51 protein-coding genes are annotated in these 42,405 nt (G+C 42.4%); 45 read left to right on the forward strand and 6 right to left on the reverse strand.

From position 1 onward, the window contains the following. Positions 1–12: 12 nt before the first annotated feature. The 14 genes from BLT15_RS13840 to BLT15_RS10135 all read left to right on the forward strand — a co-directional run bounded on the left by BLT15_RS13840 (position 13) and on the right by BLT15_RS10135 (position 8,239). Complete coding sequence (locus BLT15_RS13840; RefSeq protein WP_427854228.1) at positions 13–159, forward strand: DUF1670 domain-containing protein; 147 nt, start codon at positions 13–15, stop codon at positions 157–159. A 120-nt stretch (positions 160–279) separates the two neighbouring features. Next, positions 280–711: a single-stranded DNA-binding protein gene (locus BLT15_RS10080; RefSeq protein ID WP_089761296.1), complete on the forward strand. Its 432-nt coding sequence runs from the start codon at positions 280–282 to the stop codon at positions 709–711. 59 nt (positions 712–770) lie between these two features. Further along, positions 771–1,709 (forward strand): hypothetical protein, encoded by a 939-nt coding sequence (locus tag BLT15_RS10085; protein ID WP_089761298.1) that lies wholly within the window; start codon positions 771–773, stop codon positions 1,707–1,709. A 23-nt stretch (positions 1,710–1,732) separates the two neighbouring features. Then, positions 1,733–3,121 (forward strand): replicative DNA helicase, encoded by a 1,389-nt coding sequence (locus BLT15_RS10090; RefSeq protein WP_089761299.1) that lies wholly within the window; start codon positions 1,733–1,735, stop codon positions 3,119–3,121. Between the two features lies 1 nt (position 3,122). Beyond that, the gene (locus tag BLT15_RS13450; RefSeq protein ID WP_089761301.1) at positions 3,123–3,644 is read left to right on the forward strand and encodes a DUF2493 domain-containing protein; all 522 of its coding nucleotides are present in this window, start codon (positions 3,123–3,125) and stop codon (positions 3,642–3,644) included. Positions 3,645–4,000: 356 nt separating this feature from the next. Next, entirely contained in the window at positions 4,001–4,156 is a 156-nt protein-coding gene (locus BLT15_RS13245) for a hypothetical protein (protein WP_159429900.1), read from the forward strand. Between the two features lies 1 nt (position 4,157). After that, a complete protein-coding gene (locus tag BLT15_RS10105) occupies positions 4,158–4,520 on the forward strand; it encodes a RusA family crossover junction endodeoxyribonuclease (protein ID WP_089761305.1) in 363 nt (120 codons plus the stop codon). Continuing rightward, entirely contained in the window at positions 4,517–4,669 is a 153-nt protein-coding gene (locus BLT15_RS13250) for a hypothetical protein (RefSeq protein ID WP_159429901.1), read from the forward strand. The genes BLT15_RS10105 and BLT15_RS13250 overlap by 4 nt, the downstream gene beginning before the upstream one ends. Further along, positions 4,666–5,025, forward strand: a complete 360-nt coding sequence (locus BLT15_RS10110) for a hypothetical protein (RefSeq protein ID WP_089761307.1) — start codon at positions 4,666–4,668, stop codon at positions 5,023–5,025. Before BLT15_RS13250 ends, BLT15_RS10110 begins: the two co-directional genes overlap by 4 nt. Then, positions 5,025–5,318, forward strand: coding sequence for a hypothetical protein (locus BLT15_RS10115; protein WP_089761309.1), 294 nt, complete (start codon positions 5,025–5,027; stop codon positions 5,316–5,318). Before BLT15_RS10110 ends, BLT15_RS10115 begins: the two co-directional genes overlap by 1 nt. Positions 5,319–5,336: 18 nt before the next feature. Continuing rightward, entirely contained in the window at positions 5,337–5,759 is a 423-nt protein-coding gene (locus BLT15_RS10120) for a hypothetical protein (protein WP_089761312.1), read from the forward strand. A gap of 100 nt (positions 5,760–5,859) precedes the next feature. Then, positions 5,860–6,162 (forward strand): thioredoxin family protein, encoded by a 303-nt coding sequence (locus tag BLT15_RS10125; RefSeq protein ID WP_089761314.1) that lies wholly within the window; start codon positions 5,860–5,862, stop codon positions 6,160–6,162. Between the two features lie 78 nt (positions 6,163–6,240). After that, positions 6,241–7,677 carry a metallophosphoesterase family protein gene (locus BLT15_RS10130; RefSeq protein WP_089761316.1) on the forward strand — a complete coding sequence of 479 codons (1,437 nt, stop codon included), beginning with the start codon at positions 6,241–6,243 and terminating at the stop codon, positions 7,675–7,677. A 148-nt stretch (positions 7,678–7,825) separates the two neighbouring features. Continuing rightward, a complete protein-coding gene (locus BLT15_RS10135; protein WP_089761319.1) occupies positions 7,826–8,239 on the forward strand; it encodes a hypothetical protein in 414 nt (137 codons plus the stop codon). A 152-nt stretch (positions 8,240–8,391) separates the two neighbouring features. Here BLT15_RS10135 and BLT15_RS10140 read toward each other — a convergent pair whose 3' ends face one another. After that, on the reverse strand, positions 8,392–9,840 hold the full coding sequence (locus BLT15_RS10140) for a hypothetical protein (protein ID WP_089761321.1): 1,449 nt from the start codon (positions 9,838–9,840) through the stop codon (positions 8,392–8,394). 124 nt (positions 9,841–9,964) lie between these two features. Here BLT15_RS10140 and BLT15_RS10145 point away from each other — a divergent pair, with 124 nt between their 5' ends. The 5 genes from BLT15_RS10145 (at position 9,965) to BLT15_RS10165 (ending at position 15,732) form a co-directional block, all read left to right on the forward strand. After that, on the forward strand, positions 9,965–11,218 hold the full coding sequence (locus BLT15_RS10145) for a site-specific DNA-methyltransferase (protein WP_089761323.1): 1,254 nt from the start codon (positions 9,965–9,967) through the stop codon (positions 11,216–11,218). Positions 11,219–11,349: 131 nt separating this feature from the next. Then, entirely contained in the window at positions 11,350–11,838 is a 489-nt protein-coding gene (locus BLT15_RS10150; RefSeq protein ID WP_089761325.1) for a hypothetical protein, read from the forward strand. Next, positions 11,819–13,231: a terminase large subunit domain-containing protein gene (locus BLT15_RS10155; protein ID WP_159429902.1), complete on the forward strand. Its 1,413-nt coding sequence runs from the start codon at positions 11,819–11,821 to the stop codon at positions 13,229–13,231. The genes BLT15_RS10150 and BLT15_RS10155 overlap by 20 nt, the downstream gene beginning before the upstream one ends. Before the next feature lie 36 nt (positions 13,232–13,267). After that, a complete protein-coding gene (locus BLT15_RS10160; RefSeq protein WP_089761330.1) occupies positions 13,268–14,746 on the forward strand; it encodes a phage portal protein in 1,479 nt (492 codons plus the stop codon). 65 nt (positions 14,747–14,811) lie between these two features. After that, positions 14,812–15,732: a hypothetical protein gene (locus BLT15_RS10165; RefSeq protein ID WP_143423063.1), complete on the forward strand. Its 921-nt coding sequence runs from the start codon at positions 14,812–14,814 to the stop codon at positions 15,730–15,732. 17 nt (positions 15,733–15,749) lie between these two features. Here BLT15_RS10165 and BLT15_RS10170 read toward each other — a convergent pair whose 3' ends face one another. The 3 genes from BLT15_RS10170 to BLT15_RS10180 form a co-directional block, all read right to left on the reverse strand. Then, a complete protein-coding gene (locus tag BLT15_RS10170; protein ID WP_089761334.1) occupies positions 15,750–16,793 on the reverse strand; it encodes an SIR2 family protein in 1,044 nt (347 codons plus the stop codon). Between the two features lie 284 nt (positions 16,794–17,077). Next, complete coding sequence (locus BLT15_RS10175; protein WP_089761336.1) at positions 17,078–18,286, reverse strand: nucleotide-binding domain-containing protein; 1,209 nt, start codon at positions 18,284–18,286, stop codon at positions 17,078–17,080. Between the two features lie 148 nt (positions 18,287–18,434). Further along, a complete protein-coding gene (locus tag BLT15_RS10180) occupies positions 18,435–18,971 on the reverse strand; it encodes a Pycsar system effector family protein (protein ID WP_143423064.1) in 537 nt (178 codons plus the stop codon). 181 nt (positions 18,972–19,152) lie between these two features. On the opposite strand from BLT15_RS10180, the gene BLT15_RS10185 reads away from it, so the two are divergent. From BLT15_RS10185 to BLT15_RS10305, 25 genes are all read left to right on the forward strand, one after another. After that, positions 19,153–19,833, forward strand: a complete 681-nt coding sequence (locus BLT15_RS10185; RefSeq protein ID WP_089761341.1) for a hypothetical protein — start codon at positions 19,153–19,155, stop codon at positions 19,831–19,833. Beyond that, positions 19,833–20,468, forward strand: coding sequence for a hypothetical protein (locus BLT15_RS10190; RefSeq protein WP_089761343.1), 636 nt, complete (start codon positions 19,833–19,835; stop codon positions 20,466–20,468). Before BLT15_RS10185 ends, BLT15_RS10190 begins: the two co-directional genes overlap by 1 nt. A gap of 29 nt (positions 20,469–20,497) precedes the next feature. Next, positions 20,498–21,544, forward strand: coding sequence for a major capsid protein (locus BLT15_RS10195; protein WP_089761346.1), 1,047 nt, complete (start codon positions 20,498–20,500; stop codon positions 21,542–21,544). A 62-nt stretch (positions 21,545–21,606) separates the two neighbouring features. After that, positions 21,607–21,915 (forward strand): hypothetical protein, encoded by a 309-nt coding sequence (locus BLT15_RS10200; RefSeq protein ID WP_089761348.1) that lies wholly within the window; start codon positions 21,607–21,609, stop codon positions 21,913–21,915. After that, positions 21,893–22,255, forward strand: a complete 363-nt coding sequence (locus tag BLT15_RS10205) for a hypothetical protein (RefSeq protein ID WP_089761351.1) — start codon at positions 21,893–21,895, stop codon at positions 22,253–22,255. The genes BLT15_RS10200 and BLT15_RS10205 overlap by 23 nt, the downstream gene beginning before the upstream one ends. Beyond that, positions 22,256–22,738: a hypothetical protein gene (locus BLT15_RS10210; RefSeq protein WP_089761353.1), complete on the forward strand. Its 483-nt coding sequence runs from the start codon at positions 22,256–22,258 to the stop codon at positions 22,736–22,738. It begins immediately after the preceding gene. A gap of 248 nt (positions 22,739–22,986) precedes the next feature. After that, the gene (locus BLT15_RS10215; protein ID WP_089761355.1) at positions 22,987–23,331 is read left to right on the forward strand and encodes a hypothetical protein; all 345 of its coding nucleotides are present in this window, start codon (positions 22,987–22,989) and stop codon (positions 23,329–23,331) included. A gap of 189 nt (positions 23,332–23,520) precedes the next feature. Further along, positions 23,521–24,450 (forward strand): hypothetical protein, encoded by a 930-nt coding sequence (locus tag BLT15_RS10220; RefSeq protein WP_089761358.1) that lies wholly within the window; start codon positions 23,521–23,523, stop codon positions 24,448–24,450. A 1-nt stretch (position 24,451) separates the two neighbouring features. Continuing rightward, positions 24,452–27,829: a hypothetical protein gene (locus BLT15_RS10225; RefSeq protein WP_089761361.1), complete on the forward strand. Its 3,378-nt coding sequence runs from the start codon at positions 24,452–24,454 to the stop codon at positions 27,827–27,829. Then, positions 27,829–28,125: a hypothetical protein gene (locus BLT15_RS10230; protein ID WP_089761364.1), complete on the forward strand. Its 297-nt coding sequence runs from the start codon at positions 27,829–27,831 to the stop codon at positions 28,123–28,125. The genes BLT15_RS10225 and BLT15_RS10230 overlap by 1 nt, the downstream gene beginning before the upstream one ends. Next, the gene (locus tag BLT15_RS10235) at positions 28,115–28,582 is read left to right on the forward strand and encodes an HK97 gp10 family phage protein (RefSeq protein WP_089761366.1); all 468 of its coding nucleotides are present in this window, start codon (positions 28,115–28,117) and stop codon (positions 28,580–28,582) included. Before BLT15_RS10230 ends, BLT15_RS10235 begins: the two co-directional genes overlap by 11 nt. Before the next feature lie 48 nt (positions 28,583–28,630). After that, positions 28,631–29,056 carry a hypothetical protein gene (locus tag BLT15_RS10240; protein ID WP_089761368.1) on the forward strand — a complete coding sequence of 142 codons (426 nt, stop codon included), beginning with the start codon at positions 28,631–28,633 and terminating at the stop codon, positions 29,054–29,056. Between the two features lie 6 nt (positions 29,057–29,062). Then, positions 29,063–29,698 carry a hypothetical protein gene (locus BLT15_RS10245; RefSeq protein ID WP_089761370.1) on the forward strand — a complete coding sequence of 212 codons (636 nt, stop codon included), beginning with the start codon at positions 29,063–29,065 and terminating at the stop codon, positions 29,696–29,698. Continuing rightward, positions 29,683–30,123, forward strand: coding sequence for a hypothetical protein (locus BLT15_RS10250; protein ID WP_089761373.1), 441 nt, complete (start codon positions 29,683–29,685; stop codon positions 30,121–30,123). The genes BLT15_RS10245 and BLT15_RS10250 overlap by 16 nt, the downstream gene beginning before the upstream one ends. Before the next feature lie 53 nt (positions 30,124–30,176). Beyond that, on the forward strand, positions 30,177–30,482 hold the full coding sequence (locus tag BLT15_RS10255) for a hypothetical protein (protein ID WP_089761375.1): 306 nt from the start codon (positions 30,177–30,179) through the stop codon (positions 30,480–30,482). A gap of 69 nt (positions 30,483–30,551) precedes the next feature. Further along, on the forward strand, positions 30,552–31,064 hold the full coding sequence (locus BLT15_RS10260; RefSeq protein ID WP_159429903.1) for a phage tail tape measure protein: 513 nt from the start codon (positions 30,552–30,554) through the stop codon (positions 31,062–31,064). Between the two features lie 223 nt (positions 31,065–31,287). Further along, complete coding sequence (locus BLT15_RS10265; protein WP_089761379.1) at positions 31,288–33,045, forward strand: phage tail tape measure protein; 1,758 nt, start codon at positions 31,288–31,290, stop codon at positions 33,043–33,045. Continuing rightward, the gene (locus BLT15_RS10270) at positions 33,042–33,416 is read left to right on the forward strand and encodes a hypothetical protein (protein WP_089761381.1); all 375 of its coding nucleotides are present in this window, start codon (positions 33,042–33,044) and stop codon (positions 33,414–33,416) included. The genes BLT15_RS10265 and BLT15_RS10270 overlap by 4 nt, the downstream gene beginning before the upstream one ends. Further along, positions 33,410–34,531, forward strand: a complete 1,122-nt coding sequence (locus BLT15_RS10275) for a hypothetical protein (protein ID WP_089761384.1) — start codon at positions 33,410–33,412, stop codon at positions 34,529–34,531. Before BLT15_RS10270 ends, BLT15_RS10275 begins: the two co-directional genes overlap by 7 nt. 12 nt (positions 34,532–34,543) lie before the next feature. Next, entirely contained in the window at positions 34,544–34,999 is a 456-nt protein-coding gene (locus BLT15_RS10280) for a hypothetical protein (RefSeq protein ID WP_089761387.1), read from the forward strand. Between the two features lie 18 nt (positions 35,000–35,017). Then, positions 35,018–36,517, forward strand: coding sequence for a hypothetical protein (locus tag BLT15_RS10285; protein ID WP_089761389.1), 1,500 nt, complete (start codon positions 35,018–35,020; stop codon positions 36,515–36,517). 4 nt (positions 36,518–36,521) lie between these two features. After that, positions 36,522–38,144 carry a hypothetical protein gene (locus tag BLT15_RS10290; protein WP_089761391.1) on the forward strand — a complete coding sequence of 541 codons (1,623 nt, stop codon included), beginning with the start codon at positions 36,522–36,524 and terminating at the stop codon, positions 38,142–38,144. A 4-nt stretch (positions 38,145–38,148) separates the two neighbouring features. Beyond that, positions 38,149–38,490, forward strand: a complete 342-nt coding sequence (locus BLT15_RS10295; protein ID WP_089761393.1) for a hypothetical protein — start codon at positions 38,149–38,151, stop codon at positions 38,488–38,490. Then, positions 38,490–39,089: a glycoside hydrolase family 108 protein gene (locus BLT15_RS10300; protein WP_089761395.1), complete on the forward strand. Its 600-nt coding sequence runs from the start codon at positions 38,490–38,492 to the stop codon at positions 39,087–39,089. Before BLT15_RS10295 ends, BLT15_RS10300 begins: the two co-directional genes overlap by 1 nt. A 12-nt stretch (positions 39,090–39,101) precedes the next feature. Next, positions 39,102–39,365: a hypothetical protein gene (locus BLT15_RS10305; protein ID WP_089761398.1), complete on the forward strand. Its 264-nt coding sequence runs from the start codon at positions 39,102–39,104 to the stop codon at positions 39,363–39,365. 840 nt (positions 39,366–40,205) lie between these two features. Here BLT15_RS10305 and BLT15_RS10310 read toward each other — a convergent pair. Together BLT15_RS10310 and BLT15_RS10315 are read right to left on the reverse strand one after the other, a co-directional pair. Beyond that, positions 40,206–40,616: a TIR domain-containing protein gene (locus BLT15_RS10310; RefSeq protein ID WP_089761400.1), complete on the reverse strand. Its 411-nt coding sequence runs from the start codon at positions 40,614–40,616 to the stop codon at positions 40,206–40,208. Between the two features lie 22 nt (positions 40,617–40,638). Then, positions 40,639–41,595: a caspase family protein gene (locus BLT15_RS10315; protein WP_089761403.1), complete on the reverse strand. Its 957-nt coding sequence runs from the start codon at positions 41,593–41,595 to the stop codon at positions 40,639–40,641. A 176-nt stretch (positions 41,596–41,771) separates the two neighbouring features. Here BLT15_RS10315 and BLT15_RS10320 point away from each other — a divergent pair, with 176 nt between their 5' ends. Then, positions 41,772–41,945 (forward strand): AbrB/MazE/SpoVT family DNA-binding domain-containing protein, encoded by a 174-nt coding sequence (locus BLT15_RS10320; RefSeq protein WP_089761405.1) that lies wholly within the window; start codon positions 41,772–41,774, stop codon positions 41,943–41,945. Positions 41,946–42,405 lie beyond the last annotated feature (460 nt).

Below are 42,405 nucleotides of genomic sequence, written 5' to 3' on the forward strand. Positions count from 1 at the left end.
GTTGATAGATACATCAAAGACTATGAAAGAGTGAAATTTCTTGTCAGAAGAGGTATTGAACCCGCGCAAATACAGCATATGACTGGCCGAGGTAAATCAGTAATTGAGCAGTATATTGAGATTATAGAGCATTATCATCCCGATAATGGCAATGATTAAGAAGAAAGTTAATTCGATCTTCAGATTTTCATCAGGGGGTTAACCCCCTGATGAACCAGTCAACACCGTACAACCACGTCTAACCGCGGAACAGGGCGGACAAATGTCCTAAGTGTAAGTATTTTAATCGGAAGATTGACGCGTGATGTAGAGCTTAGATATACGAATAACGGCACGCCGGTTGCTAACTTTACGCTGGCGGTGGACAGAGGTTTTAAAGATAAAGACGGCGAGAAAAAAACCGATTTCATAAAAATAGTGGTATGGTCTAATTTAGCCGAAACCTGCGCCCAGCATATAGGTAAAGGCCGGCTGGTGGCGGTTGACGGAAGATTGCAGATAAACAAAAGAAAAACCGAGGACCGGACTTATACCAACCCCGAGGTAGTGGCGAACGAGGTAAGATTTTTGGACTGGCCCGACGATAAACCCGCCGCGCCGCAAAATCAATCCGCGCAACAAAAGATGCCCGCCAAACAAACCGCCGGCCCGGCTCCCGCAAATAAGGCAGCCGATGAACTGGCTGACATGGATCTCGATGCGCCTTTTTAAAGCTTTTTGAAATATGTGGGGCGGCGGAGGTCGCCCCTTTAAAGAAGGAGGTTGGAACAATGGACAACGAACCCAAAATACCGGGTGGTTATATATTAGTAAGCCGCAAACTAATAGAAAGTGAAATATTCGATAAGCCTCCGATGTATGTCAAAGTGTGGTTATTTTTATTATCGCAGGCCCAGTATGATAATTATAAAAACCTAAAACGGGGACAGCTTTTCACGAGTATTTCCGAAATACAGGAGGCGTGTTCGTGGTATGTCGGATACAGGAAAGAAACCCCTTCGAAGTCGGAAATATATAGAATTATTGATTGGCTACGAAAACGCGGCGAACGTGAGGCGACCGGAACGACGAACGAGAAGATGATCGAAACGACGAAGGCAACGCACGGCATGGTCGTTGAAGTCCTAAATTATGGGCTTTATCAAGACCCGAAAAACTACGAACGCAACGCCGACCGGAACGATGAAAAAACTACGAAGGTAGAACGAACGAAACAGAACCGAAACAATATAAACAAGAATGTAAAGAATGTAAAGAATGACAAGAAGGAAATAAAGACTTCTTGTTCGAACTCTGACGAGCCGAACGGTGAGGTAAAGTTTGGGGAAGAAACCAGGCCGTATAAAGCGGCGCTTTATCTCAGAAATAAAATAGAGGAAGGACCGGTTAAACAGCCCCTGCCCGAGCCGACTCCGGAAGAACTTGAAAAATGGTCTGCGGAAATGGATAGGCTAAATCGTTTAGGTCCTGTTGGCGCAAATAAGTCGGATGACTTTGGTTATAGCTGGGAAGAAATCTCTAAGTTAATAGATTGGTGTCAGCAAGATAATTTTTGGCAGCAAAATATATTGTCGGCCCCGAAGTTTAGAAAACAAATTCAAAAGCTGGAATCGCGTATGAAAGAAAATGGAGAGGTTGAAATCGAGGAATATAATAATGAGATGAAAATGACACCTTATCAGCAGGAACAATTAGACGCCATTCAATAAACCCGGGGAGGAGGCGGTTAAAAATGAAAAACAAAGAACTGGAATTAGGTCTGATGAACTCGATAATACAGCGGCCGGCGGTGCTTGACGATATGGCCGAGGGTCTGCACGAAGAATTATTTACAGACCGGTTTGCCCGGGATCTATACAATATATCGATCCAGGATTATAACAGCGAGGGTAAAGTATCGCGCAGCAAGATTATGATGTTCGTACGGGATAAGTATCCGGCCCGGGCCGACGAACTTCTCTCCAGCGTATATGCTATGCCGGGCGAAGTAGAGAAAATGGCCGACGAGCTTAAAAATTATTATAACCAGCGTATTTTGCATAAAACCTATAAGGAATCTTATAAGTATGTGCAGGATCACGATCTCGGTGTTAACAAGCGCAATTCGAATGTGCAGGACGCTATAATGGCGGTTACAAACCAGTTTTTGGACGAGGGGAAGATGATTTATAACGCGGAAGAAGTGGCAATTTCCTGCTTAAAAAATCTTCACGAAAGACAGGAAGGTAAAACCCAGGAAAGACTTAGAACCGGCATGAAGGACCTGGATGGATTTTTAGCGGGCGGTTTTAAACGACAGAACCTATCAGTTTTGGCGGGCGGGACAAGTATGGGTAAGACGGCGTTCGCTTTAAATGTGGTGAGAAATATTTTATCAGCTACCGATCACCCGGTCTTTTTCGTATCGATGGAGATGGCAAAAGAAGAATTAATGGACAGACTTTTGGTGCAAAAAGCTAAGGTCAACGCGGATGATTATAACGCGATTAATGAAGATAATAAAAACCCGCTGCCAGATAATATGCGGGAAAGTATAGAGGTCGCGCGAAACTGGGTGCATAATAAAGATTTTTTAATCACCGATCAGCGCGGTATTGAAGTCCGGAATATTAAAACTTTATGCAGACAGGCTCACAACAAGTTCGAAAACGGCTTAGGTTTTGTGGTGATCGATTATCTCTCCGAGATTAATCTGGACGATGGGGGCAATAAAAACACAGCGAAAATTTTTGGGGACGCCGTAAGGGAACTCAGGAATATGTCGAAAGAATTAAACTGCCATGTTTTGTTATTACACCAGATTTCCAGGGAGTATCAAAAACGACAAAATAACCGGCCAAAAAAATCAGATTTAAGAGATTCCGGCGAGATTGAGGAAAAAGCCGATGTAGTTATGTTCGTTCACCGGCCGGCGTATTTTAAATTTCAGCAGTCCGAGGAGGATGAACCGGTGGTACAAAAGGACGCCGAGATTATAGTGGCGAAACAAAGAGGCGGCAAAGTGGGTTCGCTTAAATTTGTCTGGTACCCCGAGATTCAATACTTCCAGAGCGGGGTCGATTTTGGAATCAACGGCGAGATTAACTATCTCTCCAAAAAAATAAGGAAGGCAGGCGGTTAAAATGACAAAAACAAGATGTGAGGTTTACACTCGGGTTGTTGGATATTTAAGCCCGGTAAGTCAGTTTAACGAAGGTAAAGTCGAGGAGTGGAAAGACCGGGTGGATTATGACAGGGACGGCGGCGTGATGTTATCCGATATTAGCGATTTGAAAAACGGGCAGAAAAATATTGTAGGGATAACAGGCACCCGATCTTTTAACGATTATGACAGGTTTAAAGAGGTTATGGACGGGTTTAAAATCGACAAAATAGTTAGCGGCGGGGCTAAAGGGACAGATAAAATGGCCGAGAGATACGCGGTAGAAAACGGTATCGAGTTCGAGGAATTTCTGCCCGAGTGGAATAAGTACGGCAAGGCGGCCGGGCCGATACGAAATATAAAAATAGTCGCGGCCTCCGAGATAATTTTGGCCTTCCACGACGGCAAAAGTCGGGGGACGCAGTCGACGATTGACATCGCTTATAAAGCCGGAAAAACAATAAAAATATTTGATATAAGCGTGGTGAGCCGCGATGTTTAGGGATGACTGCCCCGAATGCGGGGCGCCCATGCGGCCGGATGGTAACTGCTGTGTCTGCGTGGCCTGCGGGTATTCACCCTGCGCTGACGGGATTTATAAGGACGAAGGATAATGGCTTATATTTATTGCAAGCGGTGTAATAATTTAATGCGGGATAACGCCGGGGATTTGTGTCATAAGTGCAAAAAAGAAAGCCAGAATTGCATTATAGGTGAGTTCGGGTATAAGAAATTAATGTGGGCAGGCACGGACGGAATTTTCACGGCGGTTCCCTGGTGTTTTAGGGACGATGAAAGGATTATTTTCAGCAAGGGCGGCTGTGGGGAGTGTGAAAATAGGGTTAAGGGGGCTTAAAAATGCTGACGATAAAAGAGAGGGTACGGCATAACCAGCCCGAAGTTTGGGAGGAAATCGAAAGGCGAACCGGCAGAAAATGGTCGGTATTATTTTTTGAGTTTGTTGAAAAGTTGCTGGACAGGCCGGTAAATTTTCTTTTGAAAAGGAGGCGATAAAATGGAATATAGATTTGTGGTACCGGCCGAGCTACCGACGCTGAACGAGATAATAGAAAAAAGTAAAATCCACTGGGGACAATACAGCGCCATGAAGAAAGAATACGGCAGGCTCGTGGCTATGTGTGTTGATCATGAAAAGAGATTTGAAAGCGTGGAGTTAGAAATAGTTTATTTCAGAGAAAACCGGCGGGTAGATCCGGATAATATAGCGGTGGGGAAAAAATTTATTCTCGACGCCCTTGTCGACTGCGGTGTAATCAAAAACGACGGCTGGAGCCAGATAACGGGGTTTGTGGAAAGCTGGGAAGTGGATAAGAAAAACCCGCGCACCGAAATAATATTAAGGGGGACTGCAAAATGAGATATAAATGCCCTATCTGCAGGATAAAAATAGATTACAGGCCGGATCGCTGCCCGATATGCGAGATACCCTTCTCCTGGATAGGTCGAGAAAAAAGTTTACCGGTCGTCGATAATTACAGGCTTGTAAGGGAGGGGAAAATTATATGAGATTGGGAAAATTGACCTTCGCGGAGTTAAACGAGTGGTGGGCGGAACGCGATGATACGGGCCAGCGCGAATACGGCAATACCCATTTAAGACGGTATAATCTTGTTGATGTTATCGAAGAATTAATGGACGCCGGAATAATATTAGAGCGGTTTGTCGATAGGGCCGAGCGGGATTGTAATATAAACCGAGAAGTGGAAGAAAAAGCTATAGAGGGCGCCGATAGACTGATTTTTGTGGTAAGTGCGCTGATAGAAAGTGTCTGCGATCTCGATAGATCCTTGCCCGAGGAGCTTGTATCTGACGAGCTGGGCGGCGATAGAGTTTGGTTTAAATCAAAAGAGGGGGGTCAATAATGGAAAAATTACTGGAAAGATTATACGAAAGAGAATACCAGCTTAGAGTTAAATTTGAGCATAGCCGACAGCCCTATATGGTGGACTTAGGTTTTAATCAAGACGATTGCGAGGTCAGTAATACAGCCAATAATTTTAGATTCCGGACCTGGAAGGGAATGAATTATCAAAAATACGAAAGTTTTGAAGAACTCCTGGATGATATAAAAAAGACGGCCCGCAAAAAATACGGTTTTGATTTCGAGACCTACGAGATACGCGCCGGCTCTTATTTCCAGAGGGTGGTCAACTAAATAAAGGGGGCTAATTATATGGTTGGGAGCGGGCCGTGCAAAGAAGTCAAACACTATATTGAGCGGGAGTTATACGACTTCGAATTTAATAAGCGAGAACTGGAGGAGTTAAAAATGGATCTTACCTTAGAGCAGTTAAACCAGCGTATGGAGGAGAAGTTTTCGGCCAACAGTTCGGAGGAGTGCTATTCGGCCACGGAAGATACCGCTATGAATTTGCTGACAAATAAGATTATTATTCGCACGGAAAGAATTTTAAACGCTATTCAGCGGGTGATCGACAGGCTCTATCCCGACAAGAGGAAATTTTACGAAGTCTTTTACCGGCAGGGGAAAAGCCGGCAGAGAACCTGTATAGAAGTGGGGATAAGTATGGCAACGCTTTATAATTGGCGCAACGAGATTGTTAAAAAGACGGCAAAAGAACTGGGCCTTTTTTAAAAAAATATTATGGCCTGTGGATAACTTTAGAAAAATCTTAGAATTTTTAAGGGGATTTCGTGGTATAATGTGTATAGTGGGGAAAATAGGAGGCGGGTAAATGATAGAGGTAACTAAGGATAATTATAAAGACGAGATAGGCGGGGGACAGGCGGTTTTGAACTTTTTTCTGGAGGGCTGTCGGCCCTGCGAGGAACTTTTAAAAACCCTCTGGGAACTCGATGAGATAGTAAATGTTTACCGGATCGATGTTTTAGAGGCGCTGGTTTTGGCTCGCGATTTCGGAATTAAAGAAGTGCCGGCTTTAATTTTATACGAGAACGGAGAATATATCAGAAAGATAAGCGGATCTAAGCTGGGGCATTTAGAAAAAGAGGCGATAATTGAGAAGTTAGAAATATAATGAACTTATAATATATTTAATAATATAAGGCGGTCGGGGTTAACTCCCCGGCCGTTTTATATTGTGGGGGGGTTGCCTATGGAATGGCAGGAGCTTAAAAACAATATAAAAGATCTGGCCGAACTGGTTAACGAGAAGTCCGCCAATAAGGTGGCCCGGGATTTCGGGTTGGCTAATCACCGGGCGGTGACCTATCACTTAAAAAAACACGGTTACGAATACGAGGACGGTCTTTGGCAGCGCCCCGGCGGTATTGTTAAAAACGATATGGGCGATAGGTGGTTTTTAGAGCATAACGGCAAGACGCTGGAAATCAGCAAAGAAGATTATAAAAATATCCGCGATGATTACTGCGATGAACTGGGGACTGATTATTTATCTATCCGGGAGGTCTGTAAAAAGTACGGTTTAACCCGGGATGATTTTTTACTTTTGAAATCGGCTTTTAATTTTACCCATTATAATATTCATTATGTCGATGAAGAAGTGGCGGAGAACAGCACGGATGAATTAGCCGAGCAGACTTTGGAGGATAAAAAGCGCATGTATTTTGAGAAGTTAAGCAGTAAGGAAGTCGATTATTTTAAAAAGGAGCTGCGCAAGTACCAGAAAAAAGAATATTTATTCCGGCAGACCGCCGAGATGGTAGACGATCATTTTAAAGATTTTAGGCGCGGTTATAAAGCGGAAAAGATCGAGTACAGCGGCGAAGGCCGCCCGGTTATGTTAGAGGTGCCTATCGTGGATATGCACTTAGGAAAGTTAGCCTGGGCGCCGGAAGTGGGAGAGCATTATGATTTGAAAATAGCCGAGAGGAAGTTTGAATATATTATCGACGAGGTTATAAGCCGGGTTAAAAATCAAAATATAGAGCGCGTTATTCTGCCGGTCGGCAACGATTTCTTTCATGTCGATAACCCGGAGAATAAAACTTCCCGGGGGACAGCGCAAGATGTAGACAGCCGCTGGCAGAAAATGTACCTTTTGGGTATTGAACTTTTGGTTAAATCTATAGATAAACTGCGGCAGTTAGCCGAAGCAAAAATTCTTTTGGTGCCGGGCAATCACGACTGGAGCATAAGTTTTTATGCGGTTAATTATTTAGAGGGCTGGTTTAAGGATTGCCCCGATGTATATATCGATACCGATCCTACCGCGCGCAAATATGAAGAATACGGTAAAAACCTTATCGGGTTCACTCACGGAGATAAAGAAAAACGGAGAATATTTGGCTGTATGCAGTCCGAGGCGCCCGAGGCGTGGGGGCGGACTAAGTACCGCGAGTTTCATTGCGGCCATCTTCACTCCGAGCAGATAAAAGAGGATATGGGCGTTGTGGTGAGGCAACTTCCCTCTCCTACCGCGAAGGACGCCTGGCATTATCAGAAGGGATACCAGGCCATTCCCCGGGTACAAAGTTTTATCTGGGATAAAACGCGGGGTTTAACCAATATTATAGTTATCAATATGCTGGAGTGTGCTTTCGATGAAACATTGGATAATAAAGCGGGATAGTAAGTATTGTGACTGGCGGGTTTTGGAAAAATATTATTGCCCGGAAAAAGAGGATTCTTTTATTAATAGGGTTTGCACTAATAAAAGCAATGATCTTAATATCTGCAATAAAAGGACCTGCCCTATAAAAGTATAGGAGGAGAGAAAAATGAAATTATCAAGGCGTTTTGCTGCTGGGAAGACTCTTTCATGGGGAACTGTAAGAATTCCTGATCTTTTGGAAGAAATTATGGATTTTTGGGAGGAATTGCCGGAAGAAGAAATGGCAAGATTGGATGAGGAGTTTATAGAAGCTATGAATGAGCTGGTTGATGAAGTGCCGACCGCAATATACCGGATAGAAGAACAAGGAATTTCGCCAGATGAAGATGAGCTTTTCCTGTTGGATGGTCTTATGGTCATGTTAAATGATATTGCGCCGGTAGATTGCCAGTTCGGTAATGACTTTGATGATAGAATGAGATTTGCATTTATTGATGAGAACTTAAATATTTTGATGGAACAATGTCTAATCGAATTAGTTTTGAAGCAATTTACTATATCATATTACCTATATTTTTAATATAAAGGTTATATTGTTTTAAGAAAAATTGAATGTAATTTGAGATATGAAAATATTAAAGATTTAGACCTGTAGAATAAGTTATAACTGAAAAATTAAGTTCAAAAATAAATGAAATATATTTTTGAAAATATTTAAAATGAGATGGAAATTTAGTCAAAATTTAGTGCTAACATAATAATATTTATTACCAACATTAAGGCTGTAATAACTAAAACAATTTTTTGAATAAATAAATTATCATCAGAAAGTTCTTTATTACTTAAGGCAGAAAAAAGATTAATATTAGAGTAATACCGGGCACTTATATTTTCGTACTCTTTACTCATAAATTCTAGATTTTGATTAAGTAATGATTGTATATACGAAAAAAAATCTTTCTTTTGCCTGTGCAATAATAAAGGCTTAAATTTAAAATTTTGTTTTAAGTAGTTAATAAAACTCTTACTTTTTTGGATATCATTTATGAAATGAGGAACAATTGATTCTATCCAAGAAAATTCATTTTCAAGATTTTTAATTTTACTATAATCTTCTTGAAATTCGGAAAATGAAACCTGTGTTAATTCGTCTCTGGTTTTGTATAAATATTTCAAAAAAACTTCTGATATATAAAAGAAAACCCAAGGAATTAGTATGCGAGAAACTTTGTCATCAATAAACAAAGGAATTTTGTAACTTGTCATATCTCCACCTATATCATGGAGTAGTTTGTTGTTAGAATCAATAATTTTTTCTTTATTTCCTGCCAAAATTAATTTGCGACGTTTGTCATCCTCATATTTTTGATAGGGATGTGTTAAATACAATCCTGTTGTATTTTCAAAATTCCAGCTATTAAATTTTTCGTTTAAGCCTAATGTTTTCATATATTTGGGTTCATTTTTTATGGGGTTTGATTGATTACGTAGAATTAAGTCGCAGACGGGGTGGTGTAAATTTTGTTTAGAACATATTCCAGGTGCTTTTTCTTTTATCCAGTCAGTAGCAGTTTTATAGAGCAAATCCTTTTCCTTTTCTATTTGTTTCTTTTTAATAATTGATGGGGGGTTAAACTTTTCGAAAGAGTGGTTTTCGTATAATGATTTAATATCTTGTTTCAAAATATCATCAAGAAATTTCATTTTATTTTTTCTTAAAACAAATAGAAAACTAAGAAAAGTAAGACTATCAAGTTGATGGTATAACTTTACTCGAATATATTCAAATTCAGATGGTGGATCTATATTAATTAATTGAGAATTATAAGAGTGTTTGGAAGTTATAATTCCTATATTTTTTGTAAAAATATTTGGTGAATAAATTTTTGATTTAACCGTATCAGCTATACTTTTCTCCCTAAAATCATAAATTTTGTTTTCATCAAATTCTTCAAGAGCTTTAAATAAGTTTTTTAAATCATTTGAGGAATATATTTCATGAGTCCAGAAACCTACAAAATCAAAGGAATCATTATTTTTAAGCAAATAATTTTTATTTTCTTTTTTATATTGCCCCCAAAACTCTTGTTTTTCTTCATTAGAAATATCAGTATTATTGTCATTTTTATTGTCCTTCTGATTATTGTTAATAAGGTTTATTATGTGTTTAAATCTTTCCATTATTTTCCCTCCATTAAAAACCAAATTTAAAAGGATCTCATTTTATATTTTAGCAAAAATTTTACCTAATTTCTATTTTTAAAATTATAATAAATATAAACGCTTAATTAAAGGGGTTAAAATTATGATTGAAATACACTCTGATGTAGAGCTCGTAAGAATCGAAGCTTTAATTTCATATATAAACAATCCTAAAGAGCATCCGATGAAACAGATTGAAAAGATAGCAAGCAGTATAAAGCATTATGGTTTTACTCAGCCCGTGGTTATAGCAGAGGATAATGAAATTATTATAGGACATGGACGCGTGCAGGCCGCGAAGAAGTTAGGGCTGGAGGAAGTGCCGGCTATAAAACGCGATGATCTATCGGAGGCAGAGATAAGGGCCTTACGCATAGCAGACAATAAGGTGGCCGAGAGCGAATGGAATATGGAGCAGTTATCAGAAGAACTGGAATTACTTGAGATGGATGATATACCGCTGGAAGATGTTGGGTTTAGCGAAGAAGATATTGAAGAATTTGATTTTGGTGGCGGGCAGGAAGTAGTCGAAGATGACTTTAATGAGGAAGTGGATAAAGATGAGCCTGCTATAACCGAGAAAGGCGATGTAATAGAGCTAGGCAGACATAGATTAATGTGCGGGGATAGTACCGAGGAAGATGAAGTTGAAAAATTAATGAACGGGAATAAAGCGAATATGGTATTTACAGACCCGCCTTATAATGTTAATTATGGAAATATTAAACACGAAAAATTCAAAATGCGTAGTATAGAAAATGACAATATGAGTTATGAAGAATTCAAAAACTTTTGCAAAGGATTCATAAATAATATTAAAAAATTCACTGATGGATGTTTATATGTTTGCCACGCCCCCAACCAAGATGGAAGGATTTTGGGCCGGGAGTTAGATAAAGAGTTTCATCCTAGCACCACTATAATATGGTATAAGGATGTATTTACTTTAGGAAGAGGTAAATATCAAAATAAATATGAACCTATCTGGTTTGGTTGGGTTAAAGATGGCACTAACTTTGTAAAGGATAGAGATTTAACTAATGTTTGGGAAATAGAAAGACCAAAATCTAGTAAAGAACACCCAACAATGAAACCAATTGAATTAGTTGCGACAGCTATAAATCACGCCTCAAATAAAGGGCAGGTTGTTTTAGATTTATTCGGTGGCAGCGGTTCAACACTAATAGCAGCAGAACAGTTAAATAGAACCTGCTATATGATGGAATTAGACGAACATTACTGCGATGTAATAATTCGTAGGTATATTGCCTACCGGGCCAGCCAGTTTCAAGAGGTAAATATTAAAGTCAACGATGAGCAGGTCGATACGGATCTATACGAGGGGGCGGTTGCATGATATTTGTGGCCAATTCTTAAAGGTTGCGATTATTACAAATTGGATCCGGCGGTGGGACATGATTTTTCTACCCTGGAGGTAGAAATAGAGCTGGATGATGAGAAATTAATGTAGAAAAGGGGGGTTAAAATATGGCTGTGTATCCCTGGGAGGAGATATTTGAAAAATATAAGACAGGCCAGTACAGTATGGCGGAACTCGCCGCAGAATACGGGTTTAACCAGAAATATGCTCTGCGGAAAGCGAAAAAAATGGGAATTGAGAAGGGCGAAAGTAGAAAAAAGGTGGAAAAAGAGGCACAAAAAAAGGTTTTGGACTCCGAAGTTGATAAGGAAACCAAAATCCGCGAAGAATGCGAGAAAATTATTATCAATATTCGCCGGGCGACCGCCAATAACCTCTTTGGGGATAGGCCGGATTTTAACCGCCTCAAACAGCTAAAAATTGCCTGCGAGGTCGTGGTGCTTTGCCGTAAGGAGCAGTACGAACTCAATGGGATTAAAGAGGCTCCTAAACAGATTGAGCAGAAAATAAGCGGTGATATTTCGGAAATATTAAAAAACCTATCGGATGAGGAGCTAATGAAGGCGGCTGATGAATATGGAATTGACATCGAATAAACGAGATAAAATTTGCGGAAAGATAATAAAACAGGAAACAAAACGACTGGCGGCCCGGGACAAATTAAAACCTTTTTTGGAATTTGAAAGTAAAGGGGTCTGGAAAACGGCCGATCACCTGGAATATATGTGCGAGAAGTTGGAGGCGGTAGAGCGGGGCGAGATCGATAAATTAATGATATTTATGCCGCCCCGGCACGGCAAATCGGAAGTGGCCTCTAAAAAATTCCCGGCGTGGTATTTAGGGCGCCACCCGGACCGGGAAATTATCCTGACTTCTTACGCGGCGGATCTGGCTTATGATTTCTCACGGATTGCCCGGAACACCTTGTGGGAGCAGGGTTTAAATATTTTTGGCAAGGAGTTAGCGTCGGATTCTAAAGCGGTGAAAAAGTGGAATATTGAAGGTTATAGAGGCGGTCTGGCCGCGGCCGGGGTCGGTGGGCCAATAACAGGACGTGGCGCCGATGTGGCTATAATAGACGACCCTGTGAAAAACTGGGAGGAAGCCGCCAGCGAAGTTTACCGGGAGAAGGTCTGGAACTGGTATCAGACCGTTTTAAGGACCCGACTTTCCCCCGGGGGCGCTATTGTTCTTATTATGACCCGCTGGCACGAGGACGATTTAGCGGGCCGGCTTTTAGAACGGGAAGCTAAAAAGTGGGAAATAATTAACTTCCCTGCTATAGCCGAGGAGAAGGATATTTTAGGGCGGGAAATCGGCGAGGTACTCTGGCCCGATCGTTACCCGCAGGAATCGATAATGGACATAAAAGGAACAATGCTGGATAGATTATTCGCCAGCCTCTATCAGCAAAAGCCGCGTAAAGATATCGAGAACGCCCTCTGGAATTATAATATGATCCAGCGTTCAGAAAAACCCGGTAACTTTGCCCGTATAGTGGTGGCGGTCGATCCGCCGGCCAGTAACTCTGACACAAGCAGCGAGGCGGGCATTATAGCCGCCGGAATAGACCATGAGGGACAGGGTTATATTCTCGAGGATAGATCCCTTAAAGCCTCGCCCGGGGGCTGGGGAAAGGCCGCTGTAAAACTTTATCACGAACTGGGGGCGGACAGGATAGTGGCCGAGATTAATAACGGTGGGGATATGGTCGAGCATGTAATCCGTTCGGTAGATCCGATGGTAAGTTATAAATCGGTGCGGGCCAGTCGGGGTAAATCGATCCGGGCGGAGCCGATTGCGGCTTTATACGAGCAAAAGCCGCCTAAGGTGTATCACGCGGGCAAGTTTGAAAAACTAGAAAATCAAATGACCTGTTGGGTCCCGGGTGATGAAAGTCCCGATAGGCTGGACGCTTTAGTCTGGGCCTTATCCGAGCTTATGTTTAAAAGCAGGGGCGGTGGTTATTATACACAAAATTTTGCATAAGATTATATGTGCCGGCAATAGAAGGGACGGGGTAAAATGCTATTTGACAGCCAGGCCGCGGACGCGGTCGATAAAAGTTTGATTGAGTGGATTTACAATCAGGATAATTATGAGCGCCTGCAGCAGTACAGCGAGAACGAAGATTACTACGAAGGTGATCTCGATATTGAACTACCCGGAAATATCAGCGCTATGCTGGCGGGGAAGTTCGGTTTTACGGGAAATGTCTGCCGGGCGGTAGTGGACGCCGGCGTGGGGTTTTTATCCCAGGAGCCGCTGGCGATAGAAGTAGAGGCGCCGGATGAGGAACTGGCGGATTCAGCCGGGGAGGTCGAGCAGTTTTTATACGAGGTTTTCCGGGACAGCGATCTTCTGGTAAGAAATTATATTAAGGCTTTAAGGATCCAGGGGAAAAAGGGCGAGTTTGCCCTCAAAGTCCTGCCGGTGCTGGATGATAACGAAGAAGAAATTATCGGTTATAAAATTTCAGTATTAAGACCGGATATCTGTTTTCCTAAATGGGCTGACGAAGAATACAGCGAGATGGAATACTTCGCGATTAAGTATATAAGGGATAATCCGGATACGGGGGAAAAAGAGCAGTTCGCCCAGGTTTTATTCCCGAACGAAGTCCGGGAGTATTCCAAACCGCTCAATGCGTCCGATATAACCGGCTGGTCGAAAATAGATGAGTGGCAGACCGATTATGGATTTATACCGGTCGAGTGGGTGAAAAATAAGGAGGATGATAAGCCCTGGAGCGAAAGCGATATAACGCCGGATTTAAAAGATTTGCAGGACGCTTTTAATAAGTCGATAACCGATCTAATTTACAATATGGATAAGGATTCTTATAAGGAGAAGTTTGTTTTGGGCGGGGGGCCGCCCCTGGACAAAAAGGGCAATCCGGTTAATATCGAAAGCGGGCCGGGTAAGGTTCATTTTCTTTCGGCTAATATGGACGGGGTAGTGCCGTCGATGTGGGAGAGCGCGCCCTCTAATTTCCAGGGACTTTTAGACAGTATGGACAGGCTTTTGGATATCGTATCGGTTGTTTCCCGGGTACCTAAGTTAGAGTTATCGCGCGATCACGGTATGGGCGCGGCGCCAAGCGGCGTGGCTTTAAGAATAATATACCAGCCTTTTATAGGGAAAATTAACGAGAAGGCTAACTTAGTCAAATCAGCGCTGGAAAAGTGCGCCCAGAAAACGCTTTATATGGCCGAAACCGACGGGGTCGATATCGGATTTGAGCCGGGCGATTATATACCGGTTATCCATATACGCTACGGCCTGCCCGTCGATGAAAAAGAAGTCGCTGAAATTCACGAACTGGAAAACCGTATGCGCTGGAAATCGCGGGATAGTATTATGCAGGAACGCGGTATTGAAGATATCGAGGCCGAGAAAGAAAAAATTGCCGAAGAGGAACAGGACGCGGCTTTATACGGCGAAGGGGATAGGATAGACGAGGAGCTTGCGGGTATCGACCTGGATATCGGTGAAGAAATATGAGCCAGGAGGGGTATGTAAGGATACAGAAATTATACCGAAAGAAATTTTTACAGCATGAAAAGCAGGTGGAGGATCGTTTAGAGCGGGCGGTTATGAAATTTGCCGGTAAAGTTAAAGAAGAAATAACGGATCGGACTAAAGACGACGGCACGCTTGATAAGCGGCTGGCTAAAGAATTGAAAGACGAAATCGGCCGATTATGCGGCTGGTACTCCGAGGAGGAGAAAGAAATTTTGCGCTCCGGGATAAAAGAGGCAGCCCGGCTGGGTATGAGAGGGCAGGACGCGGCGGCTAAAAAACACATGGGGGAGTTAATAGAAAAGTATAAGGAAGATAAAGAAGTGGTCGGTTTATTCCGGAAGGCGCTGGCCGATCCCAACCCCATGCTATTAAGCGCGACTTACGGCGAGGGTCTACCGGATGATATCGCGGATACTATCTGGGATAACCGCTGGCAGGACGGGAAAAAATTGTCGGACCGGATCTGGAAACACGAAAATAATATGCGCCAAAATTTAGATGGTATGATCGAGAAGGGTATAAACGAGGAAAAATCGGCGGCGGATTTAAGCCGGGCTGTCGACGATTATTTAATTAAACCCGGGCCAACATGGCGGACGGATATACTGCCGGCCAAAACCGATAGGGCGACGGTTAAGTATAATGCCCTTAGATTGGCCCGCACCGAAACAAACCACGCTTACCAGCACGCCCAGAAAATGTCGGCGAAGAACAGCGAGTTAGTTAAAGGGGTTAAGTGGAATTTATCGATGAGCCACCCTATCGACTGGCCGCCTTCGGCCGCTTATGAGGGATATCCGGAGATATGCGATTATAGGGCAGAGGAGGACCATCACGGGCTGGGGCCGGGGGTTTATAAAGCCGATGGTTATATACCCTGGGATCATCCTAATGGGCTTTGTTATCTTACCGATGTTTTGCTTAAAGATAAGGAGTTAATGAGGCTTTTGAAGGATAAATATTAGCTGATCAAAATTTGTAATCAACTTTCTATATATTTTGGTAATTCTTTATAGTAATCAAACTCAACTTCATTTTCTTCATTTTTAAATATGCTTTTGAATTTTTTTCGAAAAGATTTTAAATCAATATCCGGATTTATTAGGATTAATTTTTCTAAAGAACCTCTACTTTGTCTTATTAACCATTCGCTGTAAAAATCAGTTGGTGGAAGACTATAACCCCAAATAATTAATTCATCAACAGATTGAATCTCTTTAGCGGCTTTATTCCACATTTTTCTAATAAAAGGATAATGATTAAAATCTTTGTTTAATACAGGTGGAATGATTAGATACTCCATTTTTTCATGACATTCAGAACAATAATATGGTGGTTCATGATAATCTAGGGTAGGAATAACAGTCGAATATCTTACACAAGATTCATTTTGACAGTAAAGCCAATCGATTGAACCATGTAATTTTAGATAAGAACCTGATTTATTATTATAATTTCGGTATGGAGGATCAACAGAAAGCCCACCGAAAGTAGATAAATAATATCCTGATTCTCCTAATATAAATCTACGATAATAATTATCTGGCATATCACTAGTATTATTATTCTCCACTTGTTTTAATATCTTTTTTCTGTCCCAAATATTGTCTAAAAGTAAATCCCAGTTAAATGTAATAACGGTATCATTATAATCATTTCTTTTAAGTACCTCTTTGAGATCGTGATATTCAGAACAATTTTCCGGACTGGCTTTAGTTGAAATATTTAAAACCTTTCTAATTAATCTTAATAAGCTTTTCTTTATATTTTGAAATTTTAAATTTTTATTTCTTCTCATATCTATGTTTATTGCAGTCATAACTTTTTCTATATCAAGTTTAACACCATCAGATATATTAACACCAAAATTTTTATTAATATATTTTTTTAAATCTGAAAACCCTTCGTTTGATATAAGAAAATTTTCATTTTTAGCCTTTAGAAAAAATTCGTTGATCGATGGGAAATTTTCGTTACTATGTCCTTTTGAAGCTCCAGCGCCTAAAATCCAGACAGATTTTTTCAAGAGAATGCCCCTTTCATAAAAGTTTTTTGTTTGTCATGAATCCATTCTCTATTTTTCTAATCAAGTTAAAAATTTAAAGTAGTATTAATTTGAAATTATGATTTTTGCCACATCATATATCTTGTCTATCATAATAACAGCAAAATGATTTTTCGCAGTGAAATCAATCATTTAACTTTGAAAAATTTAAGATAATTGTTGGATCGTATTTGTAGAAATAACTCTTTTAACTATATATTTTAATATAAATATAACTCGAATTAGTTCATTTTTTCAATAACAGTCTAATCGGAATGCACAAAAACACCAAAATCATTTTCAGCTTTTAATCTACCTTCTTTTTTGATTTTGCAATTCATATAATGGTGTCCAGTAAATTCGGTTGTAGTAATTGCATATTTTTTTCTTTTACAAGAGTTGACTTTAAAGTTTGTTTTATTCTCATCTTCTGCTTCATCTCCTCTGTTATTAACTGTCCAAATTATTTCGTCACAATTTATACTTTCTAATTCCGGAGATAATTCCACCTCGTGTTTTAATTTGAGGTTTTTCGATAAAGCTCCACAATTGCTTTTATATTCATTTGTAAAATCATTTTCGGATTTCTTTTTGTAAAAGCATTTCAAACTAATATCAGATTTCTGAGGTTTTTCGATTAGAGAAAAATAGTCCAAATAACTTTCCCAATCAAACTCCCACATTTTATAAGTTATATAATCGTTATTCATAATATATCTATCATCTACTTCTTCTCCATCTACTATTTTTGTCTTCACATTAAGGAATTCTTCAGGGAGATCTAAATATTTGTTAATACTCTCTCCAATCATAATTTTTTTAGAACTAGCTCTGGATTCTAATCTCGCTGCTATGTCTGTAGAAAAACTCGTTGTGGTGATTTCGTCAATGTTTTGTATGCCATAATGAGCCCATTGAACTTCATTATCATTTCCGAAATCCAATCCTATTCTAATTTTCATTTTAGGCAAGTCATTACTAATAAATTTTTCAGACAAAATATTGTTTATATAGAATTGTAAGAAAGCGGAAGCATTTATAGCGTTTATTATTGCATCACTTTTTTTGAATTTTTTTCCTCCGAAAAAAGCAAGTATTGCGTCTCCTTGCAATCTGTGCACATGACCTTGAAAGGCTTGAATTATATCGATCATAGAAGAAAGCACCGCATTTTTAATAAGCCAAACTTCTTCGAGAGAAAGTTTTTTTGTTAAAAGTGTGGAGCCTTTAATATCACAAAATGCACTAACTATATAATGTTTAATCTTTTCATTGCCATCTAAGTCCTGAAAATCAGGATGTGGACCAATTTTATCAGAAAAAACATCCTCTTCGCCTATTAATTCCATTAAATTTCCACTGTTTGGTCTTAAAGGCTTAACCTCAGGGGCAGCTTTTTCTGCAATAAGTCTTGATTCTTTTTCAATAAAATTTCCTTTTTTATTATAAAGTTCTTCTAAAACCTCCCTGATCATCTCAATCACTCCTATAGTTTTAAATATTGGTTTCACTGTAAAAATTCACTTTATTGTTAATTTGATAGACAAGATGCTTGTTGTGACGGAGATTATAGTTTCGGATTTTAGGCTAAATGAACTTTATGCAGTGCAATCAATAATTGAATTATAAGCTATACGACAACACAGCAAGAAACAGAATTAGTAATAATGGTATTAGCACAAATTTTCTTATCCAAAATAAACTTTTTCTTATATATTTATATTTCATGTTGAGAGCTTTGGCTAAAGTATGGATTTGAATAATAAAATCTTCATTCATTTCTTTATGTGAAACCTCATTTATTTTATTGATAAATTCCTTTTTATTCATATCTGCAATAGATCCGAAAAAAAGCAATGAATTGTTATCTTCAGTTTCATAACCGCTTTTTAGATATGGCATAACGGCTTTAAATACATTTTTTAAGGAATTAAAAACCCCAATTATAATAGCGAAAAAAGCTGATATAACAATAATCTTCATGAAATCATTACTTTTAAATAAATTTAATATTTGTGTTGCTCTTAAAATTAGAGAACTTAAAACGAAAGTATTAAAAGCAATTATAAATGCTGCCTTATTGTTGGTGGATTTTATATAATGGTCAAACCTATTTAAAACTTTATTTACATAAACATGATTATTATCGTTGTGATTCATAGTTTTAACCCCTTTATGTACTATAATGTGTTTAAATTTTAAAAGATTAATATAAATCTTTAATAACACAATAAAGACCATTAATATAATTCAATAATTTTGAAGATTTTCCTGCCCCAACCGGGGGGCTATATAAATACCGAGGCAGCCGACAGGCTAAAAATAGGGAGGAATAAATAATATGAAAAAGTTACTAGAATTACTGGAGGAAAACGGCGTTGAGGTTACAGGTGGCCTCGAGGAAGAAATAGAAAACATCTGGCCGAATGAGGTCGATACCGCCGACCTTTTTACTCAGGAAGATGTCAACGATATCGTCAAAAAGAGATTGGGGCGGGAGAACAAACTTCACGAACAGGAAATAGCCGAACTCAAAGAAAAAATGCAGAGTTTGGTGGACCCCGAAAAGGTGGAGGAGTACGAAAAACAGGTCGAGGAATTAGAGGGAAAAGCTAAAGAGCGCGAGGCCCAGCTAAAAACAGAGTACGAGCTGGCTTTAGCCGCGACCGAGGCCGGAGTTGTGGACAAGGAGTATTTTGATTTCCTGGCGGAAAAAAGGGAATTTCACGATAAGCTGGTTTTAAACGATGAAGGCGAGGTCTGTGTGACCGACGGCGAGGGGCGGTTACTTACCGACGACGAGGGAGAATATTTTAAACCCTCTTACCTTATCGGCCAGCTTAAAGAGGAAAAGCCCGAGATTTTCGGATCCGCCGAGAAGGAAAAGAAAAAGACTACCGGCGCTACAAATCCGGCCAGGGGCGATGTGGCCTTAAACCAGCAGGCTGAAAAAAGACGCAAAAGAACGAAAGAGCTGGTTAAAGAGTTAGGTTATACAACTAAAAAGGACGGTGAAAATTAATGACTTTACAGAAAAAAGTTTCTGAGGAAGTAGAGTTTGCGGAAGTTTTGAAGTCAAAACACGCGCGTTATATTCACGGCGCGGTGATATCGAAGGAGGAAGTCGTTGCTGATTATGTGGCTCCCGGGGTGGCTATAGGTAAGATAACCGAGTCGGGTCATGATGAAGAAGGTAAGTTTTCGGTCGTAACCAGGGGCGAGGTTGCTAGCGGCGGGGTTACTCACGGCGCGGATACTATCGAGGTAGAGGAGGAGGCCGATCTTTATAACTTCGCGGTCGGCGATGAAGTGGATATTGTCGGCGCTGACGGTGAAAGTCAGAGTAGATCCGATAACGATCTTACGATCGTATCGATCGACGCCGGCGATAAATTAATTACTGTGGAGGATTTGAACGAGGACGCCGGCTCCGAGGATTATTCTTCGGTCGCTTATGTAGAAAAAGCAGATGGCAGTTCTAAAGCTAAGTTTATCTGTCTCAACCTTATCGATGTATCGGAGGAGGACGCTATAGTGGGCGGTATAACCCACGGCGCGGTGTTCAAAGATAGGATGGTTAATTATGATGAGAAGGTGGCCGAGGACTTGGCCGCTATTTCTTTCGAAGGCGAGGCCGTACAGGGAGAACAGGTTTAAGTATCAGAAATTAAGGGAGTGAAATTAAAATGGACAAAAATAAATTAATCCAGCTTGTAGAAGATAAGCTGGGAGTTGACTATTTAGGTTTTATCGAGGAAATAACGGATCCGGCCGGGTATATCGGCAATAGATTTTTGCCGGCCGAGGAAGCTTACGATTTCGAGTGGGTCCACGATATATTTGATAACACCCACGCGGTCGCGAAAATGAAAGCACGCGGGGACGCGGAGGCCCCTATCGTGGGCGGGCCTGCTGTCAAAAAGGTTTCCGGTTCTCTGGCACCTTTCGGGCAGAAATTCCAGGTTAATAAATCCACGCTTAATAAGATATTTAACCCGCGCAACGATTCGGAGCTTTACGCCAACCTCAGAAGAATACTGGATGAGAGTGCGCGCAATGTTAACGCCGCACTCAGCCGGGCGGAATGGCTTAGGTTTAAGTTTTTGGCCGAGGGCGAGATCGCTATTAACGAAGGGGATATTTCCCTCGAGGTTGATATGGGGATACCCGACGATAATAAACTGGCCCACGGCACTTCCGATCTTATAGCCGAGGAGTGGAGTGAGGCGGCCAGCGCGAAACCGCTTGATGATATCGTGGAAATCTGCGAGCATTACTTCACGGTTAACGGTGAGATGCCCAATGTAATTCTTATGCGCCGGGCCACCCTGCTAGAATTGCTCAACGCGGACGATACCCAGAACGATGATAATAAAGGGTTGAAATCCTTAGCCGAGGTAAACGATTATCTAGGTCGGCTGGGTATGGATTATCCGGAAATTGAAACTTACGACGAGTTCGTAAGATTTGAAGATGTCGACGGCCGACCCAGTACCGTCTATCATCTTATACCCAAAGACAGGGTTGTACTCCTTAAAGAGGCCGGGGGCGGCGGTATAAGTTCCGATATCGGCAGGCTGCTTATGGGACCTGTGGCCGAAAACGACTTCCAGCCCGGGATTTATGTGGATGTTTACGAGGAAACCGATCCCAAAAAATACTGGCATTATATGGCCTGCGAAATGTGGCCTGCGGGATATAACCCCGAGTATATCGTCCACGCTGATGTGTAAACTACGAGGGGGATTCCCCCCTCTTTTTTCTTTTTTTGTCAATATAATCGGGTGGTGGTTTTATGAATAAGGTTGAAAAATTAAGGGTACTGATCTGGGATAAATGTGAGGAGGTTTTCAGCGATAAAGAATTGGAGGAGTTTTTAAGCGAGCGCGGCGGCAATGTCTATCAGACCGCGGCCTTCTGCTTAAACATCGTGCTGGCAAACCCCGAGAGGATTTCCTCTTATAAGCGCGGCGGCGTCTCGGTTACTAAAGCCGATATAACCGCGGCTATAAAAGAATATAAAATTATGGGGAGAAAAGCCGGCGGGTTTTATACTATTAACAGCGAGAAGGTGTACGGCGATGGTATTAACACCGATAGATAATCCCTTCGTAAATTGCGAAATAGTCCGGGAGTTAGAGGGATACACGCACCCGGAATCGGGCGAGTGGATCGAGGGCGATATAAGCCTTATAGTTACCGCTGAAATTGATTTACAACCTAAAAGCGGCGGTCAGAGGGCGCAGGAATTACAGACTAAGTACGAGAGTGAGTATATAGGTTATCTATTTTTTGAGGATTGTAATTTTGTCGACGATATAACCGAAATTGAGCAGGGCGATATATTGCGCGCCGGGGGAAAAAAATACAGGATAGTTTTTGTATCGGCCTGGATTTTAAATAAAGGCGGGCATTATGAGTTAGAATTAAAGGAGGAAAAATAAATGAGAGAACATGGATTTGAGTTTAAGTTTATCCATAAAAATAGCGAGGGTGAGGTTTTAAACGACAGCGGATTTCTTAAAAATCACATGACCGACGATGGGTTCGAGCAAATGTACGATGTATATTTTAGGGGAGCCGCCGCGCCGGCAAGTTTCGAGATAGGTCTGGCGCAAAATAGTTTAGGGCAGGATTCTTCTATCGGCGATGTTATGGAAGTTACCGGCGAGGGTTACAGCGCCGAGGGGGTTTCGCGGGACGCGGCCGGGTTACCATCTTTGGGGTTGGATGATGGGGATATACAGGTGGAAACCGCAACGGTTCAGTTTGAAAATACGGGCGAGAGCGCCTGGGATAGTGCCGTCGACGGTTATCTGGCCTCGGATTCAGAACTGGTATGTTACCGGCCCTTATCGGCGACGAGAACTTTACAGCCGGGCGATACGCTCGATGTTACGATTAGAGTAAAAGGTCTGCAGCCCTAAGTTTAAAATAAACGCGCTGGGGTTGGAAAAACAACCCCGGCTTTAATTTTTTAAATCCGGGAGAAAAGGGGGAGTTTATATGACCGTATTAAACTTAAATATTCCAACATTATTTCCTGTCGGTGCCGATCAAGACCGGGCGGGGTTTCGCGTTTATGTAGAAAATTTGGATTTTAAAAAAGTATCGAAGGGTTAGAAAAATAACCCTGGTTTTAAAACCGGAATGGTTATAGATGGGAGGGGTTTGAATGTATGTGTCGGATTCTTATTTGAATACGATTAGCGAGGCCGGGGGAGCGAATGTCGAAAGCGTTGCGCTTGTTGACGGCGGCGGCAATGAAGTAACCGGCAGGAAAACGGTGCCGGGTGATTTTGAACTTAATTATGATGAAACAGGGGTTTGGCGTCCCGACGCGGATTTAACTTTTCAAATATCCGGCGGCACTACCGTTGCCGGGTGGAGGGCGTATGATGATCCTTCTGCCGGGAACGAGTTGGGCGGCGCTGATCTATCCGAGGAGAGTTACGATAATGATGGGGAATATACTCTGCTGGCTGATCAGACCGGGTTTGTACACCAGCTACAAAATTAATTAATTGTGGAGAATAGGATAGGTTTTAAACCTATCCTTGAATTTTAAGGTGGTGAGAATATGGCGGAAACTTATTTAAGGATAAAAAGAATGAGCCAAGTAAGTGGCAAATTTAAACTTGAAAGGACCGTTTAAAGGGTGTTTTGTGTATTCGCGGAAAACGGCTGATAGAAGTGGAGGGCGATTATTATGTCTGATGGATTAATCTTTTATCATACTACGGAGGGCCACGAAAGCCCCGAGGAGAATGCCTTACTTTTGGAACCGGGGGAAATTGGTACTAAAACTTTTATGGTTCGTCCATTTGATAGGAGATCGTTTTTTGCTATTACTTTTGTGGGAGAATTAAACGCCGATCAATGGGTAGAGATTGGAGATTATATAGTTCATATAAATATATTGGAATTGAATCACGCTGAACTTTTGATGCGGATTGGAAGGATGACTGAAAATTTTGCATTTTGCACACCCCTAACAGAAGTTGGCCTGGCAACCGGAACCGGGACCCAAAGTTTTCTTGCAGAAAATGTAGACATGTTTGCCGGCAACGAATTTAAAGATAGCGACATGCTTTTTATTCATTACTATTTAATGAGTACCCACAGTCAGCAAGAGGGTTTTGTAGAACTTCAAATCGGCACGACTGATGCCGCCCTGCAAACCCCGCTTATAGAATCGGAAGAAAAAAAAGAAGAAGGCGGCTCGGAAAACAATATAGCAATTAAGGTAGAGAGTAAAGGTTCGGCCGCACATTCTTTTTCAGATAATTTGACAATCGTATCCGGTTTAAAAGTCGGCGGCTTAGATGTTTTGGCCTCGGGCGAGCTATTAGAAATCAACGCGAGGGCTGAAATTCTTATTATCTTGACTTTAACAGAAAATTTAATGATTAACGGCCCACAGAAAACGATGAAAATAACACGGGTGGGTATGAGTGAGCCGGTCAGAATTAGATCACCGGGTTACATCGGGCGCGACGATATATTCTCAAGCACGGAGTCCATCTTAATAACGGTCCGTTCTAAAATTTCTTTAACAGAAATTATGGACGAGGCCCGTTATTCACTCACCACCGAGCAGGTCGGGAATACCGTATTGCTAGAATGGACGGTGAGTTAATATGGCAGAACTGGTTGCATTAATAGATATAAGCGGGGTAGGTACTCAAACAGAAAATTTTGATTTACCCGGACCCGGCGATCTGACGATAAATTATGAGTTCGAGGATGGTCCCGGGGGCAACTCTGCCAGGGCTTTTTTAACCCACGAAAACGATGGGGAAATCTGGGCGGAGGGCGACGATGATATATCGGGAACGGATGAATTAACCGGCGTGTCAGCCGGGGGTTATACGCTTGAGGCGGAGTCCGATCATGGCCGTACGAGCGCTTTTGTCGAGATACATTATGAGGCGGGCGAAGTGCCGCCGGAACATTTCGAGGAAATACTCGACATATCAAGCGTTAACGAGGCGAGCTTAGAAGATGATTTTGAGGCGGCCCCGGAACATTATACAGAAGAACTATCAGTCGGCGCTGGTTCGTATATAGAGATTGAAGATCTTTTTCAAAAAGCTCCAGAAAATTATACGGAAAAACTTACTGTCGGCAATACCGCGGATATAAAAGTTGCGGAAGAATACAAAATTGGCGAATTTATTTTGGCAGGCGCTGTTGGTTCAATCGAATTTATAGACGACGCGCATTACAGCAGCGTATTATTCGCCGGCGCCCGATTATATATTGACCTCGAAGAAAAGGCGGTGTCTAATTATGCGGTCTGGCGTCGGGTCGAAGGCGGCGAATGGGAAATAATAGGTTTAACCGCTGAAATCGAGTTCGTAGATGAAAATGTAGGAGAAAAAAGTTACGAATACCGAATAAAGCGCGATAATAACAGATCTAATATATCGAAAATTACAGTAACCGAAACCGAAGGCGAGAATTATGAGGAGTTTTTATCCGTCGGGGGCGGCATGAAAGTATTGCAGGCGGAAAGTTTAAAAGTAACGGACGGCCTTTTTATAATCCAGGCAGCCCAGGTAGATCTTGCTGATATATTATCAGCCGGTGAAATACTGGAAGTTACAGCCGGGGTTGAAATAGATAAGTTTGTTAAGTTAACTTTGCGAGAAATTTTGAATATCGGTCTTTCCGGTGATGTATCTTCGCCAACTTATAAAAGTGCGCTGGAAGTTTTACGTTCTGGAGCGAACGGGCGGGTTGTTTTCGATGATAATATCGTATTGGCTACAATGGAAGAAATTTTATTTGTTGGGGGCAGCGTTAAGGTATCGCGAGAGGAAAATTTAAAAGTAACGGACGAGCTTTTTATAAACCAGACAGCCCGGGCGGATCTTTCCGGTATATTATCCGGGAAAGAAATCGTCGAGATAGAAGGCTTAATAAAAACGGCAGAGCTAAGCCGGGCGGGTATGAGTTCGCGAGTTTTGATAAAAGGATCTGCGGCCAGCGGACTTTCCGATATATTATCAGCCGGCGAGGTGTTGGAAGTTACAGCCGGGGTTGGAATAGATAAGTTTGTTAAGTTAACTTCGCGAGAGGTTTTGAATGTCGGCGGCTCCCAGGAAGTAATAAAAATAACACAGGTGGGTATGAAAGAGCCGGTTAAGATTAGATCACCCGGTCGGGCAGATTTACATGAGGCCCTTTTAACTTTTGAAGGGTTAAATATAAGCGTTTTGGGCGATATCGAGGTCAAATCGGCAAAATCATCGGCCGTTATCGTCGAAGTTTCGCACGGGGCCGGGGTACTGGTAAGCTCAACGCGATATACGGCGGACGCTTTAACCGTCGGTTTGAAAACCGGGTTAAATATAACCGACAGGAAGGATATGGGCGAAGAAAGTTTAATTAAAGCGCCCGGGTCGGCCGGTTTGAAGGATAAAGCCGGAGAAGTGGATATTTTAAGCGTGGGAAATTCCCACAGTATAGATTTACACGAATTTATATCCAGCGCTCTATCGGAATCGCTTTTAGTGGAAGTAAAATCTAATATAAATATAGTGGATACGAAATCCGCCGGGGAAGGGTTGAAGGTTTTGGGTTCCGCGGTGGTATTCCAGCGGGATGATTTCAAATTATCCGAGATAATTAATATTGAAGATATAACAGCGGCGGCCTTAAAAGATTTGTCGGCTTTAAAAGATAAAATTTTGATAGACAGCTTATCCGGTGTAAGTTCAAAGGATTTCGCGGGTGCTGTGGAAAGACGCCCGGTAAGTTTTGATTTAAAAGTTGGTTTGGCAGACAAAAGAAAAGCGAACGAGGGAATAAAGGTCAGCGGGCCTGCGGCCATAAACTCGATTTCAAAAGTATCAGCGTTTGATTTAATAACCGCGGGGTCTGCTCTTAAAGTTGGCGCGAACGATACGGCCGCTTTTAAAGAGAAAATTATGGCCGAAGGATTAACCGGCGCGGATATAACAGATATTTTTATGAGGGCGATTTTGGAAGATCTGTTCATCGAGGCCGCCTTCGAAGGTGGAATAGCGGACAGGACATTATTGGCAGAAAGATTAGAAATAGCCGGGGCCTTTTTAGTAAGGCCGGCCGCCAGAATGTCTATGTTCGAATTAATGGGTGCCGGGCCGGTACTAAAACCGGGCTTAAAAGATACGGCCGCTTTTGGAGAAAATATATCGGTGCGCGGTTTAAACCGGGTTTTTCTATCCGACATTATAACCAGTTCTCTATTGGAAGAAATTATAATAGGGTCCGGGATAAAAGTTAATAGATCCGATATCATGACCGCGGGCGATAGTTTAGAAGTTAAAAGCCCGGGGCTTTTAGTATTTAATGACAGGAAAAGCGCGGGCGTAAGTTTAAATGTCGGGCAGAATATATCTATCAGCCTTGAAGATTTTATAAGAACGGCTATAGCTGAGCTTTTAAAGGTAAAAATGGGCCAAAAAGCTGGTATGGAAAGCGATATTGGTCTTTTCGAGGGTTTGAGCATAAATTGGCCCGCGAGGATCGCCTGTATCGACCGCAAATCAATGAAGTGTAGTCTTCTTATATCTAAAGGAGTTCAAAAAGCCTCAGTGGACGATATAAGGCGCGTACGGGAGGGGCTTAAAGCCGGTGTATCAATCGGGCCGGAAATTGCCGATATCCTGGGCTGGCATGAAAATATTGCCAGTAAAACGGGGATAAAGGTTAATTTAGACGCCTTTTACTTCATGATCGATAATTTAGAAGTGGTTAAGGTTAGCGGTCTGGATATCAAAGATATTTTGGCCGCCGGTGAAAGTCTGGAAACAGGCCAGCCGGTTAAAATTATTCTGGAAGGTATATTAACGGCTCCCTTCCTACCGGTAAGAATTGAACTGACGGTTAAAGAGCGCGGCCTGGATATGGAAGTTTACGAGCGCAAAACCGGGCTGGAAATAACCGAGCGCCCCGTCGTTACAGATCTATTCGAGCGCAAAACCGGGCTGGATATATTCGAGAGAATTGTGGAAGTTGAGGTGAGATAATGAAAACGGTTATAGAGGGCAACACGGTTTATATCAACACAGCTTTTTATGAACTTGACGGGGAGGAGCTGGTTATTCCGGAAAATGTCACGCTGAAAGTATACGACGGGCATGGCACTATTTTGGAGGAAAGAAAACTCACGGCCGGCGACGATCTAAAATTTGCCGCTGGCTTTAAGGTCCCGGAGTGCAGTAACCCTATCGTTATAGAAATCGAGGGGATAATAAACGGGTATGAAACCGTTGAACGCAAGGCGATTAAAGCGGTGAAGGTGAGGGATAGATGTGGAAATTGACGCTTACTTTGAAGATATGGAAAGACAGTTAGAAATTTTTGATCGGGCGGTCAAATCGGAGGAGAAGGCTTTAGAAAAGGCGCTGGAGTATATTGTCAGAGAGATAGTTAACTATGCTAAAAAGCACGGCCCCTGGACTGATAGGACTTCCAATCTGCGAAATAGCCTGGGCTGCAATATAAAACAAATCGGCGAAATAAAAAGCGGGACGAATGTTTCCCGGGCCATATCGCGTTTAAGAGCCAAACCCGTTATTGAAGTCGACGGGGACGATTATATCGGGGTAGTAAGCGCCGGTATGGAATACGCAATCCATGTAGAGTTAAAGTCCGGGTACTGGGTTTTACAGGGGGCTTTAGATCGGTTCGCACCGCTTATAGAAAAATATTTCAGCGAGTTCATGCATGTCGATAAGCTGGAGGACAAAGGCTTATTCGAGCAGTTTTTAGGAGATTAAACCCGCCCTCGCCGGGGAGAGATTCCCGCTTATATAGGAGGTTTTGTCATGGATTATAATTTGATTTTGTCGGCGGTACAGCATATTTTACTGACCGACGAGGAACTCGAAAATTTACTGGGGGAGGTCAGGGTGGTTAAAGGGCCGAGAAGGCCGGAAAGCTGGGACGGGAAAAACTGTTTTACCTGTCATGTATTATCAAACCCTCGCGACGCGGATTTTAAGACACACAACGGCACTTTCCGGGTGAATCATTACTGCCCTAATTATGCTGACGGCAATGCGAATGTAGAGTTGATGGGGAAGGTTACGGCGCGCTTAACAGAAATACTCGACGATGTTAAGCCGGATATCACCGGCTACGAAGTTTACGATTGGGCTGTGGAGGAACCTCTGGGACCGCTTTTTGACGCGCAGGCTCCGGGGGAGCATTACAGCAGCCTTTCTGTAAGTTTTTTTATTAAAAAGGAGTGATAATAAATGGAGGCTTTAAAACCTGGAAATATTAATGTAGGACCGGGGTTAACTTATTTTGGCGAGGAAGGTGGCGAACCTGTTTATTTAGGTCGAACCACCGGCGAAACCGAGTTTTCTTACGAAGTGGAAACTTTTGAAATCGCAACAGAGGAAGATGGACGATTCGATGAAATAGTCGAGGACGATACTATCTCCGTGACGGTACCGATCTTTTATACCGATGTAGAATCTTTAAGTCAATTAATACCCTGGGCCGATGTGGTCGAAGGGACCGAGGGCGAAAAAAGACTGGTAGTTACGAAAGCGGTCGGAACCCGTCTTAGCGATCACTCGGATAAGCTGATAATAAGACCTAAGATTAACGCCGAGAAGGATACGGTTGATAAGTCCGGCGATCTAGTAGTGCATAACTGCTACCCGGTGCCGGGACCTTTAAATTTCGCTTATTCCCGGTCGGGCCAAAGGGTTGCGAATGTGCAGTTTGTGGCGCTGCCCGCCGAGGTATCCGAAACAATTAATGGCGTGGAAAAATATCCGTTCTGGTCTTACGGCGATGAAAGTATAACCGGAAAAAAGGCCCCCTTTCGGGGGCTTTTTTTACAAAAATTTAGGAGGTTTTTATTTTGGCAAAAAGTATAGGCAGAATTAAAAAAGTAAAGGTGGATATAATCGAGGGCGATGAGGTCGTAGAAAAAAAGTATATAATCAAAAAAGCCGGACTGGGTAAGTACAAAAAACTTACCGGTGCCTTCGCGGAACTTTTAGGTCTGGTGCCGCAGGTATTGGAGGAGAGAGGGATCGAGGATACCAACGAATATTTAGAAAATATGTCAATCGTGGATATGCTCGATATATTTCCGGAGCTTTTCGGCTACGGCGTGGATCAGCTTGCCGAGGTAGTGGCGGTTATCCTAGACGAGGATGAGGAGTTTGTCAGCGAAAATATAGGGCTGGATGAGGCCGTGGATATCGTCGAAGTGGCCCTGGAAGTTAATAATTTAAAAGGGTTGGCGGCAAAAGCAAAAAACCTGCTGGGCGGGGCGAAAATCGAGGGCCTAAGCTAAACGGTGAGGATAGTTTTGACGGGCTGGTATGGAAATTAGTAAAGTTTACCGGCATGAGCAAAAAGGAAGTTTTAGAAGATGTCTACCCGGACGAGCTTGAGTATATATTTGAAGAAATGCGCCGAGAAGAATGCCGGCGATACATGGATTATTATAACCAGTTAGCGGCCGGTATGGTAGGTCAAACTAAAAAAGACGACAGAACTATCGAAAAATATATCGAAGAAATAATTAAAGAAATAAAAGAACTGTCGGACTCCCCGGGAGCGCCCGATGAAAAGGCCGGGCCGGACGATCCGGAGGAAATCAAAAGGAAATTAGAGGAGTTTACCAGCCAGATAGGGCGCGGAAGGGGGTAGAAAAAAATTAGAAATTTAGGATCGCTTTTATACATGATTAAGGCCAATAATAGAAATTTCCGGAGTAAAATGGACGAGAGCAAGCGGGACATGAACGGTCTTTCGAACGCGGCCGAGGCCAACAGAAGAAAAATGCGCAACTGGGGGCTTGCCATAACAGGAGCCGCGGTGGCTGTAATAGGGGCTACGACTAAAGTCGCCGGGGATTTCGAAGAAAAAATGGCTGAGGTCCATACGCTTTTAGGGCCGGAATCGGAAGGTCGGATTAAGGAGTTAGAGGAAAATGTAAAGGATATGTCGATCGCTACCGGCAAAAGCCTGGATGATTTATCCGGCGGTCTGTATCAAGTTATCTCAGCTTTTGGTGAAAGCGCGGATTCGGCCGCTATTTTGGAAACAAATGCTAAAGCCGCGGCGGCGGGTATGGCTACAACCACGGATTCGATTAACCTTACTTCCGCTATAACAAAAGCGTACGGCGATACCTCTGCCGAGGCGGTGGAAGATGTCGCGGACTTAGCCTTCCAGACGGTAAGATTGGGTTATGAAAATGGCCCGGTCGCAGAGCAATCTGCGGCATAAAATATCGAGTGAATTCGGTAAACCCTAATTTTGTGAAATCACAAATACGGCAATACCGAGCCAAGCATAATGGTGACATTATGAAGGTGTAGAGACTACCGCGAGTAATCTTTTTTGAAAGACAAAAGCGGCATGAGCGCTCGACGCCCTTAAAGGGTGATGATATAGTCCGATACCCGGAAGAAATTCCGGGATTGCAGGATAAAGAGCCTGTAAATAACTATTGCAAACAACATTTCCAGAATTAGCCAATTCTATGGGACGGGTGGCTCCTATGGCCGCTACCCTGGGAATGGAAACAGAAGAACTTTTCGGGGCTATGGCGACTTTAACCGGTGTAACCGGGGACGCGAATGAGGTATCCACCCAGCTTAGGGGTATTTTGAACGGTATGCTGAAACCGACCGACGATTTACGGGAGGCTATGAGTGATCTGGGATACCAATCCGGGGAGCAGATGATTGAAACCTACGGGCTGGTAGGAAGTCTGCAAAAACTTTACGAATCGACCGGCGGCAATAACGAGGCTTTAGGGAGTATGTTCGGCAATGTGCGAGCGCTTACGGGTATTTTGCCCCTGGTGGGCGATCAGGCTGACGATTTTGCCAAGAAAACCGACGCTATGCGCGAAAGTACCGGGTCCATGAACGAGGCTTTTGAAATACAGCAGGAAACTTTGAACGCTACAATTGACAGAATTAAGGCTTTAGGAACGGTTATTATGGTCGATGTCGGCAATAAATTTCTGCCGGTGATCCAGAAAGTACTGGAAGGGTTTGAAAGTTTATCACCGGCCATGCGCGGTGTTGTCACTACCGGCCTTGCTTTAGCCGCTGGTCTGGGACTTATAATAGGACCGCTTTTGATAATAGGATCTAAAGTGGCGGCTGTGGCCGTCGCCCTCGGAGGGTTGGGTGCTAAATTCAGCGGACTGGCCGCGCTTTTAAAAACAGGGCTTATACCGGTTATTAAAGTGGGGTTAATAGCGGCTTTAAAGGCTTTAGCGGTGGCTTTAGGGGTTCTTATAGGACCGGTAGGAGTTATTATGGCGGTAGTGGCCGCCTTTATTATTTTTAGGGAGGAGATAATCAGCGCGGTTAAATTTGCCGTCGAGGCTGTGGCTGTCGCGGTGGATTTCTGGGCCGATAAATTCTCCGAGATACCGGAGTTTTTAAGCGAAACCCTGGACGGGTTTAAAAGGTTCGGGCGGGATTTAATTTCGCTTTTTGCCGAGCTTATCGCGGACTCTTTAAGGTGGGGCCGCGATTTAATTTCAAACTTCACCGAGGGGGTACAGGCGCGAATAAACTACGCGCTGGAGGCTTTTGTCGATATGGGTCTGGCCTTCGGGCAATACTTCGCTGATTTGTTTGAGCAGGCAAAAGAATGGGGCTTTAATTTAATAACCAATATTAGAGATGGAATTTTAGAAAGGGTTTACGCTGTAATCGAGGCGATAGAAGGTCTGGGCGATAATATATCCGATTATTTTTCCGATCTGCGAGAAAGAGCCGTCGGCTGGGGCTGTGATATAATGCGCGGCGTGGCAGAAGGTCTTAGAAATATGGCAACGGCTCCTATAAGGGCCGCTAAAAACGCAGCGGGCAGGATAAAAGACGCCTTCGCCGGGGCGGTGGGAATCAACTCTCCCAGCCGGGTTTTTGAAGGGTACGGCCAGAATATAGTCGAGGGGTTAGAAGAAGGTTTAAGTGGTATCAAGCCGGTGGCCCGGTCTTTAGAAGGCAGTATCGAAAAAACTCTCGGCGATATTGAGCCGGCGGCCAAAATAATGGCGGGAGGAGTTTTACCCGCGGCGGATTTAAGCGGGCTTAATACGGGTCCGGCCGTGGGCGATGATATAAGCCAGGTTATCAATATGGATGTGCAGTATATCGTGCCGGACGAGGCGACTGCTAAAAGTGCGAATAATGATCTGATGAGAAAGCTAAAAGAAAGAGGGTATGGGGGTGCCTTTAGATGATATACAAAAACATGGATATGAAAATCGTCCGGGGGAGTTTAAGTATAACTTACCGGCGAAAAAAAGAGGTAAGGCACATTCCTTATACCGATTCCAGCCGGGTGATCAATAAGGGCAGCGAGGCTACAGAAATTAACTGCGAGATAGTTTCGTTCAGCCAGGCGGAAAAGAGATCGATCGAATATATATTGAACGAAAACGCGCCGGGCGATTTAATAGTTGACGACCGTAAATTTCGGCAGGTTGTGGTGAGGGATATAATAGACAGCCGGCCTGCTATTCCCGGTTATGGTATATGGATACACCGCGTTTTATTTGTGGCTCTTTCTCCTACACCCGTCGATAGGAATACGGAGGGAGCGCTATGGTAACGAGATATTATTACTGGGATAAATATGATCTTTTCGAGGAGTGGGTCGATCATGAACCGGGGGAATATGTTGACACGCGTTCAGTTAATACCGGCGGATTAAGCAGGGAACACTTTAAATCGTGGGAAGTTTTCTCGCAGGATTCATCGAGAATAAGTTTCATGACTTTAGGGGCGAAAGCGGGGAGCAGTAAGGTGGAATTGTCGGGCGATAATCCAAAGCTGACAGGCCGGTTAGATGAAGATCGTTTTCCCGAGTTTAACTTTAGCGTCAATCGTATTAGTACCGAAATGTACAGATCCAGCGCAAAAGTATATTATCACGAAAGCGGCAATTCTTTTCGACCGAGCGGCGATATTCTCGAGGCGGATATAAGCTGGATAAGGGTGTACGATAAAAGGTGGGATAGTTGGTTTACGGACTGGCGGATCTCTCATATAAGGGTTGAGAACATTAAAAAGCTGTCGCTGGAAAAAAAGACGGAGTATAAAACCCGTGATATTGGAAACTGGCTTGAAACCGTTTTAGCGCCGTCGGGTACCTATCCCAGAAAAGGCAGTCAGGGCGGTTACTGGTGGGTAAGGGGTAAGGAATATACCATCGAGATACCGGAATTAATCTATCCCGAGAACGGGGCCGATTTTGAAGAAGGGCCGAACCACTTCGAGTTTGAACTAAAAGAAAGATTATTCGACTGCCCGGGGAATTATCACGCACGGATCCGGGTGGGAAGGCGCTCGGATTTTAATATTACTACCTTCATGGCCGATTCTACCCGGAGCGCTGATCGGGGAAATTTCGAGTACTGGAACGGTGACGTCTGGGAAAGTTTCCCCAGCGGAGGCGTCGCGGGGGATACGAAGGTCAGATATACGGTGCCGGGAAGTGTCGACTGGGATTCGTTCGCTTTTTATTACTGGGACGCTATTGCTTATAATTCTGATTTTGGTTACAGCCCGCCGGCCCGGTACAGATCTTTTCTTAATCTGGGCGATACCGACGATGTTTATCTCTTACTGATAAACGGGATACCTTACCCGGCGAATAGGTTAAAACTTGTGGAGAGCAGTAACGGCCGGATCGGCCGGATGGATATTAGATTGCTTAACTATTAAGGGGGAAAACAAATGGCAGTTACAGCGAGGAAATATACGAGGGCAAATTATAACGCTTACCGGGGAAATTTATCGGATCCGGTAGACGGAGCCACGGTTATTAAGGTGGCTCTTATGGAAGAAAGTTTTGTTTTTAATCAGAATATCGACGATAACTGGGACGATATATCAGAACACGAGATAAGCGCGGCGGAAAATCCGCCCTACGAAGAAGGCGGGCAGGAGCTGGCAAATAAAAGTTTCGATGTAGAGGGCAACGCTGTCGTTTTAGACGGGGATAATATAATCTGGCCCAATTCTAATATAACCGCCCATTATGCAGTAATATACGACGCGACCCCGGCTGAGGATACCGATAAAAAATTATTGGGAATACAGGATTTTGACGGGGAAAAATCCACTTCGGACGGTAACTTCGAAATACAATGGCATGAAAACGGTATTTTGGCCGTCGAGGCGCTAAGCTAAAGTGAGGATGTGGTTTAAATGTCAGTAGTATTTAATCGAAGAAAGGGGACAACGACCGCCTATGACCAGGCGGTTATTGATCTTCTGGAGGAAATCGGTCTGACGGTGGACATTATAGACGACGATGGTTTTTCCGGATACGATTTTTCCGATACCGATCTGGTAGTTATAGGCGCGCCCGATTATGATTTTGTGAGCAGCCATACCAGCGAAAGTATTATAACGGGGCTTGAATGTCATGTTATTTCTTTCTGTCGGGGGGTAAGCAGGAACGCACTCGATATTAGCGACGGTTCCAGCTCGACCTATGTATCAAGTTTCACCGTCGTTGATAACACCCATCCGATCATGCAGTCTTTAGGCTGGGAGTCCGGCTCTTTTAATTTAGGGCCGGAGATGAGAACCCACAGAGTAACCTCACTTGCCGGCGATACCACCCTTATTATGAATAACGATTCCAGCGGCATCGCCGGTCTGGCCGAAAGGGTCGTAAACGGGGCCAGTAAAATGCACTTCGGTTATCACGGGGCAGATAATTTCTCGCAGGAAGGCGAGGATTTATTCCTTGAAATATTAGATTATTTAGAGTTAGAGGGCGCCGGCATGCTGAGCGTCGAGGCCCCCGGGCGGGTGCAGATTTTAGGGGATTTCCAAAAGTATGGCGTGCAGGCGGAAGTAATAAGAACCGTATCGGGGTCCTGGGAGGCCAATATAGCCCTGTGGCAGGTTTTAGGGGGCGAGTTAGCCGAGAGTACCTCTCTGGTTTACGCGGCCGCCGTGGAGGGTACTGTGAGGCTTGAGCCTTTTCTTATGAATCTAAGTTTTGCCCGAATGCACGGGGCCGATATAAAAACCACTTCGAGTGTGAAGATAAAGGCCGGGGTTATAAAAAGCAGCGCCCGCGTATATAAATTAAGCGAACTTCTCGGGGACGGGGTTTTGATTATACCTCCCATAGCTTTAAGCCAATCGCGCGCGGATGTACTCGTTGTGTCTATCGGGGTTCCGCTTTTGATCGAGGCGGAAGTGGCCCGGAGCCGCCAGGTTATTTTAGACGCCTCTTTTATCAAAAATATATTGGATAATTTTAGCTGGAACGATGAAGTTCTTTTAATTGTGCAGGATTCAGCCGGCGAGGCAAAATATTTTCGGGGGGTTGTAAGGGATATCGAGGACAGCGATAAATTTGTCGATGTTGAGGTCTTTTTGGCCGACGGGATTCTTTCCGAGAGAATAATACGGGAGGATTTCGCCGAGGATGATATCGGTATAATCGCCCGGGAAATAATAACGAAGTATTGCCGGCCCTTGACGGCGGAAAATGTCAATACTCAAACCGGGATAGAGGCCCCTATAAAAGCCGAGGGCAGGACGCCGGTACAGGTTTTGGAGAATATGCGCCGCAACTTCGGGATTAACTTTTATGTTGATAATGTCTGGGACGCGCACTTATACAAGGAGGAACAGATAATAACCGACGAAAATAACCCCTTTGTATTCGTGCTGGGGGAGGAGTGATAATATGAGTTTTGCCGGCGGCGATGGATCAAAAGAAAATCCTTATCTTATCGAAACCAGAGAGCAGTTTGAAAACATGGAAAACCATTTGCACGGCAATTACTTTGAATTAATAGATGATATTGATTTTAGTGGCAAAGATCACACCCCGATCGGCAATGATTGGAGTACGGATTTCTTTAGCAGTAGTTTTGACGGGAACGGTTACAGCCTTAAGAATATAGTTATAACTGATACCTCAAATGATGTTGGTTCAATTTTCGGATATATTAGACTCAAAAACGATGAAAAAGTTTTAATAAAAAATTTGCGCGCAGATGTCGAACTTATTTTTGAGGGGGAAAGTTATGCATTTCAGGCTGGACTCGCGAGTGAGGTGCTCTTGGAGGACAATTCCGAGATAATTTTTAAAAAATGTCATATAAAATGCAATTTTGTTGATAACGGCGTGGCTTACTATGACTATCTGGATCGGTTTGGGGCGTTTATAGGCTGGACAGAGGTTTATGATAACGCCTCCTTCAAGGCAGAAGATTGCTCGGCCGAAGGATATATTTTTGCCTTCCACGCTACAGCCGGGTTTGGCTTGGTTGAAACTTTTGGGGAAGGTTCAACGGCGCGGTTTGAACGGTGTATATCCAAAGTCGATATCGAAATTGTATATACTCGCGATTGGTTGGGACGGTATATAGGAGTTTTTTCGGCGGCGCACGCGTGGGCGGAAGGGAGCGAAATAGAATTTACCGATTGCGCTGCTGTCGGCAAAATTACAGAAAACCACAACGAGGAATTCTCTGCGAGTGTTGTCGGAGGGTTTAACGGGGGGATTTCATGGGGATATTGGAACGCCGGACCTATAATTTATAACAATTGTTATTCAGCGGTCGTGATGGATTTAAAAGATTGTTCAAACTTAAATTCTAAGTTCGCCCCTACCGGAAAAGAGATAGGGGAAAATGATGAAATAAGAGAATTTGCCAATGATTGCTATTACAATAATGAAATCCTACCCGACGAAGAATTTGCCGGCGAAAAATTAGGTCAGCCCCGGGATACGGCGTCAATGACTCACCCACCAAATTGGAATACAACTTATATAGGGTGGGACTTCGATGATATCTGGAATATAAGCCCCCAGCATAATGAAGGATATCCTTGTTTTGAGGGGATAGATTTCTTCCGGGCGGTAGACGGTTATTTATTGCAGTTTTTAGAACCACCCGAGGTCACGATAATACCGCCCCGCGCTAACCGAGTTATTGTAAAATCGCCGGAGGGAGAAGGTACGGCCGCGGTCCCGGGTTTATCCGCAGATTTAATAATCGAGCGTGTTGTTGAAATAGAAAACGGCGGGAATGAAGTATGCCGTAGGGTGGCGGAAAAAATATTGGAACGCTGGAAGGACGAGAGAATTAATGTCGAGGGAGTAGTTAGATTAGCGGTAGGCTTATCGTTCAAAGAGAAGGTTAAAATATATATAGAAGAAAGCGGGCTTGACGGGATATATCTCCCTCTCAAAAGTATAGAGCATGATGTTATCAATCAAAAAACTAAGGTAAGCTGTGGGGATATAATACTGGATGATGATGAACTTTTGGCCCGTATTTTAGGTGACAGAGGGGGGTAGAAAAATGGGGGATAGTAAGAAGGAAGATGGGTTTATGAGCAACGAAAAATTATTTAATATGCTCACCGATTTATCAAAAGAAGTAAACGAATTTAATAAAAATATGTCAGCACAGATCGCCGAGTTACATTTAGAGATGAAAAAATATAACAATATGCGGGACAGGGTAGAGGAGGGCCGGGTGCAAATTAAAAACCTGGAAAGGAAAACCGCCAAAAACCAGGCCAGAATCAACGCTATTTGCGACCGGGAAGAAGGCGGGTTAAGACAGCGGGAAAAAATAGCCTGGGCGGTGGCGATAATTTCAGCAATCGCAGCGGCCCTATTTTACACGGGGGTTTTATAATGAAATTCAACGAGGCGATAGAAATCGTATTAAAACATGAGGGTGGGTTTTCCGACCACCCGAACGATACCGGCGGCGCCACAAGGTACGGGATAACCGAGAGGGTGGCCCGGGGGGCCGGATACGAGGGTGATATGAAAGAACTCCCGCTGGATACGGCAAAGGATATATACCGGCAAAATTACTGGGATCGTATGCGGCTGGACGAGATCGAGGACGGCAGGCTTAGATTACTTCTTATGGATACCGGGGTTAATATGGGAGTAGGGACCGCCGGCCGGATTTTACAGCGGGCGCATAACCTTTTAAGCGAGGGACAGATAACCGTTGACGGGGCGATCGGGCCAATTACTTTAGAGCATATTAATCAGATTAACCGCAGGGATAATTTGCTTTACACGGTGGAAATTTTAAGGGGCTATAGATATTTAGAGATAGTTAAAAATAACGGGAGCCAGCGCGTCTTTATTCACGGCTGGTTTAACCGGCTCCGGAGCGTGGCGGGCCGGGGAGGCGAGTTAATTATAAAAGAGGGCGAGATAAGCGTGGACGACGCTATTTATAAGCTGGCAGATTTACTGGTCGAAAAATTAAAATAGGGGTGGATTAAAATGGGAGAACTTCTTTTAGGGCAGGTTGCTATGCCGATCGTGGTTTTTATTCTGGGTTATTTAGTGAGCCAGTTTGTGGCGGGAACTAAGCACCAGTTAGTCTTTACGGCGATTATAAAATTGGTCGAGGCTGTTCTGGAAAGTTACGAAATTGATGTGCCGGATTTTTTAAGAGAGCTGTTGGAAAAAATGCACGAAATCAGCGAGGAAACCGGGGATTATGAGGATGTAGTGCTGGACGAAATTAATCGGCTGGAAAAATGAGTAAGCCTGGACGAGCGCTTTTTTAAGCGTCCTCTTTTCGTACGGGAGCTAAGTAACGGGTACCGGATCCGGCTGGGGCGCAGCGACGGGGCGGCCTTTTTCGATGTAATTAAGACGCAGAAAAGTTTTGATATTGATTACAGTGGATTAAAAAAGTATGTGCAGAGTGCAGAAGAGATTGAAGAGTTGACTGAGGATATTAAACAGAAGTGGGATTTTGAAAAAAAGATAATTGAGGCGGAGAAAAAGGCGGGAATTAGCCGATAGTATGAGAGATCATGCTGTCGGTTAAATATAAACTCGCAAATAAAAGAAAAATAAAGATCAAATCAGATCAAAATGCATGAACTTTGTTATAAGGAAGTAATAAAATAAAGTTGTTTTTTCGCTATTTAGTGGGGATAAATAGATCATCTACCTCTGACCACTTTAATTCATTTTTAGAATTTTTGTAAAGGCTGAAGTGCAAGGGCTACGCCCGACCTTGACAAAAATAATACCAAAATGATTATTCTTCAATTAAGTGGAGGAAGGAAATTATTTAGATTATACTTCTGGCAGGTCGAACTCTAACTTGCCGCATCTAAGATAAATGGCTGTAAAGAAATTCTCTCTGGCCTGTCTTATTGATTTATATGTGAGAGGGATAAATATCTGAGTGCAGGAAAAACATCTTAAATCATATCTGAAATCTGTCTTGAAGGCTCAGATACATTATATCTATAAAATGAAAACACAATTTATATTTAGAACATTTGTTCTCCTCCTAAGTTGCTGGACATCTGAGAGGTAATAATATCATATTAACCTTAGAGGAGGACAAATGTCCGCATTTTATATTTATGTTAAATTTCTAATTGCTGAAACTATAGAATCAGAATTCCATCCAACAATTTCATCAGAATTTTCTTGAACTTTATCAGATATTCTTTCTGCTGCCCAAGGTCTTATACCTACAATAGGTTTGGGATCCTCAAATTCTTCTTTTGCAATTTCTATTTCTTTGTTTATCCATTTGCTGTAAGTTGAATAAACACCTGCTAAGACCAATACAACATTACATAATTCAATTTTATTTTTGATGGCTTCATATAATTCCTCGTCAGTTCCACTGGTATGAACCGGATCGTCTTTAGGAACAGAATAATCCCTATAAGTGAAATATTCTTTTTCATCTAACAGTTCAATTAAGCCTTCATAAGAATCTTCATATGACCATGAATGACTTATAAACAAATTATAATAAGCCATTGTAATTAATCCTCCTCTTGAATTAAATTTTATTTTTATCGACTAACCTCCAATATTGTTTTCCTAAAGGAGTTAGCCGGCATTTTTCATTATTTATTGCCGCAAAATACATATGATCAGCACCAACAGGTTCCAAAAGTCTACAATCTCGATACTTTTGCAAATGCTTAAAAATTTTTTCGTTTTTTTCATCACTGGGGGTGGCATCAGGTTCAAAGGAAGGGTCAAGATCAAAAAGTTCCTCCGGATCAGAAAAATAATCTGTAAGTTTTCTCAAAATATCTTTCTGGATATATGGCTTTGTTTGTCTTATTTTAGTAAACCTTGATACATTTGTTTTAAATATAGGCCTTTGGTCCCAAGCTCCTAATGCTTCATCAATATAAGCATAAACATTTACTAATTTAATTTCACCAATTACATCTGCTGCCCCCCCTTCTAAAGCGTCACAAAATAATGAAGAAAATATTCCTTTGCCTGAAACTTCATAGGATGGTTCATCTTCCCTTGAAGCTGACATGATGGAAATACCACGGTCTAATACTGTTTGATTGCCTAATATTGGATGTCTTCCGAAACCACCTGAATAACAGCAGTCTAAAATTATGATTTTTTCTCTTGCTGATGATTGTGCAGCATAATTATATATATTTTGCATACTAATTTCTTCAATTTCTGATGTATGACTATTTGGAAGGCAAATTTTATTGCCTTCAACTTGATCCTCTTTACCATGTCCGGAAAAATAAAATAGTGCGATTTCAGGTTCGCCACGATTAAATAACAATTTTATAGATTTTTTGACTATTGTGGAATTTAAATTTTCTCTCTTCGGTTTTGTTATCTTCTTTACATCGAAATTGGGACTATCATCTTCATTTTTTTCTAACAAATGAGATATTCTTAAAGCATCATTTACACAGCCGTTTAAAGGGTTTGAGGGATATTCATTTATACCAATAATTAATGCTTTCCGCACGAATTGATCACCCTTTAAGTTTTATGTTGTTCATAAATTTTATTTTCTCAGTATTATTATCTAATAAATTAAAACATTTTGCAAACGTACTATAAATTATTAATTTGTTTTTTAGTAATTAAATGGTAGAATATATTAGTGCTTTTAATTAAATAAATGAGAGGGGGAGGAATATAATGAAAATTACAGGGATAGTGAGAAAGGTCGACGAGCTGGGAAGAATTGTGATTCCAAAGGAAGTAAGAGAAAATATGGATATTGATGCGAAGGATTTCCTGGAGATTTATGTTGATGAGGAAACGGTTATTTTGAAGAAATATGAACCCGGATGTATATTCTGCGACATTTAGGATAAGAATATCTGCAGGAGCTGCAAGGATAAGTTGGTCAATATAACTTAAATATGTCAAAATTGAGATTTAACCGGAAGGGAGCTTAGTGGTAGATTTATATACGTTAGGAAATTTATCTAGGTTTATATTTTTTCATTTAACCATAAGTGCCGGTTTTTAGGCCGGCGCTTTTTATTTTTTTTATAGAAGCAGGAATTAAACTTGAATTATAGAAATCAATTTATTAGAACCTGTATTCGGAAAGTAAACTCGCCTAAAATGTTATGATCCCTATTAAGTCATGGAAAGAAATTTTAAGATTGCGGAAGAAATTCTTCCAAAAATATTAAAAGGAGAGCTCCTTTTTGATAACATGAAAACAAGGAAAAAAGAAGAAGTAAAACACCAAAAGAAAGGAGCTCTCCTACTTTCATGGTACTGCAAAACACCCCAAAATGTCAAGTGTTCCATAAGCTGG

Origin of the sequence: Halarsenatibacter silvermanii (assembly GCF_900103135.1) — a bacterium.
In the GTDB taxonomy this organism is placed as follows: domain Bacteria; phylum Bacillota; class Halanaerobiia; order Halanaerobiales; family Halarsenatibacteraceae; genus Halarsenatibacter; species Halarsenatibacter silvermanii.

Bases quoted from the DNA above. Each gene is read 5' to 3' on its own strand.
- BLT15_RS10205 (WP_089761351.1), top strand. From the start codon at position 21,893: ATGGTATTAACACCGATAGATAATCCCTTCGTAAATTGCGAAATAGTC.
- BLT15_RS10145 (WP_089761323.1), top strand. From the start codon at position 9,965: ATGATTGAAATACACTCTGATGTAGAGCTCGTAAGAATCGAAGCTTTA.
- BLT15_RS10110 (WP_089761307.1), top strand. From the start codon at position 4,666: ATGAGATTGGGAAAATTGACCTTCGCGGAGTTAAACGAGTGGTGGGCG.
- BLT15_RS10270 (WP_089761381.1), top strand. From the start codon at position 33,042: ATGATATACAAAAACATGGATATGAAAATCGTCCGGGGGAGTTTAAGT.
- BLT15_RS10090 (WP_089761299.1), top strand. From the start codon at position 1,733: ATGAAAAACAAAGAACTGGAATTAGGTCTGATGAACTCGATAATACAG.
- BLT15_RS10155 (WP_159429902.1), top strand. From the start codon at position 11,819: ATGGAATTGACATCGAATAAACGAGATAAAATTTGCGGAAAGATAATA.
- BLT15_RS10120 (WP_089761312.1), top strand. From the start codon at position 5,337: ATGGTTGGGAGCGGGCCGTGCAAAGAAGTCAAACACTATATTGAGCGG.
- BLT15_RS10210 (WP_089761353.1), top strand. From the start codon at position 22,256: ATGAGAGAACATGGATTTGAGTTTAAGTTTATCCATAAAAATAGCGAG.
- BLT15_RS10175 (WP_089761336.1), bottom strand. From the start codon at position 18,286: ATGATCAGGGAGGTTTTAGAAGAACTTTATAATAAAAAAGGAAATTTT.
- BLT15_RS10190 (WP_089761343.1), top strand. From the start codon at position 19,833: ATGACTTTACAGAAAAAAGTTTCTGAGGAAGTAGAGTTTGCGGAAGTT.
- BLT15_RS10195 (WP_089761346.1), top strand. From the start codon at position 20,498: ATGGACAAAAATAAATTAATCCAGCTTGTAGAAGATAAGCTGGGAGTT.
- BLT15_RS10245 (WP_089761370.1), top strand. From the start codon at position 29,063: ATGGAGGCTTTAAAACCTGGAAATATTAATGTAGGACCGGGGTTAACT.
- BLT15_RS13245 (WP_159429900.1), top strand. From the start codon at position 4,001: ATGCTGACGATAAAAGAGAGGGTACGGCATAACCAGCCCGAAGTTTGG.
- BLT15_RS10280 (WP_089761387.1), top strand. From the start codon at position 34,544: ATGGCAGTTACAGCGAGGAAATATACGAGGGCAAATTATAACGCTTAC.
- BLT15_RS10130 (WP_089761316.1), top strand. From the start codon at position 6,241: ATGGAATGGCAGGAGCTTAAAAACAATATAAAAGATCTGGCCGAACTG.
- BLT15_RS10085 (WP_089761298.1), top strand. From the start codon at position 771: ATGGACAACGAACCCAAAATACCGGGTGGTTATATATTAGTAAGCCGC.
- BLT15_RS10290 (WP_089761391.1), top strand. From the start codon at position 36,522: ATGAGTTTTGCCGGCGGCGATGGATCAAAAGAAAATCCTTATCTTATC.
- BLT15_RS13450 (WP_089761301.1), top strand. From the start codon at position 3,123: ATGACAAAAACAAGATGTGAGGTTTACACTCGGGTTGTTGGATATTTA.
- BLT15_RS10305 (WP_089761398.1), top strand. From the start codon at position 39,102: ATGGGAGAACTTCTTTTAGGGCAGGTTGCTATGCCGATCGTGGTTTTT.
- BLT15_RS10285 (WP_089761389.1), top strand. From the start codon at position 35,018: ATGTCAGTAGTATTTAATCGAAGAAAGGGGACAACGACCGCCTATGAC.
- BLT15_RS10225 (WP_089761361.1), top strand. From the start codon at position 24,452: ATGGCAGAACTGGTTGCATTAATAGATATAAGCGGGGTAGGTACTCAA.
- BLT15_RS10240 (WP_089761368.1), top strand. From the start codon at position 28,631: ATGGATTATAATTTGATTTTGTCGGCGGTACAGCATATTTTACTGACC.
- BLT15_RS10105 (WP_089761305.1), top strand. From the start codon at position 4,158: ATGGAATATAGATTTGTGGTACCGGCCGAGCTACCGACGCTGAACGAG.
- BLT15_RS10295 (WP_089761393.1), top strand. From the start codon at position 38,149: ATGGGGGATAGTAAGAAGGAAGATGGGTTTATGAGCAACGAAAAATTA.
- BLT15_RS10185 (WP_089761341.1), top strand. From the start codon at position 19,153: ATGAAAAAGTTACTAGAATTACTGGAGGAAAACGGCGTTGAGGTTACA.
- BLT15_RS10160 (WP_089761330.1), top strand. From the start codon at position 13,268: ATGCTATTTGACAGCCAGGCCGCGGACGCGGTCGATAAAAGTTTGATT.
- BLT15_RS10115 (WP_089761309.1), top strand. From the start codon at position 5,025: ATGGAAAAATTACTGGAAAGATTATACGAAAGAGAATACCAGCTTAGA.
- BLT15_RS10150 (WP_089761325.1), top strand. From the start codon at position 11,350: ATGGCTGTGTATCCCTGGGAGGAGATATTTGAAAAATATAAGACAGGC.
- BLT15_RS10140 (WP_089761321.1), bottom strand. From the start codon at position 9,840: ATGGAAAGATTTAAACACATAATAAACCTTATTAACAATAATCAGAAG.
- BLT15_RS10300 (WP_089761395.1), top strand. From the start codon at position 38,490: ATGAAATTCAACGAGGCGATAGAAATCGTATTAAAACATGAGGGTGGG.
- BLT15_RS10260 (WP_159429903.1), top strand. From the start codon at position 30,552: ATGGACGAGAGCAAGCGGGACATGAACGGTCTTTCGAACGCGGCCGAG.
- BLT15_RS10215 (WP_089761355.1), top strand. From the start codon at position 22,987: ATGTATGTGTCGGATTCTTATTTGAATACGATTAGCGAGGCCGGGGGA.
- BLT15_RS10320 (WP_089761405.1), top strand. From the start codon at position 41,772: ATGAAAATTACAGGGATAGTGAGAAAGGTCGACGAGCTGGGAAGAATT.
- BLT15_RS10135 (WP_089761319.1), top strand. From the start codon at position 7,826: ATGAAATTATCAAGGCGTTTTGCTGCTGGGAAGACTCTTTCATGGGGA.
- BLT15_RS10255 (WP_089761375.1), top strand. From the start codon at position 30,177: ATGAGCAAAAAGGAAGTTTTAGAAGATGTCTACCCGGACGAGCTTGAG.
- BLT15_RS10125 (WP_089761314.1), top strand. From the start codon at position 5,860: ATGATAGAGGTAACTAAGGATAATTATAAAGACGAGATAGGCGGGGGA.
- BLT15_RS10200 (WP_089761348.1), top strand. From the start codon at position 21,607: ATGAATAAGGTTGAAAAATTAAGGGTACTGATCTGGGATAAATGTGAG.
- BLT15_RS10220 (WP_089761358.1), top strand. From the start codon at position 23,521: ATGTCTGATGGATTAATCTTTTATCATACTACGGAGGGCCACGAAAGC.
- BLT15_RS10230 (WP_089761364.1), top strand. From the start codon at position 27,829: ATGAAAACGGTTATAGAGGGCAACACGGTTTATATCAACACAGCTTTT.
- BLT15_RS10310 (WP_089761400.1), bottom strand. From the start codon at position 40,616: ATGGCTTATTATAATTTGTTTATAAGTCATTCATGGTCATATGAAGAT.
- BLT15_RS10180 (WP_143423064.1), bottom strand. From the start codon at position 18,971: ATGAATCACAACGATAATAATCATGTTTATGTAAATAAAGTTTTAAAT.
- BLT15_RS13250 (WP_159429901.1), top strand. From the start codon at position 4,517: ATGAGATATAAATGCCCTATCTGCAGGATAAAAATAGATTACAGGCCG.
- BLT15_RS10275 (WP_089761384.1), top strand. From the start codon at position 33,410: ATGGTAACGAGATATTATTACTGGGATAAATATGATCTTTTCGAGGAG.